We start from the raw sequence: 57671 nt of genomic DNA on the forward strand, positions 1-57671 counted from the left end.
TTATGATTTAACACTGCAAGTAAAAGCAGGATCACAAAAGGCACTTGCTGATAGTAGCAAATTACAAGAAACAGAAAACTACGTGAAGGCAAACCAAAGTGAACCGAATCCTAACATGTTTGGTGTAGCGAAAGGAAAAAACGTAATTGTTGTTACTCTTGAATCCTTACAAACCTTTTTAATAGGCGCATCAGTGAACGGTCAAGAAGTTACGCCATTCTTGAATGAATTCATAAATGAAAGCTATTACTTTGATAACTTTTTCCATCAAACTGGGCAAGGAAAAACATCCGATTCTGAATTTCTCATCGATACGTCGTTGTATCCATTAAATCGAGGAGCTGTATTCTTCACACACGGTAACAATGATTATACTGCGACTCCAGAAATTTTACGTCAGCAAGGTTATTTCACTTCTGTATTCCATGCGAATAACGCAACATTTTGGAATCGTAATATCATGTACTCTGCTCTCGGTTACGATCGTTACTATAATGAACTTGATTACAAAATTACACCTGAAACAAATTTAAATTGGGGTTTAAAAGATATCGAATACTTTGATCAATCAGTAGATATATTAAAAACTGTTGACCAACCATTTTACGCTCGTTTCCTTACTTTAACAAACCATTATCCATTTACGTATGATGAAGATACAAAATTCATTGAACCATATAACTCTGGTAATGGCGTATTTGATCGTTATATCGTAACGGCACGTTACTTAGACGAATCCATTAAAAAATTTATTGAGCGTTTAAAAGCCGAGGGCATGTATGATGACTCTATTATTGTTTTATATGGTGATCATTATGGCATTTCTGAAAAACATAATCGCGCAATGGCACAGTTTTTAGAAAAAGATCAAATAACAGAATTTGACACTTTAAATTTACAACGCACACCTTTATATATTCATATCCCTGGACAAACAGCAGGTCAAACGATTTCAAAGCCTACGGGACAAATCGATATGAAACCTACTATTCTCAATTTATTAGGAATTGATACTACGAACGATATCCGTTTTGGCCATGATATGTTTTCGGATGAATATACCGGATTTGTTGTTTTACGTGATGGTAGCTTCGTTACAGACAAATATGCATACAAAAATAACACTTTCTATGACCGCATAACAGGTGAAATTGTAGATTTACCAAAGAAAGAAGCGCAAGCACTCATTAACCGTGCACAAAATGAATTACGAATGTCTGACAAAATTATTGAAGGTGATTTATTACGTTTCTCAGAAAGTAATAAAATTAAAACTGGCGAAGTAAAAACTAAAATTAAAGAGACTGAAAAATAATGTAAATATGAAAAGGGAGCAACTCATTACAGTTGCTCCCTTTTACTCTCTTATAACACATGGTGCAATTTCATATAAAGTGAAACTTTAATCAGTGTGGGGTTCTGCATCCCCCACTGATTATTAGTTGAACCAATCGAGCTTTTACAGGCAGTTAATCCTCCACCTAACTTCTTTGCTTTCACTGAATTTTGAGGTGGGGGCCTTACTGCCTACAAATAGCAGGATAAAAAACCTCATATATTTTACTTTTATTCTACGCTTGTTTCTAAAGTTACATCTGTATAAGTATGATCATCACCTATATTTAAAATTACTTCACATTGACGTAATCTCAATTCAAAGAGCGTGATAGAATCATGATAAACTTCAGGATTTGATTTCATTTTATGTAACATCTCTTGTTTTTCTTGTATTTCTAATTGCATATTTTCTACAGCTTGTTTCAAGGAGTTAAATGGATTCCTAAAGAATATATGAATATCTCGCTCTTGTGTGTTTTCAAACAGCTCAAATTGCAAGAAAAATTTCTTCATAATAGAATCCGTTACCTCGGTATAATCTTCATTTTCTACATACTGTTTGTATTTGTTATATAGCATAGTTTTGTTTTTCGGAAGAACTCCAAATAATTTACCGGCACTTTTCAGTAAAAATTGGGCTGGCGTAAATCGACGTAAAATATTTACTTCATCCATTTGTATTCTAGTCGTCATTCTGTCAGTATCTCTGCGCCAGTCATCAAGCACTTTAAAATCACATTCTAACTGTATTCGATTTTCTCCAAATAAAGAATTAAGTCCTTCACTAAGTTCTTCTAAGTACGACTGACTTTGAATGAGCTCATTATGAGAAGTTGCAATCCAATTTTGCATAGAAAGAGCAAGATTAGGTAATACAGTTTGTTCTAAATATTTATGCACTCTTTCATTCATTGCTTTATTTAGTTCCATATCCATGTGACCGAAATCGCTTTCTTCACTCATTAAATCAGAACAACTCTGTAATATCTTCGGAATATTTTCAGTAAGATCATTCGTAATTTCAGTTTTCATTGTACGATATGATTGTGTAATAAAATGGATTTTTTCCCTCTCAAATGCAGTAAGGTTATTAATGCTACCATTTAGTTTCACTAGCATATCTTCATTCCAATTAATAGCATCCACTAGATTATTTTCTTTCTCAACTCGTTTATCCAAAAGATATGTAATTGTTTTTCGAATGAAAAACAATAGCTTTTCAGTACGTTCTGCATCGATATTTTTATGATTAAAGTTAAAATGAATAAACTCTGTTAATTCATTCAATTGCTGACTACTTGTATATAACGAAGAGTAAGGGAAAATCCTCGCATGCGGGAAATATGTGTTTATTCTCGCTGCCGTATCATGTAATACTCTTTTCACTTCTGCTTCACTATAAATGTTATCGATTTTATTTAATAAGAAATGCACTTGTAAATTTGGTGTATGTTCTTGAATACTTAATAGAATATCACGCTCTTTATCAGTAAAAGGTGAATCCGCATTCAATACAAACAATAATTCATCCACAGAATTCAGATATTCAAATACCTCATCCCTAGTGTCGTTATTCCTATTAAAGCCAGGTGTAACTACAAATGTAAGTTTATTTTCACTTAAAAATCTGCATGGTAATTTAAATTCAACACATGCTCTATCTCTATATGTTTGATGGTGCTGAGACATCATATTATAGTAATCAGAGATATCTTCCGTTGTTGTAATTGCAGCGTCTGTTATGGCATTAATTTCTGTATGAGCATCATTTTTTAAAACTACTACATTTGAAATTGATTTTTCTACTATATTTTCTCCTAATATAGAGTTGATAAATGTAGTTTTTCCGTTCCCTGAAGTTCCCGTTACTAAAATACGATTTGTTCTTAAATCTGCGAGTTCGTCAACTAACCATCTAAATCGGTGACCTATTTCTATATTGTGCTTTTGTGCCCACTGTGTAATAGATTCAAAAAGATGTAGACTGTACTCTAAACCATTCACATAATTAACAGAATATGCCAGTAGGTTTTCCGCATGTTTTATATTTGCTGAGTCTATTTGGGAAGGAAAAATCTCATCCCATGCCAATACAGCTGCTGATGGAAATACAGCATAAGACGGATTGACTACTTTTAACCAATTTGTTAAAAGATTTGGAATGATATCGTGTAATTGTCTAAGCATATATTTCCCTTGAATTAATTCAAAGTACGTTTCTTCGTAAAGAGAAGAAATTTTGTCCCATATATCGGACGAATGTATTTCAATATGTAAGAAAAACTCATTTATTGTGTTAAGCCATAATAAGTAATTTTGTTCATTTTTATAACTTTTCCAAAGAGATGAAATCATTTGCGTAAATTGTACTTGATCTACATTATTTAACGTCACTAATACTTCATAGAAATAATCTGGTGAAATATGTTTAGTCAATCTTTTATCGATATATCCTTTTAAAACCTCAAACCACGGATAAGATTCTGTTCGAATTAACTCATTCACAGCAAGCTCTACTGCACTATCAAAATCTTGCTGCTCCTCATAAAAGGAACGGGCAATTTTTGTGACATTTGGATAATCTGGATTTAAAGAAACTGCTTCTTTAATAACAGCGAAAGCGGAGTCAAAATTATTTTGCTCTATGTAAAGAGAAAGTAATTGTAGTCTAATTTCTGTCATCAATATTATATTATCAGTAGTAATGGAAGTATAAACATTTTCAGCAACTGGTAATTGATTAAGCTCGAAATAAGCATCCGCAATATTTTTTTGTGCCCATGGTGCTAATTCATTATTAACTTTCTCCCATTTAAAAATAGCTGCTTCAAAATCTTGATGGCGATAATAAAATTCACCTTGTGCAAAACGAATATAAGATCCATCAGAAATCTCATTTCTTTCTTCGTTTACATAAACTTCTCCAAGCACGTCAAGAGGTTGTTTTGTTTCATTCTCCATTAGGAATGTTTCATAATACATCTTTTTTATTAATTGTTTTTCTACTCTCATCTTTTCCCCCACTATATCTTGAAAATACATTTTTAAGATATGTCAATACTTTTTGTATGTATGCTTTTTATCTTAACAAAGAATACCTTTCGGAAAATTTCATTTTCCTTTCATTTTTCAAGTTAGATTGAATTTTTATGAGAAAAGTTTCAGTTTTTTTTCAATTCCCTTTCAGTTATGAAACAGCATTAAATGTTCCTAATAACCTAATAACACTATAACCTCTTGCATTATATTATCAAGAAAAACCTATGTGAATTACATTATAAAAACAATCTATAACGAATATATATGCAGAATTAACTTCCACTATATATAAAAGAGATCGTCACATAGTACTTGTTAGATAGACCGATATGGTACGTGAATTTCAAATACACCATAATAACTTAAAACAACAATAATAGTGAGCGGCTATTCATACAATATCTTTCTCGAATGGTTTTCCTTTAAAATACTTCAGTAGTTACATAATTAAATTCCATTAACCTCTATAAATAACTAGTCCCAAAAAAATCTATATGCATATCATGTTATAGTAAAGAATTCAGGAAATCCTAAAAGGAGGCATTTTCATGTTTGAAGATAAATCTAAAATAAACTACCCATATGAATTTACTGAAACTACAACAATCCCGCTAAAAAACCCCATCAATAAAAATTTCAAAAACGGCTCTGGTACACACACTTTCCCAATTAAGAAGCACTATAAAGAACAGGTGCTATATACGGAAAAAATAAATAATAATAAAAACAAATAAACGTATAGTTCTTCATTTTGACGCTGCATAGCTACGTGTTAAGTAATTTATACTTTTTATACAGCTCATGTACTTTTAAAAAGTGCTGATATACAGCGCTTTTTTATACATAGATAATAGATGAACAAAAAAGGTATGGATATTTTCCATACCTTTTTTGTTCTTTACTATTTATAAATAACTTCCACCATCACTGCTCCTTAGCCAATGCTCCTACCAGTAAATTTTACTCGTTGGAGTCAGTGGAGAAAGGAGTAGATTTATGATGAATCACAAAGTTAAAGAAACACCCAAGAATTATATAGGTCATTATTGCTCTATTATATATATTTAAAAATTTACCAAACGTTGTTTCAAAGCTACTTAGTTTTCATAAAATATTTTTTGTTTCCGTTGGAACGGATAGGCTTTGATCTCATCTGTATCTAAATTTTCATGAAATAAATGAATAGCTGTAATTTGTCTACAATCGTAAGTATGATAATAATATGTTCCAGACTCCATACACATTACGCTTGTATAAATGGTATTATCTAATGTACCTTCTTCTGTTATTACTCCGCCTTTAGGAACTTCGCAATTTGATAAGATATGAAAAAGGGCGGATACTCCCTCTTCTTCACTATCTATACCTTGAATGTTTTGTTTGCCATATGCTGCCCGCACAAACCTTGAGGGCGGGGTGAAATCCCCTGGAAGTCCCATTGAGCCTGAGCCTTGACCAAAAGCACTTAATGGTAAGTTACTCCACTCTGTTGGCGCGAATGGCTGCGATTTAAGGCCAATATATTGTCTTAAATTTTGTAAATGCCAATTAAACTCCGGACTATTTGTCATCACTCCTAGTAGGTTGTCATACATTTTTAATCCTTCATTTGTCGGCTCCAGTACAATACAATCTCCCCATTTATCCGCTAAAATCCAATGTAGTGGTGGCGTAAGTCCCAAATCCGGTAATGGTATATCTAAAAAGGTAATACTATCTACAGACTTCTTTAACTCTTTGACAGAATTGAATTGTGTAAGACTCCAAGCTACAAAATCAAATGGAGCCAAATTCGTTTTGTTATCATCTATGCTTTGACTATAAGTAGCAAACCCTGGAAAATAGAGTGTTGCACATGTCATACCTGCTTCATTTACTCCGTCCGCCATAATGATCCTTCCTTGATGATTAATTCCCATTCCGACCGTAGCATGTTTCGTATTAATGATTTCACCAGTTATATTATTCCACTGGTAATGCCGAGGAATGATTATTACTTCTTGATTCATATCTAATGTGAAGTCCATCGTTCTTGCAAAAAGATGCTGACCGTTTTTTGTCTCTAATGTCAAACTAGTACACATAAAGAACACCCCATTTTATGGTTTTATCTACACTTTACATAATTCCGATAAGTCTGTAAATTAAAAACCTCTTTCCTTACAAACAAATTGAGAACGCACATATAAATTACAAATAGGTTGAGGTTATCTCTAGTTTATAAATGAATTTTGAACATATAGTTGTAAAAGAAATATATTAAAAAGGAGCGACTTGTTACTATCGCTCCTTTTTATTTCTCTCTATATTTTATCAAAATAACCAGAGACCATTTTTCTCTATGAACAGTATTCCTACATAACCCTCTTAAACATCTTCTCCAACTCATAAGTAGAATGATGCACAAGAATCGGTCTTCCATGCGGGCATGTGTATGGGTTTGTTGTTGTACGAAGTTCTTCCAGTAAAGCAAATATTTGATCGTTCGTTAAATATTGATTTGCTTTAATTGAAGCTTTACAGCTCATCATGATAGCTGCTTCTTCACGTAATTTTTTAATATCAACTTTTTTTAGTTTAACGACTTGCTCCATCATTTCATCGATAATTTCTGTTTCTTGTCCTTTCGGGAACCACGTTGGATGTGAGCGGACAATAAAGGATTGATGGCCGAATTGCTCCAAGAATAGACCGACTTTCTTTAATTCTTCTAGCTGCTCTTCGACACGTAAAAATTCAGTAAGAGATAAGTCAATACGGTATGGTACGAGTAGTTCTTGTACTTCTTGCGCTACTCGTCCTACTTTATCACGGAAGTATTCATAATTAATACGTTCCTGCGCGGCATGCTGATCAATCATATATAACCCATTATCATTTTGAGCGAAAATATATGTTCCATGCATTTGTCCAATTGGATAAAGCGGTGGTAAGTCATTACCGTTCATTTCAATCTCTTTTATTTCCTGAACTTCTACTTCTAATTCCTCTAGTTCAAAATCCTCTTCGTTACTGTCCCACGATTTTTCTTCTCGAATCGGTTCTTCCATTATCGATTTAGTAGATGGTTGCCACCTCTGCTCTTCTCTTACGAGCGACTGTGGTGGTTGCCATTCTTGCTTCGGCGGTTGCCACAGTTGTGCTGGTTGTTTCACAATCGCTGGTTCTTCTTGTTTTTCATCCATGCCAGTCGGTAAAACGATGTTCGGCATCTGCGGCTCTTTCGGCTTTGTATGCTCAAACTGGAACTGTCCTTGCACACTTTCATCTTTTTCTTTTTTCTTCGTTGTTACACCTGCATCTGGAATGAGCTGTATCTTTTTGAATGCCGCTTGCAATGTTTCTTCAATAAGCTTTAGCAATTCTTGTTCTTTACTAAAACGAACTTCTAATTTCGCTGGATGTACGTTAACGTCAACTAGCATTGGATCCATTTCAATCGATAAGAAGCCGATTGGATATCGTCCGACTGGTAATAATGTATGGTACCCTTGCTGAATAGCTTTCATTAATACGAAATTTCGAACGTAACGGCCATTTACGATCGTTGACATATAATTACGAGATGCTCTCGTTACTTCTGGTAATGTTACATAACCTTTAATTGTGAAGTCTAAAGATTCAGCTTCAATTGGAATAAGCTTCTTCGCAACTTGAATGCTGTAAATCGATGCAAGTACTTGTCTTACATCACCATTTCCTGATGTATGAAGCAATTTCTTTTCATTATGAAACAGCTTTAACGATACTTCTGGGTGTGACATTGCGATACGATACACGATATCTGTAATATTCCCAAGCTCTGTATGAATGGTTTTCATATATTTAAGACGCGCTGGTGTATTAAAGAATAAGTTTTGTACTGTAATATCTGTTCCTTTTCGACTCGCTGTTTTTTCCTGTTTTATAATGTCTCCACCTTTAATAATAAGGTGCGTACCAGGAGCATCACCTGTGCTAGTGATTAATTCTAATTCACTAACTGAGGCAATACTCGGCAATGCCTCACCGCGGAAACCGAGTGTTCTAATGCGGAACAGATCGTTCTCATCTTTAATTTTGCTCGTCGCATGTCGTTCAAAAGCGACGATACAATCTTCTTCTGCAATGCCATCCCCATTATCAATGATGCGAATTTTTGATAAACCAGCTTCTTCTAAGTGGATTTCAATAGATGTACTATTCGCATCGATAGAATTTTCCACAAGTTCTTTTACGACTGAGGCAGGGCGCTCTACTACTTCCCCTGCCGCAATTAAGTTAGAGAGTTGGTCATCGAGTTTGCGAATTTTCCCCATCTACTTACTCATCCTTTCTTTAACTTTTTCTGTAAGCGATACAGTTCATTCATCGCTTCTAAAGGTGTCATATCAAGTAAATCAATTTTTTTAATTTGCGCAAGTACTGCCGTTTCTTTTGCATCTAGAACTGGCTTGTCTTGTTTTTTCGAAGACTGTTCTCCACCAAAGAATGATAGTTGCGATTCTTCTTCAGTCTCTACTTTCGTCTCTTGTATTTCTACTGGCGCTTCTTTTACAACTACAGGTTCTGGAATAACTTCTTGCTCTTGCACTTTCACTTCTACACGCTTTGGAATAATAATTTCTTCTTGTCCTTCTAGTTGTGCTAACACTTCTTTCGCACGAGCGATTAAACTATCTGGAAGCTCCGCAAGTTGCGCAACGTGAATTCCGTAACTTTTATCAGCTGCTCCATCTTGAATTTTATGAAGGAATACTACTTTTCCGTTCTCTTCAATAGCTGAAACGTGTACATTCTTCAGTTGATCTAAACTCTCTTCTAACACTGTCAATTCATGATAATGCGTAGAGAATAACGTTTTCGCACCAATTTGGTCATGAATATGTTCAATGATTGCTTGCGCAAGTGCCATACCATCGTACGTAGATGTACCGCGTCCAATTTCATCAAATAAAATTAAACTTCTTTCTGATGCGTTTGCAATTGCATTTTTTGCTTCTAACATTTCGACCATAAATGTACTTTGACCTGATATTAAATCATCCGCTGCACCAATTCTCGTAAAGATTTGATCAAATACAGGTAATACTGCTTCTGTTGCTGGTACGAAACAACCGATTTGCGACATAACAGTTACAAGTGCTAATTGTCTCATATACGTACTTTTACCAGACATGTTCGGTCCTGTAATTAAAAAGACATCCATCTTCTCTGGCATAATACAATCATTCGGTACATACAATTTCCCGTTCAATACTTTTTCAACGACAGGATGACGACCATCTTTAATAAAGATTTCACGCTTCGTTGTTAGTACAGGTTTTACAAACTGCTCTTCTTCACTAACTGTCGCGAAACTTTGCAGTACGTCTAATTCACTAATTACTTTTGCTAAATGTTGTAATTTCGGAATAAATACTTTTACTTCTTCACGAAGCGCTGTAAATAAATCGTATTCTAGTTGTACAATTTTTTCTTCTGCTTCTAAGATTAATGTTTCTTTTTCTTTCAGTTCATCTGTAATGAAACGTTCCGCATTAGCAAGTGTTTGTTTACGCTCATAGCGCCCTTCTGGAAGTGCTGCAAGATTCGCCTTCGTCACTTCAATGTAGTAGCCGAAAATACGATTGTACCCGATTTTTAACGATTTAACTCCTGTAATATCACGCTCTCGTTTTTCAAGCTCAGCGATCCACGTTTTTCCGTTTTTACTAACGTAACGATATTGATCAAGCTTGTCATTATAACCGTCTTTAATAATATCTCCATCTTTAATAGAAAGCGGTGGGTTTTCTTGAATACTTCTTCCTAGTAATTCAGTTAAGCTCTCACATGGATCCGCCCCTTGAATTAACCTTGCTGCATAAGCATTATCTAACAAACTAATCGCTTCTAAAATAGCTGGTACTTGAAGTAAAGATCGTCTTAACTGTAATAAATCCCGTGCATTCACATTACCAAATGCAACTTTCCCTGCTAAACGTTCTAAATCATATACTTCTTTTAGTTTTTCTTTTAAATCTTCACGTAAGAAGTAATCATTTACAAATGTCTCAACCATTTCTAAACGCTCTTCCACTTTTTCTTTCTGAATAAGTGGACGTTCCATCCACTGTTTTAACATACGACCACCCATAGCTGTTTTTGTTTTATCTAATAGCCATAATAATGATCCTGTTTTTTCTTTCGTTCGAAGTGTTTCTGTCAGCTCTAAATTTCGCTTTGAATGCACATCAATTTTCATAAATTGATTCGTATAATAAATTTCTACTGGTTGCAAGTGATCTAACGAACGTTTTTGTGTTCTTATTACATAGTTAAATAAGCGCCCAATTGCTTTAATTAACTTTGCTTGTGAAACATTTTTCACAAGATGTTCCAATCCTTGAGGAATTGCCGTTGCATCTTCATATGAAATTGTCATTTTTAATGTTTCAGTTAATTTATTTAATTCATCTTTAGAAAATGAAGAATCTACAACAATTTCTTTTGAACCAGTTGCATACACTTCTAATAAAATATCTTCTACTGAACCTGTTAACAACGTTACTGTATTTTGTCCAGTCGTTAAATCATTACAAGCTAAAGCATACGATCCATCTTCAAAATGTGTTAATGCTGCTAAGAAGTTATTTTCTTTCTCATCGATCGTACGCCCTTCCATCATCGTTCCTGGCGTAATTAATTGTACTACTTCACGGCGGACTACACCTTTAGTTGTTTTTGGATCTTCCACTTGCTCACAAACAGCTACTTTATATCCTTTTTCAACAAGTTGTTCAATATAATTTTTAGCTGCATGATGCGGTACACCGCACATCGGTATACGATCACTACTACCACCATCTCGGCTCGTTAATGTAATTTCAAGTTCATGAGCTGCTTTAACCGCATCTTCAAAGAACATTTCATAAAAATCACCTAAGCGGAAAAATAAAAAGGCATCTTGATAGTCTGCCTTAACCTTTAAATATTGCTGTATCATAGGCGTATATTGCGTCATACTTTTCCTCCATAATTCTTACATAATAATCTATTTTCATATATGTCACATTTCACGGACACTCTTATCTCCTATTTCAGGAGTCTTTCTTCATTATAGCACATTTCATAAGGAATCATGTTCATTCAAGCACCACTTATGTAAAGTAAAAAGCTAGGAAGAACTTCTCCCTAGCTTTCTATTACTCTTCTTCTGCATCAACGATAAAGTTCGGATCTAACTCTTCAAACTCATCATCATCGATTTGGAAATCTTCGTCTGATTCTACACAACCCTCAGGGTTTACACTTACACAAATTTTTGTTTCGCCAACTACTTCTGTTACAAATTCACGTTCTACAGTTACAACAATTTTATTACCATTTGGTGATACTAATGCTTCTAAACAATTTGGCGGCTGAATAACACGAGCGATAATTTCTAAATCATCCCCAGAAAAGTTTTTATCACGATAGCCAATGCTTACTTCATCCGTGTAGTTCACACGTTCTGTTACAACTTCTGTCTTTGTATTGCCATCAAATGAATACCAAGTGTTCACATCATAGAAACCTTCGATTTCCACATGCTTTCCGTTCTTTCTTGCTTCGTACGAGTGGTTAATTACCCAGCACCCTAAAATACTTGTTGGCTCATTATTCGATTCACATGTATGCGTTGACTTTGTATACTTACGTCCTTTTCCAACCACTGCTTTTGTAATAATCTCTCTAAATTCGGACATTCGTAACCCTCCTCAATCACTATTCACTTAATCATATGCGTGACAATAGCGGAATGTGTCATTCTTTTTTGAGAAGAACTTACGTTTAATCCACTAAAAAAAGAGATGTCAATTTGACATCTCTTTAACAACCACAATTTCCTTTTTTACTTTCTACCGCTGCGCCCGTTTCACCCTTCAATACATCGCCATTAGTTGAAATTAATATTTCATCTGTTACGTTGTTAGAAATCGTACTTGCAACTAGCTGTAGTAAGTCATTTACGTATGTTTGTGAAGATTTAAATTCTTGTACGACTGGAATACTGTCTAACTTATCTTGCAGGGCATCAATTTCAGCTTCTACTTTTTTCAAAGCTTCCCATTTCCCGTAATGTTGCAAGTTTACTGCTTGTTTTTGCAGTGCTTTAATTTCATCAATTGCGCGCTTTACATTTTCATTTTTATGAATTTGCGCCTCTGCTTTCTTAAAGAAATCAACTTCTTCTGTTTCAGAAATCATTTTTGCTAATTCTTTCGCTTGTTCAACAATTTCATCTTTCGAATATGCTTTCATCTATTATTCCACCTCAATCGGCTCTTCAACTAATTCCCCGTTAAGAGACCAAGTTTTTGCTTCCGTTACTTTTACTTTCACAAGCTGACCAATTAAAGATTTTGAAGCGGCGAAGTTTACAAGTTTATTCGTACGAGTATAACCTGCAAGTACTTCTGGATTATTTTTACTTTCCCCATCAACTAACACTTCTACAATTTGACCTTTGTAACGATTATTCTTTTCAATTGCCAACGTATTTACTAGTGTATTTAAGCGTTGAAGACGTTCTTTTTTCACTTCCATCGGTACATTATCTTTCATTTTTGCAGCTGGTGTACCTTCGCGCGGTGAATAAATAAAGGTAAAGGCAGTATCAAATCCTACTTCACGATATAACGACATCGTTTCTTCAAATTGCTCATCTGTTTCATTTGGGAAACCGACGATAATATCAGTTGTGAATACTGCATTTGGAATTGTTTCTTTAATTTTTCTTACAAGTTCTAAATAGTGCTCACGTGAATATTTACGCGCCATAATTTTTAACATATCTGTACTTCCAGATTGAACTGGTAAGTGAATATGTTCTACTAAGTTTCCACCTTTTCCAAGCACTTCAATTAAGTGATCATCGAAATCGCGTGGGTGGCTCGTTGTAAAACGAATACGGGCTATATCAACTTTACGGAGTTCGTCCATTAAATCGCCTAGACCATATTCTATATCTTCAAAGTCTTTACCATATGCATTTACGTTCTGTCCAAGTAACGTAATCTCTTTATAACCATTCGCAGCTAAATGACGAATTTCTTGGATAATGTCTTCTGGACGCCTGCTTCGCTCTTTTCCACGTGTATACGGTACGATACAATATGTACAGAACTTATCACAGCCATACATAATATTTACCCAAGCTTTAATATCGCCACGGCGTACTTTCGGAAGATTTTCAATTACGTCCCCTTCTTTTGACCAAACTTCAACTACCGTTTCCTTCGAGAACATTGCATCTTTTAGAATGTACGGTAATCTATGAATATTATGCGTTCCAAACACCATATCTACATGCTGATTTTTTTGCATAATTTTATTTACAACAGATTCCTCTTGAGACATACAACCACATACACCAATTAAAAGGTCCGGATTTCTTCGTTTTAGTGATTTTAAATGACCTAGTTCACCGAACACTTTATTTTCCGCATTTTCACGAATTGCACAAGTATTTAATAATACTACATCTGCATCCTCTGTTGAAAAGGTTGGCTCATATCCAAGTGCAGTGAAAATACCAGCCATCACTTCAGTATCATGCTCATTCATTTGACAACCATATGTACGAATATAGAACTTTCTTCCTGTACCAAAATTGCGAAACTCTTCAGGTAAGCCAAAATCCCGTTCAATTTTAACTTCTTCTTTCCCTCGCTTTTTCGCATCTTTTAAGGATGGTGGTTGGTATACATTTTCAAAGTATTTGCTATAATCTTTCTCTTCTTTTTTCGTAGAGGAATTTGCTTGTTGACTTGCTAATCGTTGTTGCTCGTTCATCGGTAATCTCCTTTCACCCTTAACTATACACACTCTATAGTCCATTTTAATGCGCCTAGACCCACCTCAAAAATGGTTAGATAGCTTGAGAGATAACTTGTCCTTTGAAACTTGAGTAATCAATCTAATCATCCGTAAGAATAAAGTCTTCCCCACACAAATAGACATTCCCTTTTGGTATTTCTTTTGTCCTACCCAAAAGCATATTGCTTTATCCCTATAAACATTACCATAGTATGAAGCGTTTCGCCAATTTTTACAAAGAAGAAGGCTTATCCTATTATTACATTTCCTAGTTAATGAACATGCAATTTTCATACAACGATTTACATATTATTTTACCATTCTGAATTTTCTAAGTAAATATAACTACCTTATATTTTTCCTCATTAAAAAAGGTTGCCAAATGGCAACCTGCTCTTCTTACATTACATAAATTCAGCAACAAGCTCATCAAACATTTTCTGATCCATATTTAAATCAGATTGCACTAAAGGCTTCTCGCTATAGCCTTTTACAAGTTCTTGGTATGAAGGTTGCGCTGTATTTTGATAAATTAAACCTGTGACTAATCCGTTATTTTCCATTAACGTTTGCATAGCCATCATGCGATTAGACGGATCATATCCCTCTACTGTACTTAGTTTTGTTAAATTTTCTTTAAACCAATCGTAAGTATTTACTTTATTGTAAGTAACACATGGGCTGAATACGTTAATTAATGAAAATCCTTTATGGTTAATACCAGCTTCAATAATTTGTGTTAATTCTTTTAAATCACTTGAAAAGCTTTGCGCCACGAATGTTGCACCAGCTGTTAAAGCCATTTCCATAACATTTAGTGACGGTTCAATTGAACCTTGTGGTGTACTTTTCGTTTTAAATCCAGCTTCACTACGTGGTGAAGTTTGCCCTTTTGTTAATCCGTAAATTTGGTTATCCATTACGATGTACGTAATGTCGATGTTACGACGAATAGAATGGATTGTATGTCCCATACCAATCGCAAATCCATCACCGTCACCACCTGATGCAATAACTGTTAAATCACGGTTTGCCATTTTCACACCTTGTGCAATTGGAAGGGCACGACCATGAATACTATGCACACCATACGAATTAATATAACCTGAAATACGACCTGAACAGCCGATACCAGAAATAACAGCTAGTTCATCTGGATTTAAGCCAACGTTAGCTGCCGCACGTTGAATTGCAGCTTGCACTGAGAAGTCTCCGCAACCTGGGCACCAGTTTGGTTTTACACTGTTACGAAAGTCCTTAAATGTTGCCATTTAATACAACCCCTTTTTTGCATTCGTTGTAAATCTCTTTTGGCAAGAATGGGTTCCCATCATATTTTAAAAGACTAGAAATTTTCTCACCGTTACCAAGATTCATTTTCATAATGTTAGCAAGCTGACCTGTTGCATTGTTTTCTACCACTACAACACGCTTCGCATTTTTCACAAGTGGATCGATTTCAGCTGTTGGGAACGGGTGAATTAAACGCACATGAGCATGGTTTACTTTCATGCCCTCTTGTTCTAAGCGCTCCATTGCTTCTTCGATTGCACCACGAGTTGAGTTAAATCCAACAAGCAATACGTCTGCTTCTTCATGCTTAACATTTTTATAGACAGGGGTATTGAACTTCAAGTTCTCCATTTTACGGAAACGTTTGTCCATTTGATCTTTACGGTTTATTGCTGATTCAGATGGTTTACCAGTTTCATCATGTTCTACACCTGTAACATGGTGAACACCATTTTTCATACCAGGTAAAACACGTGGTGAAACGCCATCTTCTGTTACTTCATAACGCTTGAAGTATGCTTTATTTTCACGTTCTGGCAATTCCGCTTCTAAATCAAGCTTACCACGACGAATTTCTACTTTATCTAACTTAAGTGGTTCTACTGTTTGTTTCCCTAAAGAAAGCTGTAAATCTGTTAAGAAAATAACAGGAACTTGATATTCTTCAGCTAAGTTAAATGCTTCTACAATATCATAGAAAGCTTCTTCAACTGTACTTGGCGCCATTACGATTTTTGGAATCTCACCGTGCGTACCGTAAATCATAGCCATTAAATCAGACTGCTCTTGTTTCGTTGGTAATCCTGTACTTGGACCACCACGTTGTGTATCAACAATCACTAATGGCGTTTCTGTAATACCTGCTAAACCAATCGCTTCCATCATTAAAGATAGACCTGGACCAGCAGATGCAGTTAATGTACGAACACCGGCATAGTTTGCACCGATTGCCATTGTACAAGCTGCGATTTCATCCTCAGTTTGGATTACTGTCCCGCCAACTTTTGGCAATTTTTTAATTAAGTATTCCATAATTTCAGATGCAGGTGTAATTGGATATGCAGACATAAAGCGAGCACCACCAGCTACTGCACCAAATGCGATTGCATCGTTTCCAATCATAAACATGCGTTTCTGACCATCAGCTTTTTCAAGCTGCATCATGTTTACTTTCTCACCTAGTAACTCTTTCATATATTGAGAGCCGCGCTTAATTGCGTCCATATTCTTTTGAACAACTTGCTCTCCTTTACGACCAAAGATCTCTTCAACAACATCTAAATAAGCTGTTTCATCTAATCCTAATACCGCACTTGATGCCCCAACAGCAACCATGTTTTTCATTAATGATGTGCCTAATTCCGAAGCAATATCTGTAAACGGTATCACATATAGATTTACATCTGTATTGTCAGGTATTGTCGGATTAAATTTCGCATCTGCAACTACAATCCCGCCCGGACGTAGTTCGTGGAAGTTAAAATCAATTGTCTCTTGATCAAAAGCAATTAAAATATCTAAGTCATCTGAGATCGCGCGTACTTCTGTTGTACTTACACGAATTTTATTATTTGTATGGCCGCCTTTAATACGTGATGAGAAGTGGCGGTAACCGTATAGGTAATATCCTAATCGGTTTAATGCAATACAGAAGATTTCTCCTGTACTTTCAATTCCTTCACCTTGTTGGCCTCCAACTTTCCATGAAAGTTGACTAATCATCTCCTACACCCCTTTTGGCTGCATTCATTGTAGTGTATTTTTTTACAGTAATAGTTTAGCATTTTTTATACAAATAAACTACAACGGACGCAAATTATGCCTCTTCTGATTTCCCTGAATCTTTAGTATAAAGCTATTTTGTTTTTCATTCTAGTATTAGGTCTTAAAAAAAGCAATAATATCAAATGAATTAATTCTAATTTTTCTGTATTTTCAAAACAAAATTCTTAAAAACTTATACGTTCAACAAAATTATCATATAAAAATCGCTCTACAGTAGATGCAGCATAGTGTTTACAAAGCTCATTTATTATATTTTCATAATCTCGATACGCTGATACATTTACAACCGTTTCTAAAATCCCATCAAAATCTGAACCAAATCCTATATTGTTCTCTCCACCTAATGAACAAATATATTCGATATGTCTTACTATATCTGCTATATTCGCTTGTTTTTCATTTGTTAGAAACTGCGGTACAAAAGTGACACCTATCATGCCATTTCGCTTTATAAGAGCTTTAAGTTGTTCATCATTTAAATTACGTGGATGCTGACAAAGTTTCATACAGTTTGAGTGGGAAGCAATAGGATTTTTTGCACTTTCTACAACATCCCAAAAACTTCTTTCATTCAGATGAGACACATCAGTCCATGCATGTAACGTATTAAGTTCTTGTACAACTTCTTTACCAAAAGTCGTTAAACCCGCCTCACGTGTCTCTAGCGCACCATCAGCTAATAGATTGGCATAATTCCATGTTAGTCCAAAAGAACGTACTCCTAGGCGATACAACAACCGTAATTTCATTGCATCTTTTCCAATTGCTTCGCATCCTTCTAGTGTTAATATCGCTCCAATCTCGTCCTGTTTTAACATGTTAATATCATCTTTTGTCTGAATAAACTTCACACCCGGTAGAGATAAAATTTCATTATAAAAAATATCTACCATTTGTAATGCTACTTCAAATCGGTTTTCATATGCCACTGTTTCTGGCACATATATAGCAAAACATTGTATACTTCCTTTTCTTCTCTTTAACTGTTCAAGTGTAATATGTAATTGCGGATCATGTTTAAAATCCTTTTTCCCTTTTGCTCTCCATAACTGAAGAAGCACATCACAATGAGCATCAAAAATTTTCATTTTCATTCCTCCATTATAAAAAGAACCTGTTTGCATAGTGCAAACAGGTTGTTTAAACTTAACGAGGTTCTACAATTAATTTGATTGCTGTACGTTCTTCCCCATCAATCATAATATCCGTAAACGCTGGGATACAAATCAGGTCCAAACCACTAGGCGCTACAAATCCTCTTGCAATTGCTACTGCCTTTACCGCTTGGTTCAATGCACCTGCACCAATGGCTTGAATTTCTGCTGTTCCGCGTTCGCGAATAACACCTGCAAGTGCACCAGCTACAGAATTAGGGACCGACGTTGCTTTAACTTTTAATATTTCCATTCCGCGTTTCCTCCTCGTTTCTATAAAAAGTATTAGCAATTATTTCACTTTAACTTATATTCACGAGGAATGACGCGTATTCCTGCTAAATTTCTGTAATTTTTCTAAAAAATTAAAAAATAATGACTTATCTAAAATTTAGTCAAGAATTACTCAAAAAATGGTTGATCATCATTAATTAAGATACGCTCAATTTTCTTAGCTTTTCCTGTATTAGGATCCACATCAATTAGCACTGCACTTAATTGTGTTCTACCATTTGTTACTTCAAATCGTACTGGTAAGTTTGTTAAAAACTTCTTCAATACCGCTTCTCGGTCCATACCTAAAATTCCGTCGTAAGGTCCTGTCATACCAACATCTGTGATATATGCCGTTCCGCTTGGTAAAATACGATTATCTGCTGTAGGAACATGTGTATGTGTGCCTACTACTGCTGTAGCACGTCCATCTACATACCAACCTAACGCTTGTTTTTCACTTGTAGTTTCTGCATGAAAATCAATAAAGATAATATTCGTACGTTTTTTTGCAATGCTAATTAATTCATCCACCTTACGGAATGGACAATCAATCGGAGGAAGGAAAGTACGTCCTTGTAAGTTAATAACTGCAACTTCTGTTCCATTACAGTTCACAAAGATAAGTCCTTTTCCTGGAGTTCCTTCTGGGAAGTTAGCTGGTCTTGCAAGATATTTTGCATCATCAATAAATTCGAATACTTCACGGTTATCCCAAGCGTGGTTTCCAAGTGTAACCGCTTGTGCCCCGCATTCTAAAAAGTTTCGATATATTTTTTCTGTAATTCCACGTCCACCTGCTGCATTTTCTCCATTAATAATGGTTACTGTAGGTGTATATTTCTTCTTTAATGCCGGTACGTATTGTTGAATCATACCTCTACCAGGAGATCCTACTACATCTCCAACAAATAATATTCTCATATGTCTTACCCTTCCTATGTACTACATTTTTTATTACTATAGCTTCAAGTGACTTCCTTACAATATATTTATTATAAATTTGTTTCACTTATATACTAGGTATAAATTGAAACTTTAATCAGTTGGGGTTTTCTTCATCCCTACTGATTATTAGCCCTCACCAATCGGACATTTACGGGTAGCCCGATCCCCCACCTAACTTCTTTGCTTTCGCTGAATTTTGAGGCGGGGATCTTACTGCCCGCAAATAGCGGGATAACTAATTTCCTTTATTTTAACCAATTCCAACACAAAAAAATAAAGTGGTGTTTCACCACTTTATTTTGCGTATTCCACTGCACGTGTTTCACGAATAACAGTTACTTTAATATGTCCTGGATAATCCAGTTCATTTTCAATACGTTTTCGAATATCACGAGCTAAACGATGAGCTTCTAAATCATCAATTGTATCTGGTTTTACCAGAATACGAACTTCACGTCCTGCTTGAATTGCGAAAGATTTTTCTACGCCTTCATAAGACTCTGAAATCTCTTCTAACTTTTCAAGACGACGAATATAGTTCTCAAGTGTTTCACTACGAGCTCCAGGTCTTGCAGCTGATAATGCATCTGCTGCTGCAACTAAAACTGCAATGATAGAAGTTGGTTCTGTGTCCCCATGGTGAGATGCAATACTGTTTATAACTACAGGATGCTCTTTATATTTCGTTGCGAGTTCAACACCAATTTCAACGTGGCTACCTTCTACTTCATGGTCAATCGCTTTACCGATATCATGTAATAGACCAGCACGTCTTGCTAGTTTTTCATCCTCACCAAGCTCTGCTGCCATAAGTCCAGTTAAATATGCAACTTCCATAGAGTGTTTTAAGACGTTTTGTCCGTAACTTGTACGGTATTTTAAACGACCTAAAATCTTAATTAAATCTGGATGTAATCCGTGAACACCCACTTCAAACGTTGTTTGCTCTCCGACTTCACGAATATACTCGTCCACTTCACGTCTTGATTTTTCGACCATCTCTTCAATACGCGCTGGGTGAATACGTCCGTCCTGTACTAGTTTATCAAGAGCGATACGAGCTGTTTCACGACGAATTGGGTCGAATCCAGAAAGGATTACCGCCTCTGGTGTATCATCGATAATTAAATCAATACCCGTTAACGTTTCTAACGTACGAATATTACGACCTTCACGCCCGATAATACGTCCCTTCATTTCGTCATTTGGAAGATTTACAACCGAAACGGTTGTTTCAGCAACATGATCAGCTGCACATCTTTGCATTGCAAGAGATAAAATCTCTTTTGCTTTCTTATCCGCTTCTTCTTTCGCGCGAACTTCACTTTCTTTTACCATAACAGCGATTTCATGAGAAACTTCACTTTCTACTTTACCAAGAATAATTGCTTTCGCTTGTTCGCGTGTTAGATTGGAAATGCGCTCTAATTCTGTTTGTTGCTTTTGAACTAACTCTCCCACTTTGCTTTCCAACTCTTCAATCTGTTGTTGTCTCGCTACAAGAGATTCCTCTTTCTTCTCTAACTGCTGCTCGCGTTTATCGAGCGTTTCGTCTTTACGATCAAGGTTCTCTTCTTTTTGCATTAAACGATTTTCTTGTTTTTGTAATTCGCTTCTACGGTCACGAATTTCTAATTCAGCTTCTGTACGAAGTGTATGAATTTCATCCTTTGCTTCTAAAAGCGCTTCTTTCTTAAGTGCTTCAGCATCACGATTCGCTTCGTCTAAAATACGTCTCGCTTCATTAGCCGCACCATTAATCTTCGCTTCAGCAATAGACTTTCGAACAAAAAAGCCAACAACTGCACCGACTGTTGCAAGCAAAATGGAGATGAGTATCCAAACTGTACTCGTCATGATTTCACCTCCCCTTGCTATGAATGAAAAAAGACTGTCGGCATGTACATTGATTACAACATACAGCAAAGACCGTCGTCCCGCTTTTTTAAGGGACTTTCTTCATTTCACAATTAAAATGTCATATTATTATTTCGGTAAGATTTAAACCTTACTCCGAATATTACTTCTCTTCTTGAGAAGAGTATATCGTATATAAGAAAAAATATACATTCTCATTGTATCTATCGTAATTTTCATTGTCAAGCGTTGTCTACTTTTACTTTCTTTACCTTCAGTCCTGAATGTTATCTGAATTTGAAAAATTAATAGCATATTATCCTGGAAAACCTTAGTAAATACCATTTTATTCCCTTAAAACGTATGAATATTCCTCTTTACACATCCCATTTGAGTCAAAAAAATATTTTAACCACTACGATAGATACCTCTTTAATAGAAGGTAAAAAAATAAAAGACACGGGACCCGTGTCTTTTATTTTTTAATCTTGAAGAGTTGAATCTTCCGTGTCTTCCACACCAGAATCTTCACCAATTCCGTGATGATCACGAACAAAGAAGGCAATTTCCTCTCTTAAATCCGTATTCTCTTTTAAGAATTGCTTCGAATTTTCACGACCTTGCCCTAAACGCTCTTCATTATAAGAGTACCAAGCACCACTCTTTTGAACGATATCAAGTTCAGAAGCCATATCTAAGATTTCACCTTCTCTTGAAATACCTTCTCCGTACATAATATCAACTTCAGCAACACGGAATGGTGGTGCCACTTTATTTTTAACTACTTTTACTTTTGTTTTATTACCAACGATGTCGTTACCTTGCTTTAATTGCTCCGCACGACGTACTTCAAGACGGACAGTTGAATAGAATTTCAACGCACGACCACCTGGAGTTGTTTCTGGCACTATCTATAGATTTTCCATCTCTATAGTCCGGACTATCTCTTCATCTCTTTACAGAGAGCCTTGCACTTCCAGCAGTAGCCTATCATCTGCCGTACCCTACTCAGTTAACTAAAAGTCCTTTTCGGTAGTCTCTACACCTTCCCCATATCACTATGGAGCTTGGCACGGTATTACCCTAAATAATGGTGGGCTTCACCGTTAGCAACTATATGGATAGTTACACCCTTAGGCAATAAGGTTCACAAGGTTTTTTAACATGCTATCACTAGCAAGGGAAACCCATGGTAAACTCCTTAATCTTTTGCAAGACTTTTTCTTTATTTGCTAACTCTTCTTCATGTATAACAAGATATTTATAGCAGCCCTCTTCCATAAATAAAAGTTTTCTTTTATCTCATTCTTTTATCTTTTGGAGTGAGTGTGCCCATTTCCCATGGACATCTAAACAATATTTTCTACCTAAGTAGAAATCAATAGACCACTTATCGATTCATTTTTGCTTAATGAACGCCAGATCTAAACTTAACAACATCTGTTCAACCTGTTGTTCCAGTAAAGTATCATAATTTTTCTTTCTGACCTTTACATTAAGCTCTTTTCTCCTTTTAGCAACACATGTATCGGATACGCCATACTTAATAGCAATTTCAACATGTGATAAATATGGATTTTTCAATTCTTGTTCAACTTCTGCGGTTTTAGGCAAGTAAATCTTTCTATGTCTGGTTCTTTAAATTCCGAGTAACTTTAATATTTCACCTACTCGCCTTTCATCAAGATTAATTTCTTTACCTATATCTTTCAATTTTCTATCCGCATGTGTCACAATAAAATCCACTTGCCATTGTTCTATGTTTCGATAAGTTCTATTTCCAATTGTCACTGCCACTTTAATCTCTCCCTATAAGAAATCCCTTATAAAGACTTAGTCGAAGAAGACAAATAAAGACTCAAGTACATCACTTTGATTAAGCCACTTGTAGTTGATTTCCGAACATAACCCCAACTTTTTCACGAATTTGGTTAATAAAGATTGCGATTGTTTTTGATTTATTGATTGCACCTGAAAGTTTACGAAGTGCTTGAGACATTAAACGAGCTTGTAAACCTACGTGTGAGTCACCCATGTCTCCTTCGATCTCCGCTTTCGGTACAAGAGCTGCTACAGAGTCAATTACAATAATATCAACCGCACCACTTCGTACAAGAGCTTCTGCGATTTCTAAACCTTGCTCCCCTGTATCAGGTTGTGATAATAGTAATTCATCTATGTTAACGCCTAATTTTTGTGCATAGACAGGATCCATCGCATGCTCCGCATCAATGAACGCTGCTTGTCCACCTTGACGCTGTACTTCAGCGATTGCGTGTAATGAAACTGTTGTTTTACCTGAACTTTCAGGTCCGTAAATTTCAATAATACGACCACGTGGGTATCCGCCTACCCCTAGTGCCACATCAAGTGCTAAAGAACCACTTGAAATTGTAGAAACTCTACGCTCCGCTTGTTCTCCTAATTTCATAATTGAACCTTTACCGAATTGCTTCTCTATTTGTTTTAACGCCATATCTAATGCCGCTTGACGATCACTCATTCAAAATTCCTCCTTAACTGAATTGCTAATCTTATTATACCTATTTTCAATTCAATTTGCCAACAAAAATCGAACATTTATTCGATTTTTTATTTTCCATTACATAAATGCGGAATTTAACTATAAAAAAAGCTAGAAGAAACTTATATCTCTTCTAGCTTTTTATATAAATGATAAAATCCATATTTTGCTGATCGTTCTCTAATTTGTTGACGACTTCCACTTAAATTAAGAGGAAAGACTGCAGTTTGTTCACCTTTAATCGCTAATCCAACAAATACTGTTCCTGGCTCTTTCTGTTCTGAAGCATCTGGCCCTGCTACCCCAGTGAAACTAATTCCGATATCCGCTTTTAATAAATCCTTAACATTTTCAGCAAGATAACGAGCACATTCTTTACTAACTGCACCATCAGTATGCAACACTTCTTCAGGCACACGTAAAACATGTTGCTTCACATCATTATGATAACAAATGACACCGCCTTTAAATACAGAAGAAACACCAGCATTTTCAGTTACTTTATTTCCAAAAAGACCACCTGTTAAACTTTCTGCACATGCTAAAGTTAACCCTTTTCTCTTCAATAACTCAATTGCCTTATAATGCAAAAATTCTTGGTCATATCCGTAGAAAAATTCTCCTACTCTTTCTAAAATCAAATCTTCCACATGTTGAATTAGTTTCTCCGCTTCGCTAACATTTTGATGCTTAGCGGTTAAACGTAATGTCACTTCTCCATCATTTGCTAGCGGGGCGATTGTTGGGTTTGTTTGTCCATCAATTAAATCTTGAACTTTCACCTCTAATTGGGACTCCCCAATACCGAAGAAACGAAGCACACGAGAATAAATGTTTTCTCCTGTTGTAAAGTTACGTAAAAAAGGCTCTACATAACTTACATACATCGGCTTCATCTCTTTTGGTGGTCCTGGTAATAAAATATAAACTTTTCCGTTCTTATTTAACCCCATACCAGGTGCCATACCGTGATCATTCGCAAATACAGTTGCTCCATCCAAAACGAGCGCCTGCTTTTTATTATTCTCCGTGAATTCGCGGCCTGTACGCTTAAAGTAATCGCTTATTGAAGCTAATGCTTTTTCGTCATACACAAGCTCTCCACCCAAACAAGAAGATATCGTTTCTTTCGTCAAATCATCTTTTGTCGGACCTAATCCACCTGTGAAAATAAGCATGTCAGCACGTTCTTCCGCAACTTCAATCGCCTGCTGTAATCGTTTGTTATTATCCCCAACTACAGTATGGTAGTACACATTAATTCCAATTGAAGCTAACTTTTCAGATAAAAACTGGGCATTTGTATTTGCAATTTGTCCAAGTAATAATTCAGTTCCAACCGCAATAATTTCAGCATTCATCCCAATTCCCCCATAAACTTCTATTTTGAGTTTACAAAAGCAGCTCTATTTTTCCAGAAATAATCCCATCCTGAAATAACAGTAAAAATTAATGCAATCCATATAAAGATATCAGCTACCGGAATATGGAGTAAATTTAAAGGTACATCGTGTAATAAGTATGCTGCAATCGCGATAATTTGTGTCCATGTCTTAATTTTCCCTAGCTGATTTGCCGCCACTACTTCTCCTGTTCCAGCAAGTACAAGACGTAAACCAGTTACAGCAAACTCACGGCTTATAATTACAATAACAATCCAAGCAGGTACGTATTGCATCTCAACCAATGTAATAAGTGCTGCTGAAACAAGTAATTTATCAGCTAACGGGTCAAGGAACTTCCCTAAATTCGTTACAAGATTATACTTTCTTGCGTAATGTCCATCAATCCAATCTGTAGCCGAAGCGATAATAAAGATAAGTGCTCCTACTAAATGTTGAATTGGTAAATCAACATCACCAATTGTGTATGACCCCCAATCAAAGGGTGCTAACATAATTACCATAAAAATTGGAATTAAGAAGATTCTAGATATTGTAATTTTATTTGGTAAATTCACAGCTATTCCTCCATCATATCAAAAACATTTGTTCATTGAAAAAAGTCATCGAAGCGATGACTGTTATTGTGCAGGTTGCTCTATCCCTTGGTTTTTTATCACCAATCTTTGGTGAAGTTCTTTTTCTGGATCCAATGGATAAGCGACCACTTGGCCATTCAGTTTAACTTCAACATTCGTTGCATTTCCAATATTAAGTCGCACTTCTTTTATTGTTGATACATCATGTTTTTCTATTTGGCCCTCTTGTACTGTAGTGTTTAGAATTACATTCCCCGCATCATCTTTAACATCTACATAACTCGCACCTTTACCCGATATTTCCAGTTCTAATGTTTTATTATTATGAATTTCCAAAGTAGATACTTTACCAGTTGTTCCAACTACTTTCACTTCTTGTTGTCCAGTTGGCTGTGCTGGCGGTTCCTCTTTCTTTGGCTCTTCTTTTTTCGGTTCTTCTTTTTTCGGCTCTTCCGCTTTCGCTTCATCTTTCTTCGTATCTAACGGAGAGTTTTCCGCTTTTTTAACTTCAATTTTCTCACTTTGAGCATTCGGAACTTTCTCATCATCTTTTCCAGTTAACGCTTGAAACACAAACCAAATTACCACTCCAACTGCGATTACTAACAGCGCAACTAAGATTTTCGGCATATGATCTGCGATTGGCCAAGATGAAGATTTTTGCATTGTTTCTTGTGTTTTTTGTCCAGTTGATACTTGTGGAACATCGCGTTTTTCAGATTGTGGTATCGTACTCTGATACTCTACAAGCAGTTCCTCTCCACTTAATCCAACCGCATCTGCGTATTGTTTAATGAATGCACGCGCATAAAAAGCTCCTGGCAATACATCATAATTGCCTTCCTCAATCGCTACTAAATGGCGCTTTTGAATTTTTGTAATCTCATGCAGCTGATCAATAGACAAGCCTTTCGTTCCTCTTGCTTCTTTCAGCTTTTGTCCTAATTCTGTCACTACTAACACCTCAATATTTCTTTAAAAGTCAAACATAGAGAAATTATTTTGCGTACCTTGCTCAATTTCATCTACTAAATTATATTGAATTTCTTCATCATAATCGTTACGCAACTCGATAATATAATCAAAATCATCCAACGTGTATTCTGATTGACTCACAAATACGTCAGGATGTTCCACAACTTTTGTTGCAGGCAATCTCATAATTTCACGAACAAGCTGCCAATGCCTTTCGTTAGCACGCTTTGTTGACACGATTCCATCTAAGATAAAAATATTGTCGTCGCTATACTCATCTTCAATCAATTGACTACGAACAGTTTGCTTAATAAGAGTAGATGATACAAATAACCATCTTTTATTTGCACAAACACTTGCGGCAACAATGGATTCTGTTTTTCCGACACGAGGCATTCCTCGTATCCCGATTAGTTTATGACCTTCTTTTTTCATTATTTCAGCCATAAAGTCTACAAGTAATCCTAATTCATCACGCACAAAACGAAATGTCTTCTTATCATCTGCATCCCGTTGTATGTACCTACCATGTCTAACCGCTAGCTTATCTCTTAGCTTTGGCGGACGATATTTCGTTACCGTTATGTTATCCATCGTATTTAAAATTGATTCAAGTCTAGAGATTTGCTCTTGATTATCACACATAAGGAGTAATCCACGTCTTGCATTATCTACACCATTAATTGTGACAATATTAATGCCGAGCATACCGATTAACGAAGAAACGTCACCAAGCAAGCCAGGTCGGTTTTTATGTATTTCATATTCAAAATACCATTCAATCATCCAAGATCACTCCCCTTGCTTACTTTACACCTACGTACTATATTATATGATTTTACCTTAATAGGGAAGCTAAATGTATAATCTATCCCGCGTTATTATTATACAAAAAAAATAGAGAGGAGAATCTCCTCTCTATTTTTTACTTATGTTGTACAAACTTTACCATTAAGTTTGCAATTGTATGTTGCTCTTGTTCATCAGCAACTTTCCATAGCTCAGACAATAATTTCTCTTGATCGTTGCGCGCTTCTACTTCATTTGCTAAATAATCACCAACACGGAATGCCATGTCTGATACAGCACCACCATCAAGACCTTTTCCTGACGCTTGCTCTAAACGTTCTCCTAAAAAGCTCTTCCATTGATCAAAATTATCTAAAACTGACATGTGTAAGCACCTCACTACTTAGTAATAGAATCATGCTTAATTTGCACAGTTTTTTATTTTTTATGTAAGAATTTTTTTTAGCAATGCCAACCGCCATTTACTCCAATAATTTGCCCAGTTATGTAAGATGCACCTGGTGATACGAGAAATGACACTGTTTTTGCTACTTCTTCTGGTAGTCCTAATCGTCCTAACGGAATCTCTTCAGCAATTTCATTCTTATCCTCTTCTGAAAATACACTTAACATTTCTGTTTCAATTGCACCTGGCGCCACCGCGTTAACTCTTAATCCACTTAATGAAACTTCTTTTGCTAAAGCTTTCACATATGAATTTTGCGCACCTTTTACCATCGAGTAAAGCACTTCACATGATGCACCAATTTGTCCCCATATAGACGAAACAAGTACAATATTACCGCTTCTCCGCTGAATCATAGATGGCAGTGCCATTGATAATAGTTTATAGATGCTCTTCACTTGAAGTTCTACCATATAATTCAATTCATCGTTCGTTACATCTGTTACGAGTCCAAAGATACTCTTCCCAGCTGCATATACGATAACATCAAGAGGATGTTCAATTTGTTCCCACAATCGCTCCGCCCCGTCACTGGAAGCTAAATTCGCTTGAACAGGAATCACTTCACTCCATTCTTTCTGCAACTCATTCACTTTCTCTTCACTGTTATTATAATGAACATACACTGTATATCCATCTTGAATTAATTGTTTTGAAATAGCAGAGCCAATCCCTCCACTTCCCCCAGTTACTAATGCATACTTTTTCATAAAATTCCTCTCTTATCTCAACAAAATCTTTTTCTTATAAATAAATAATACCCTCATCTTACAATTTATCAATGATAAGATGAGGGTATTATTATGAAATCCTTTATTTTTTTGGTAAAACTTGACAAACACTCATTTTCTCTTCTGATAATAGTAATTGGGCTACTTCTTGTAAATCTTGAACCGTTAGACTCTCTAATACAGTCAATGCCTCAAACAGACTCGATTCATTAAACGCATATCGTGTAAATTGATTTGCAATATATTCCGGTGAATTCAAGGAGCGTAAAAAGCCACCTATTTTCTTTTTCTTTACTCGCTCTAATGCTGCCTCATCTAATTGATCATAATTTGTGTTTAATAAAATACCTTTCAAACGCTCTTCCAGCTCATCAGGTTGCTTCGTATCGCCGCCAACCATTGCAAAACCGAAGTTATTCTCTTCCGTATAATCATACGAGAACGAATCATCAATGAGTCCTTCATTATATAAAGATTCGTAATGAACGGAACTTTTCCCAAATAAATAATCTAAAAGTAACGTAAGCGCAATTTCTTGTTTTAAAAGGGCTTCCCCTTTTTCTTTTAAGTTTGTCGCTTTAATACCGACTAAACATTTCGGTGTTTGTACAGGCATTGAAATAATTTTCTTCTTTTCATTTACCTCATCTGGTTCTTCTTCAAATGAACGCACTATTTCCGGTTGGTTTTTATAATCTTTTTTTGCTTGATTTTCACGTATCAAATCCATCGTTTTCTCTGGATCAATTGCACCTACAACAAACATCAACATATTACTTGGATGATAAAACGTTTCATAACATTCATATAGTAGGTCTTTCGTAATTTTACTAATAGACTCGATTGTACCTGCAATATCAATTTTAATCGGGTGCTTTACAAACAAGCTATCAATTAATCCAAAGTATAAGCGCCAATCTGGATTATCTTGATACATTTGAATTTCTTGCCCGATAATACCCTTCTCTTTTTCAACTGTTTTTTCAGAGAAGTAAGGCTCTTGTACGAAGTTTAACAATGTATTTAAATTTTGTTCTACATTTGATGTACATGAAAAAAGGTAAGCTGTTCTTGTGAAAGATGTGAAAGCATTTGCCGATGCCCCTTGTTTACTAAACAATTGGAAAGCATCGTGATCTTCTTTTTCAAATAGTTTATGCTCAAGAAAATGAGCAATCCCATCAGGCACACGAATCATTTCTTCTTTACCTAGTGGTACGAATGTATTATCCACAGAACCATATTTTGTCGTAAACGTTGCAAATGTTTTGTTAAATCCTTGCTTCGGTAAAATATATACATCTAATCCATTAGGAAGTTTTTCATAATAGAGTGTCTCTTTCAATTGCTCATAAACAATTTTCTCCATTTATTCTCCCTCCGTTCCATGTAAAAAGTAAATTGTATCTAGTTCAATATTTTTAGCAACTTTCACAATCTCTTCTTTCGTCACACTTTCAATGCCTGTAAGCCATTCTTCAACCGGACGCGTACGGTCTGAAATAATACCATGATACAGCATTTCCACAAATCCGCGTGGTGTATCAATTGCTTCTAATATTTGATTTTGAATGACACTTTTCGTTTGTTGCATCTCTTCTTCAGAAAAATCACCATTTTGCATTGCAAGCATTTGCTCTTTAATAATCTCTACCGCTTTTTCATAATTTTTCGCTTCAATCCCTGACATGACAAATAATAAGCCTTTATGACTTTCAAAGCGGGATGCTGCATAGTACGCTAAACTATTTTTTTCACGAACATTAACGAATAACTTCGAATGAGAAAATCCTCCAAACAATCCATTGAACAATTGCAGTGCAAAATAATCTTCGTCTTTATACGTAATAAATGTACGATAACCGATGTGTAATTTACTTTGTTTTAATTCTTGTTTTTCCACAACTTCTTTTTCTTCATTATTTCTCTTATGAAGAAGTACATTTCTTTCCCTTACAGGACGCGCTGAAATAGAAAAATACTTACTTACAAGATCAACTGCGTTTTCTGAAATATCACCAATAATATATAGATCCATCTCATCTTCAGCTAACACTTTTTGATAATATTGATACAAACTTTCATTTGTAATAGAAGAAACACTCTCTTTTTTTCCATTTGCGCTTAAACGATACGGTTCTACTTTGCACATTTCTTCAATTAAACGCTCGTTTGCATAACGCATTTTATCATCATAAGTCGCTTCAATTCGTTGCAAGAGCGCTCTCTTTTCACCTTCTACAATAGAAGGTAAAAAACTGTTCCCCTCTGTTGCTGGATGTAAAACTATATCCGATAACATAGAAAGCGCTTTTTCAAATAACGGTGGTGCATCATGTAAATATACTTCATTTGCAATGTCTACATAAATAGAGATGATATGGTCTTCTCCCTTTTTACTCACATCTACCGCCAAAGAAGATCCGTATAATTCTTCTAAATATTGACGAAGACGAATTACAGAAGGAAGCTTTTCTGTCGCACTTTGCAATACGTATGGCAATAGGGCACGCTCTGTCACCGTCTCCTCATTTAAAGGTGCTTTAAAACGAAATACAAATGTATTTGTTTTATATTTATCCGTTGGAATAATATGTACTCGTAAACCACCTAACTCATGTAACTGTTGTTCCATCAGTTTCATTTATAGCCCTCCTTTACGTATATAGGAATATTCCTCTTCAATATACAGTTTTTAGAAATGAAAAATCAACTTTTCTTCCTCACTATACTTACATTAACCCCTTTCTAAAAACTGTAATATGTAAGGAACATAGTAAAATTCCGTATTAAATATAGTCTATGTAAAAAAGCCCGCACTAATGTGCGAGCTTTTTTATACTTATCGTTTTCCTTTTTCATAAGGAGTTCCTAATGCTTTCGGAGCTTCAGAACGACCTACAAAACCAACAAGTGCTAATATTGTGAATACATACGGTAATATTGTTAATAAAACACTCGGAATTTGATCTAATACAGGAATTGTTCCACCTGTTACACTTAATGATTGCGCAAAACCAAAGAATAGTGCTGCACCTAATGCACCTAGTGGATTCCACTTCCCAAAGATCATAGCAGCTAAGGCTAGGAAACCTTGTCCTGTAATAGTTGCCCCTGAGAAGTTATTAGAAATTGACATTGCAAAAATCGCTCCACCAATTCCCGCAAACACTCCCGATATACAAACTCCGATATAGCGCATTTTATATACGTTAATCCCCATCGTATCCGCTGCCATTGGGTGTTCACCAACAGCACGCAATCGAAGACCGAACGGTGTTTTATAAATAACATACCAAACAACGAATGCTAAAATAATGGCAATATACGACGTTATTGGTACGTTTGAGAAGAATATTTTCCCTAAAACCGGAATATCCGAAAGGCCTGGAATATCAATCTTTTCAATACGATACTGAATAAAGTCAGTTTGCCCTTTATCAAAAATCTTCTTAATTGCAAATACTGTTAATCCTAGAGATAAGAAGTTAATCGCTACACCACTTACAACTTGATCCGCTCGGAATGTAATAGAAGCTACCGCATGAAGTAATGCAAATAACCCACTACCAATTGCCGCAAATAATAACGCAATCCAAGGAGTCATCGTTCCCCAAGTATCACCCATTAATAAGTTTGTAACAACTCCAATAAATGCACCAAATAGCATTAGTCCTTCTAATCCTATATTTACAACACCCGATCGTTCACTAAATACACCACCTAGTGCTGTAAAAATTATAGGTGCTGATGTATATAACGTACCCGTCACAAGAATGGCTAATATATCTAAAAAGCTCATTTATTTCCCCTCCTTGCTCATGCGTGTAAGCGCCCATCTTAACACATAACTACATGCAACAAAGAAGATGATACATGCAATAATTACGTTAATAAGCTCTGATGGTACATCTGCCTCAAAGTTCATTTGAGGGGAAGCACTTTTTAAACCACCAAATAATAAAGCTGAAAGGATAATACCAAACGGATTGTTCCCTCCAAGTAAGGCTACGGCAATCCCGTCAAATCCTACTCCTGTAAACGAAGACATTGCTGTCATACTTTGGAATGTTCCTAATCCTTCCATCGCGCCACCAATTCCCGCAAATGCACCAGCAATTGTCATGGAGAATACTACATTACGAGAAACTTTCATACCTGCATATTGAGAAGCATGTTGATTAAAACCTACCGACTTTAATTCATAACCTAAAGTTGTTCGATCTAATAAGAACCACATTAAGATAGCTACTAAAATAGCCACAATAATTCCCCAGTGAAGGCGTGAACCATCAGTAATGGAAGCAAGCCAGTCTGAAGATAATGACGCACTCTCTTTAATATCGTATGTTTTATCATTACCCTCATGTAAAAAGCGCTTAATGATGTCATATGTTACATATAATGCGATATAGTTCATCATAATTGTTACAATAACCTCATTAACTTGAAACTTGCCTTTTAAATATCCAGGAATGAATCCCCATATTCCGCCCACTAATGCTGCAAATAAAATAGATAATGGAATGTGAAGAACAGCTGGTAGCGAAACTGCATAACCGAACCAAACCGCTGCAAGCCAACCAACTAACAATTGACCTTCTACTCCGATATTAAATAAACCTGTACGAAATGCAAACGCCACCGATAAGCCAGCAAGAATAAGTGGTATCATTGTACGAAGCGTTTCACCAATTGCACTTGAACTGCCGAACATTCCTGTCCAAAGTGCACTATAACCAACAATTGGGTCATAGCCACTAACTAGCATTACAATTGCTCCGACAAGTAAGCCGAAAATAACGGATAGTACTGGGACTAAAATATTTATCGTTCGTTCTGTTAAAAGTTTTTTAGCCATTTGTACCCACCTGCTCCTTCTTTGTTCCTCCAGCCATTAACAATCCAAGCTGTTGTTCATTCGTTTCTTTCGCATCAACTATTGCTACAATTTCTCCTTCATAAATAACAGCAATTCGATCACTAACATTTAAGATTTCCTCTAACTCTAGTGATAAAAGTAGTACTCCTTTTCCTTTATCCCTTTGTTCTATTAATCTCTTATGAATAAATTCAATTGCTCCTACATCTAAACCACGTGTTGGCTGTGCCGCAATTAATAAATCTGGATCACGATCTACTTCACGTGCAATAATTGCTTTTTGCTGATTTCCACCAGATAGAGCGCGTGCTAACGTTTGTTCGCTCGGTGTACGTACATCAAACTGTTCAATAAGCGCCTTTGCTTTTTCTGTGATTTTACTAAAATTCAAAATCCCTTTCTTTGAAAATGGATTTTTATAGTACGTTTGCAGAACGATATTATCTCTAACAGAAAAATCAAGAACTAATCCGTGCTTATGACGGTCTTCTGGAATATGACCAATTCCTTCTTCTGTGATTCTTCTAACAGGCCAATTCGTTATTTCTTTCCCTTTAATTGCAATAGAACCTGACTCAACTTTTCGTAAACCAGTAATTGCTTCTATTAATTCACTTTGTCCATTTCCATCAATCCCTGCAATACCAACAATTTCCCCCGCACGAACAGTTAAGTCAAGGCCTTTTACAGCAGGTAATTGACGCGCATCTTGAACAACAAGATTTGCAATTGAAAGTACCTCTTCTTTTGGCTTAGCGTCTATTTTTTCTGTTTTAAAATTCACTTGACGTCCGACCATTAATTCTGCAAGTTTATGTTCATCCGTATTTGCAACGTCAACCGTTCCAATCCCTTTTCCTTTACGAATAATCGTACAACGATCGCAAACTTCCATAATTTCTTTCAACTTATGTGTAATAAGAACAATAGATTTGCCTTCTTGTACAAGCTTTTTCATAATTTGAATTAGCTCATGAATTTCTTGTGGTGTTAACACTGCCGTCGGTTCATCAAATATTAAAATTCCCGCTCCGCGGTAAAGTGTTTTTAAAATTTCAACACGCTGTTGCATACCAACTGAAATATCCTGTATTTTTGCATATGGATCTACAGCTAAACCATATTGTTCAGACAATTTTTGAATTTCTTTAGCAGCTTCGTCAACAGCAATTTTCCCTTTTTTCTTCGGTTCGTTTCCGAGAATAATATTCTCTGTAACTGTAAAATTATGAACAAGCATAAAGTGCTGATGGACCATTCCAATACCAAGGTCGTTTGCTATATTTGGATTTGTAATTTTTACAGGTTTTCCTTTAATTTTAATTTCACCTTGTTCTGGTTGGTACAAACCAAATAGTACATTCATTAATGTGGATTTCCCTGCACCATTTTCTCCAAGTAAAGCATGTATTTCTCCCTGCTTTACTTGCAGCGTAATATCATCATTCGCTACAATGCCTGGGAATACTTTCGTAATGTTATTCATCTCAATTACGTATTCCATTGTGTTCCTCCTTTTAACAGGGAACATTCCCCTATTACACTATTAACTTATTAAGCAATTCGGAAGTTTTATACATACAAAGGTTAGTTCTATGAACTAACCTTTGCTATTTCTCTATTTATTTTTTTAGAGAAGCTTCATATTCTTTATACTCTTTATCTGTAGCTGGTACTTTAATTTCACCATCTGTAATTTTCTTTTCAAACTCTTCTACTTTTGTTAAGATTTCAGGATTAACTTTTTTCACGTTGTCAGTTGTTTTTGCGATACCAACACCGTCATCTTTTAAGCCAAACGCTTCTATTTTACCGCCTTTTAATTTACCGTCTTTTGCTTCTTGTGCTACTTTTTCAACAGCGATATCTACACGTTTTACCATTGAAGTTAATGTTACGTTTTCAGGCATACCTTCTTGGTTTTGGTCACGGTCAACACCAATTACCCAAACATTTTCACCTTTTTTCTTACGATTTTTCGCTTCAGTGAACACGCCGTTACCTGTACCACCAGCAGCATGATAAATTACATCTACACCTTGACCATACATTGCTGATGCAAGAACTGTACCTTTTTCAGGTTTATCAAATGCTTCCGCATATTCAGATACAATTTCAATGTTTGGATTTACTGCCTTTGCACCAGCTTTAAATCCATTTTCGAATTTACTAATTAAATCACTCTTCATTCCACCAACAAATCCTACTTTATTTGATTTTGTTGACATAGCTGCTACCGCACCTACAAGGAATGATCCTTCATGATCTTTAAATGTAATACTTGTTACGTTCGGTGCATCTACAACCGTATCAACGATTGCGAATTGTTGTTTTGGAGATTCTTTTGCAACTTCTTTAATTGCACCTTCTAATTTATAACCAATTCCGAAAGATAAATCATACTTATCTTTTGAAAATTTCTTTAAGTTTGGAATATAATCTGCTTCTTTTTCAGACTGTAGGTAACGATAATTTGTCTTTTCTTTTAATCCATTATCTTTACCAAACTTTTTTAATCCTTCCCAAGAAGATTGGTTGAATGATTTGTCATCAACGCCCCCAACATCTGTAACCATACCCACTTTAAAATCTTTGTCACCCTTTTTGTCGCTACTTGCTTTATCCGAGTTACCACATGCACCTAAAACCGCACTTGCTGCTAATGTTAATGATAATAAAAGACCTGTTTTTTTCTTCATACTAGAAACCCCTCCTGAAATGAATTGTCTATTTTTTATACGCTGCTGTCCCTAACTTCTTGCTGTCACCTCCCTAAAAAGGAACTCACCTACATACGTTTTCTTAGTACGTGGAAGCTAAACTTGTCAGCTCTAAAGTAATTGATAGAATATAAGATTGGCTCATCATTTTGATCATAGTGCATTTGTTTTAAAACTAGCAGTGCCGTTTCCGGTTCACATTCTAAAATCGGTGAGATTTTCGGATGATAGCCAATTGGCTCAATGTGAGCAACCGCATATGTTATGCGCTTATGCGTGTTATTATGTATCACCGTTAGTAATGATTCTTCATTATATCCCGATAAATCCGGCAATATTTCTTTTGCAAGTTTATCGATACAATATACAACAGGTTCCCCATCTGCTGTACGCACACGCTCAATCATTACTGCATTAAAACCATCTTCACTATTAAACTTCTCTTTTTCTTCTTCTGTTAAACTTGTTGTAGATGATGATAAAAAGATAGTTCCTGGTGTTTTCCCCACACTAGAAATCATATCTGTAATGCTAGAAAGTTGTTCAATCCCTGAAGAAAATAATGGCTTTGCATTTACAAATGTTCCTACACCATGTCTACGAATGACAACATTTTCTTCTTCTAAAATACGCAGTGCTTCCCTTAAAGTCGCCCTACTTACACCAAGCTCTTTCGCTAAATCAAACTCTGATGGTAACTTCTGTCTTTCTTTGTAAGCTCCATCTTTAATTTTTTCTTTGATGTGATCAATCACCCGTAAATATAGGTGACGACTATCGGATTTTACTGACATAAGACTCCCCCGCATTTCAATTATTCGACCTCTGATGTAAGACTTCTTTTCTCTTTTTTCAACTTACAACATAATAAAATTACTAAATACTAAAAATAAGCTTAATTGTCGAATAAATATTAATAATTTTTTAAGATGAAATTTTCACTCTTTACTGCATAAAAAAAACTTTGCACCATAAACATTCCTCATTTCGAGAAAAAGTTCGGCACAAAGATCTTTTACATCCTTTGTTACACACTTTTCCCCTCATAGTCTAGCAATTCATGGTTGCCAGGTAGAAACTTATGGACCTTATCTCCAAGATTATATGAGGCAGTGATTCTTTTCGAAGTAATCTTACCACTTGCTCCCATACGTGTCAACAAAATTTAACATTTTTCTACATTAAATATCGAACGTTCACAAAAAACCACATCAAAGTATTCGTATTCTAAAGAATCACTTTGAATGTAAGCCCTTTCTTAACTGCTGAATATAGTATATAACAAAACCAGCATATAAAAAAGCCTAATTGTAAAAACAATTAGGCTTTTTTTATGAACTTTTTTCTTGTACATCATTAATGAGTACTTCTCGTGGTTTACTACCTTCATACGGACCTACTACACCATTCATTTCCATTGCATCAATTAAACGGGCTGCTCGCGTATAACCAACTCTAAACCTACGTTGCAACATAGAAACAGATGCTGTTTGCATTTCCACTACGAGCTGAACTGCTTCATCATATAATTCATCTTCTACTTCCTGCTTTGTATCAGGAACATCTTGTGGGATCATATCTTCTTGATATTGCGCTTTTTGCTGGCCAATAACATATTCTACAACCCTCTCAACTTCATCATCTGATAAAAATGCACCTTGTACACGTACAGGCTTTGATGCACCAATCGGTATAAACAGCATATCTCCACGACCTAGTAGTTTCTCTGCACCACCGCCGTCAAGAATTGTACGAGAATCTGTTTGGGAAGATACAGCGAATGCAATACGTGATGGAATATTCGCTTTAATAACTCCCGTAATAACATCAACTGATGGACGCTGCGTTGCAATAATTAAATGAATACCAGCAGCACGCGCCATTTGCGCTAAACGCATAATCGCATCCTCTACATCAGACGAAGCAACCATCATTAAATCTGCTAACTCGTCTACAATTACTACAATATACGGTAATTCGGGCTGTTTCGCTTCTGATTGACTATTATGTTCTTTAATATAGTCATTATACCCTTCAATATTACGTGTACCACTATGAGCAAATAATTCATAACGACGTTCCATCTCACTCACAACTTTTTTCAATGCTTGCGATGCTTTTTTCGGATCAGTTACAACTGGCGTTAACAAATGAGGCACACCGTTATATACATTTAACTCTACCATTTTCGGATCAATCATCATTAATTTTACTTCATGTGGTTTTGCACGCATTAAAATACTAACAATAATACCGTTAATACATACACTCTTCCCGCTACCTGTCGCACCAGCTACGAGCAAATGGGGCATTTTATTTAATCGAGCTAATACAGCTTCACCTGTAATATCTCGTCCAAGACCAATTAACAACTTCTCTTCCGGATGATTATTAGCTTTAGAATCAAGAACTTCCCTAAGTGTTACCATAGAAACTTCTGAGTTCGGAACTTCAATCCCTACAGCTGATTTCCCGGGAATTGGTGCTTCAATACGGATGTCCTTTGCAGCTAAAGCAAGTGCTAAATCATCACTTAAACTGACAATTTTACTTACTTTTACCCCCATATCAGGGTACACCTCATACTTCGTAACCGCAGGACCTCTATGTACTTTTGTTACTTTCGCTTTCACACCAAAACTTTGGAATGTACGTTCTAATTTACGAGCGTTCTCATAAATTTCCGCATTTTCATTTGTAACTTGTTTATTCTTTGGAAATTTCAATATATCAAGTGCAGGAAGCTTGTAATCTTTATTTTCTACATTTGAAAATTGCATAGGAGGTGCTTGCGTTTCCCCCTCTAGCGATTCAACGATTTTTTCTCCACGCTTTTTCTTCGGCTCTTCAATTGGCGGAGCCTCTTCGATAGACGGTGAAGTGATTAACTCTTCTTGCTCTACTTCAATTCGTTTATTCTCTTCTTCATTTACAGGATAATTCTCAGTGAAATTTGAAATAATTGGAGGATCAATTGAGATTTCTTCCATCGGCTCAATAATTTCTTCTTGTTCTGCAGCACGTTTGCTCCTTGTGCTTCTTGTTGTTTTTTTCTTTTCTGTTTGTTCAGCCGTTCTTTTGGCTCTCCAATCTTTATAATCCCCTTGCATCACTTGAAATTGACTTCTAAGAATTCTACCAACTGGAGCTAACACTTCTCCAATATGCTTATTTGTTATACAAAGTATACCGAGAATAACTAAAATAATACCAATGATATAAGCTCCTACTTCGTCAAACAAGAAGTAACATGTAGCAAACATAAGCGCACCAAACATGCCACCACCTAAATGAACACTATCTGGTCCTTTTTTCATTTCAAGAAAGAAATTATCTTTCGTACTCACAATAACAGAAGTGTTTTGCACTGCCCCGTCTTTCGTAAGAAGGTTAAATAATGTAATATGGCTAAACATTAATATCGCCAATACTATTAAATAAAAACCGATTAACCGTTTATTTAATAGATTCGGCCATCCACGTTTTATAACGAACGAAACGGATAAAGCTATTACACCTAACACACCAATTATGTACCACTCACCAAAGAAGAAGCGAAAAAATAACACAAACGATTTCCCTACAACACCTAGCTGTAAAATCGTAATGATTGAAAGTGCAAAAAGAGTTAAACCGACGATTTCATAATACAAAGTTGGCTTTATCGTACGTCTTGCCTTTGCCTTCGTCCCTCTTTGCTTTTGTTTTGCCATTTCTTCACCTCGTGTTCTACATATAAGTAAAACCCCTAAAAACTCCACTTATATGTCCGTTTTCTCTATTTTTTTCAGGTCTTTATATCTTCTATTTTTACACTTCTTGTAAAATGTTAAATAAACAGAAGAAAGCAGCCCTCTCATGGCTGCTCAACCGTCTTGTTTTTTATATTATACCATAGCTTCTAAACAAAATCCTTCTTTTTGCTAAAAGGTTATTTGCTGACCGGGCTCAAACTCTAAGTAGTGAAGCGGGTCCGTACTTAACACCCGCACAATCGAATAACCCCCACGTTCTTCTTCAGAAACCATTAATTCAACACCGTTTATATTTACGACTTTTTGACTTTCACATTGTGAATAATCAACTGGATACACAAGTTGCTCTGGCATAATTGTATATAAAATCATTGTAGCATTGTCCCTTCTGCACTATCATTCCCGCGAGCATCTATTAATTCGTTTAATTTTCGAATCGCATTTCCAATACCACCGACATCATCTATAAGACCATACTTCACTGCATCTCCACCAATTACATTCGTACCGATATCTCGCGTTAGATTCCCTTTCGCAAACATAAGCTCTTTAAAACGATCTTCCGTCACTTTCGAATGCTTCGTTACAAATCGAATGACTCTTTCTTGCATTTTATCTAAATACTCAAATGTTTGCGGTACACCTATAACAAGACCTGTTAGACGAATAGGATGAATTGTCATCGTCGCAGTTTCTGCAATAAATGAATAGTCCGTAGAAACGGCTATTGGTACCCCGATAGAATGCCCTCCACCCAGAACAAGTGATACCGTTGGCTTTGAAAGCGAAGCGACCATCTCAGAAATTGCTAGCCCTGCTTCAACGTCACCTCCGACCGTGTTTAATATTAAAAGCAAGCCTTCAATTTTCGGATTTTGTTCTATCGCAACAATTTGCGGGATAATATGCTCATATTTTGTTGTTTTATTTTGCGGCGGCAACTGAACATGACCTTCCACCTGTCCAATGATTGTTAAACAATGAATACGCGATTCATTCATTTGTGGTACATTCGTTTGTCCAAGCTGTTGAATTTTTTCCACTAATGAAGCTTCTTTCCCACCTTCTTTCGGCTCAGCCTCTTTCTCTTCATTTGTATAACGATCACGTTCTGTCATATCGCATCCCCTTTCACTCGTATATAACTATTATTTCTTAAGTTATAAATTTCATTCGATAGAGTTAAAAAAGAAAAAAGATCACCCGTAAAGGTGACCTTTTTTATACTTCCATAATAATCGGTAAAATCATAGGCTTTCTCTTCGTCTCTTCGTACAAGAATTGTCCTAATAATTCACGAATATTTTGTTTTAACATAGACCATTCAATTGAATATTCTTTAATTGATTGCTCAACAATCATACGTACAATCTCTGTAGATCTGTCAATTAACGCTTCGGATTCACGAACATATACAAAGCCACGTGAAATGATTTCTGGACCAGAGATAATTTTCTTTTCATCTTTACCAAGTGTTACAACAACTACTAATATTCCATCTTGAGATAACATTTTTCTATCTCGAAGAACGATATTACCAACGTCACCTACACCTAGTCCATCAATTAAAACATTACCAGCTTGCACTTTGCCAACTAAGTTTGCCTCATCGTCACCAAAAGCAATTACATCGCCTTTTTCTACGATAAAGATATTTTCTCTTGCAATACCTACATCTTCAGCTAAATATGCATGTGCTTTTTGCATACGAAACTCACCATGTACGGGTACAAAATATTTCGGTTTCATTAAATTTAACATTAGTTTTAATTCTTCTTGGCTACCGTGACCTGAAACGTGAACTTTTCTTTCACCGTAATAAATAACCTCAGCTCCAGCTCTAAATAACAAGTCAATAATTTTCGATACAGATATTTCATTACCCGGAATTGGAGAAGCCGCAATTATAACCGTATCACCTTTACGAATTGAAATTTGTTTATGAGCTTGCTTTGCCATTCTAGAAAGGGCTGCCATCGGTTCGCCTTGGCTACCTGTCGTTAAAATAGCTACCTTTTTCTCTGGGAAATTGTCTACTTCTTGTAGTGAAATAACCATACCCTCTGGAACATCTAAATACCCAAGACGTCTTGCGATATCTACCACTTTTACCATACTACGTCCTACAACCGCTACTTTTCGTCCTGTTTCAGCAGCTGCATCAAATACTTGTTGAATACGATGTACATTCGATGCAAATGAAGCAACAATAATACGTCCTTCTGCTCCGTAGAACACTTTAGAAATTTCTACACCAACTTCTTTTTCAGAACCTGTATAGCCTGGACGCTCAGCATTTGTACTATCAGATAGTAAGCATAGTACGCCTTCATTTCCGATTTGCGCCATTTTTCCAAGATCCGCTCCACTATTTCCAATTGGAGTTTGATCGAATTTAAAGTCTCCCGTATATACGATAGCACCTTTTGATGTATGGAAACAAACACCAACAGAATCTGGAATACTATGTGTAGTTCCAAAGAATGACACCGTTGTAGTATTAAACTCTACTGTTGAATTTGAATCGATTGTTTTTAAGTCTACGCGGCCTAACATACCCGCTTCGCCCAGCTTTTCTTGTATAAGTCCTACTGTTAATTTCGTTGCATACACTGGAATAGATAATTTACGAAGTACGTAAACAATACCACCAATATGATCTTCATGGCCGTGAGTAATAAATAAACCTTTTACTCGTTCTTGATTTTCCACTAAATATGTAATATCAGGAATAACGATATCAATTCCAAACATTTCATCTCCCGGGAACATTAATCCTGCATCTACAATAAAGATTTCAGAATCAATTTCAACACAGTACATGTTTTTCCCGATTTCACCTACTCCACCAAGAGCAAATACTTTAACAGACTCATTCTCTTTTCTCTTCATGTTGTTGCCTGGTTTAAAAATCTTTCAAACACTGATTTCACTAAAATTGCAGAGACACCAGGGGAAACTCTACAACCACCATATATTCACCGTCCAAGACGAATGTCCTTACCGTTATGCGATATCATGTCCTTGTTTATTTTTTAAACCAGGTTTCACCTCTCTTTCATTATATAAATCAAATATCTTATTCGATATGATATGAAAATGTAATCAAATTATAATTTTTACCAATTTTGCTAAGCATACCCGTACTAAGCTACTTAGCCATATTATACCTGATACAAGAAATAGAACACAAGTTAAATCGTGCGAAAGAAAAAGTAAAAGAACGGAATTACAACAAAAGTATCGAACCTATTTCCTTTATGTTTACTTCGATTTTATACTTCATATTATTTTGAAGAAATATCCATAAATACTAAATTAATTTCATAATATGGATTTTCAAGACTTATTTTTCTAGAATCGAACAAAACACTTACAAAATGTAGTTTTTGTTCGATTCCCATCACATTTGAGGCAATTTCTACAATAAACAAAATCGATAGTTTATTACGTTTATACAAATGTTTATTCTAAAATAACTATGAATTTTTGCTTCCTTTAAAGGGGTACGATTATTTTCTTATATATGTTGCAATACATAATGAAGAAGCGGCTAAACAGGTGCATAATATAGATTTTATAAGAAGACATATAGATGAGAATAGAGAAGAAAAGATTTTCATACCAATAAAAAATGACCTAGTTCTACACTAGGTCATTTTTTATTAACGAGGGATAGATTGCATAACGGATTGTAACGTTACTCTTTCTTCTTCTGTTAATGGAAGAAGTGGTAAACGTACAGAACCTACATCTAATCCAACCATTTGTAACGCTGTTTTTACTGGAGTTGGGCTTGGCGCCATAAATAATGAATCCGTTACTCTTACAAGTAATTGATGTAATTTTTGCGCCTTCTTAAATTCTCCTGCTTGGAATGCCGCAATCATTTCTTGCATTTCATTTCCGATAACATGAGATGCTACAGAAACGATACCTTTCGCTCCAACTGCCATAGCTGGTAACGTTAAACCATCATCACCGCTGTATACTGCAAAGTCGTCCGCTGTTTTTTCAATGATTTCTGTCATTGTTAACACATCGCCGCCTGCATCCTTAATCGCAACAATGTTTTCTATTTCTGATAAACGAACAACTGTATCAACGGAGATTTGTACAATAGATCGTCCTGGAACGTTATATAGCATAACCGGAAGCGGCGTGCTTTCAGCAATTGCTTTAAAGTGCTGATACATTCCTTCTTGGCTCGGTTTGTTATAATACGGTGCTACTAGCATTACTGCATCAACACCAACCTCTGTTGCCTTTTTAGTTAAGTCAATAGAAGCATGCGTATTATTGCTACCTGTTCCAGCGATTACGGGCACCCTTTTATCGACAACAGATACGACATGGCGATATAACGCTACTTTTTCTTCTGAAGTTAATGTAGGAGATTCTCCTGTCGTTCCTCCTACCACGATTGCTGTTGTACCGTTATCTATTAAATAATTTACCAATTTCGTTGTCTTTGCAAAATCGATATTGCCGTTTATATCAAACGGTGTTACCATCGCGGTTGCAATTGTCCCAAAATCTATCATGGTCTCACTCCTTATTGTTCCAGTTGCTTTTCTTTTGAAAGCTCAAACGCACTATGTAATGCATTTACAGCCTCCACTAAATCAGTTTCTTTTACAAGAACCCAAATTGTCGTATGGCTATCTGCAGATTGCAGAATTTGAACACCTTTTTCCGCTAAAGCTGTAACGATTTTCGCAGTAACCCCTGGGTATCCTGCCATTCCAGCTCCTACAATAGATACTTTTGCACAATGCTCTGTCACAATTGGCTCATATCCAAGGTTCTGTAATAATTCAACTGCACGATTTGATACATTATCACTCACCGTATAAGCTACCCCAGTAGGTGAAATGTTAATTAAATCGACACTTATTCCTTCATTCGCCATTTCTTTAAACACATGCTGCTGCAAATCAAATGCTGTTTCTTTCGCAAGCACTTTAATTTGCGTTACGTTTGATACGTGAGCAATACCTGTAACAGGGCGTTCTTCTACATCACGGCCTTTTGTAGCACCGTCAGATGCTGAAATAAGCGTACCTTCACTATCAGAATACGTAGAACGTACACGAAGTGGTACTTTGGCATGCATCGCAATTTCTACTGCACGTGGATGAACGACTTTTGCACCTTGATATGCCATGTTACAAATTTCGTTATACGTTACCGTTTGAAGATGACGTGCATCTTTTACAATGCGAGGATCCGCAGTCATAACACCTTCTACATCTGTGAAGATATCGATATATTCAGCATGAAGCGCAACACCTAAAGCTGAAGCTGAAGTATCGCTACCTCCGCGTCCAAGTGTTGTCGTATCACCTTTTTTCGTTTGTCCTTGGAATCCTGTAACGACGATTACATCTACATTTTCTAACTCTTCATGTATACGATCGCAATTCATTTCAATAATCTTAGCATTCGTAAAATCATCATTTGTTACAAAACCAGCTTGTGCACCATTGAACGCTGCCGCTTTTATACCGTTCTCATTTAACATATTAGAGAAGACGATTGCAGAGATTAATTCTCCGCATGATAGTAATAAATCTTGCTCACGATTAGAAATGTGAGATTCCTCTTGATTTACAAGACTTAACAAAGTATCAGTTGCATATGGTTCACCTTTACGGCCCATAGCAGATACGACAGTAACTACTTTATAACCCGCATCTAGCGATTTTTTTATATGATGAAGCGCATGCTTACGTCCATTTTCATCACGTACGGATGTGCCACCAAATTTTTGAACAATAATTTTCATATTTTGCACCTTCTCTTAGCCGTTTACACTAATTGTAATTTTACTAAGCGCTCTGCAATTTGAACAGAATTCCATGCAGCGCCTTTTAATAAGTTATCAGATACGACCCAAAGATGGAATCCTTTATCGTTATTTAAATCTTTACGGATTCTTCCAACGAATACTTCGTTTTTACCTACTGCAGTAGCTGGCATTGGATATAACTGCTCTGCTGGGTTATCTTGCAGAACGATACCTTCCGCATTTGCAAGTAAGCTCTTTAATTCTTCTACTGTTACGCCTTCTTTTTCTACTTCGATGTAAACAGACTCAGAGTGACCTGATACAACTGGTAAACGTACACATGTTGCCGCTACTTCTAATTCAGGCATATGCATAATTTTTTTCGTTTCATTAATCATTTTCATTTCTTCAAACGTAAATCCATTATCTTGGAACTTATCAATCTGCGGAATCGCGTTAAAAGCAATTTGGAAATGTTTCTTATCACCTGATACAGGTAAAACATTCGCCTTCACTTCTTCGCCATTTAAGATTGCTTGTGATTGTTCATGAAGTTCTTCAATCGCTGCCGCACCAGCACCTGATACAGCTTGATATGTGGAAACGATTACTCGTTTTAAACCATATTGCTGACGAACTGGCTCAAGAGCTACTACCATTTGAATTGTAGAACAGTTTGGATTTGCAATGATACCATTATGTTCTTTTAAGTCGTTTTCATTTACTTCAGGTACAACAAGTGGCACGTTTTCTGTCATACGGAATGCACTTGTATTATCAACAACAATCGCACCGCGCTTCGCTGCTTCTGGCGCTAATTGTTTTGATACAGATCCACCAGCACTAAATAGTGCGATATCTACTCCTTCAAAACTTTCAGGAGTTGCCTCTTGAACTGTAAATTCTTCGCCTTTAAATACAAGTTTCTTACCTGCAGATCGTTTAGATGAAAGTAACGTTAACTTCCCGATTGGAAATTCTCGTTTCTCTAAAGTATTTAACATTTGTTCACCAACTGCGCCGGTTGCTCCAACTACAGCGACATGAAAAGTTTTTTGCTTTTCCATCACTATGCCCCTTTCTAGATACCAATCCTTCTATAACTTAGAATCAGAAGGAGTATAGAATACCCCTTCTAATCTTAATAACGTTAATTTTATCATATTCTACAGTAAGAATGATGGTTTCATCAAAAATTGTCCGTTTTTTTTCGTTTTTTAATTCATATATCTGAATTTTTCTACGACAACCGGTTGCAATTGCTTTCCTTGCAGCGCTTCTAATACTGTATCTTCCAGTAACTCCATACGAGCTACCATTGAGTTCGGTTTTTTCTCTGGTGCATCTTGACCGAATGGGACGAAATAGATGTTTTTTGTCGCCATTAGACGCATGAGGTTGACGCCAACAGGGTGATGACAATATAAATATTTCTTTTTTCTTCTATTATATATCCATTTCGCAGACTGTAAATTTTTTTATGTCCAAGTATATATATCATATTTTTCATTATATACGTAAAATAGAAAGGTGGTTAGATGATCCCTACAGCTGGTCAGCTCTAACGTTTAGGTATAGAGGTGATGAAGTTATTGGTCGATTTATTGTAAGAGGATTTGAAAATGTTTTAGAGGTAACTAATGCTAAAATTATCTTAAAAAAAGACGGACAAGGACGTTATATTCGGACAGGATAGCCCGAAAAATAGAGATTTAGGAGAATACTTATGAATGATAAAGATTATATGTATGAAGAATTAAGTGATTTTTTAGACGGAACATTTCATCAAGATATGGGAACAGTAGAAAAAGCCTTAAATGAATTTATAGAAGAAGCTCACAAAGTTTGTATTGAAAATACCATAAAGTACATAACCAAATTTTTAAAAAGTGATTTATCCACGCAAGAAAAAGAAGAATTCATTGAATATTATACTGAAATTTATTTTCCTTCTTTACAACTTACTCCTATAGAATGGCTTGAACAAACAGTTGAAACATTAAAACAAGCATAAAAAAACAATTAGTAAAAATCGACCGCCCGTAATAGGCGGTCTTTTCTTCGTATTACTTCACATTCACGTATGCATCACTAGCCGTAATATAGAACACTTACCAACTAATCAGTTTCCCAATGGTAAATTATCTAAAATAAAAAGTACTACAATATTTCCAGATGGAGTGACACAAAAATAATAAACAGTAACTCTTGATTAGAAAGTTTAATAACTCGTGCTTCCTATTTCATAATCATTACGATATTCTACACGAGCGGACATTCTTTTCTCTTCATCCCCAGATACATATCCATAAACATTAATCCAACTTCTAGATATATCCGTTGAAAATTCTACTTTTGTTACCGTGACATCCCAATTCTTCTCTTTTTTAAAATATTCAACAGCCGCTTTTGAAGCTTTTTCCTTAATATTATTTTCTTCTTTCTCACTATGGAGGTGTGTCGTTTTATAAAATTTATAAACAGTACAAAAACTAACTCCAAAGTTTGATATAATCATACAGTTATTAATAGCAATTAGGGAGATATACAGTATGAACGATACAAATATGCCAAAAGAAATAGGAATGGTTAAGCAAACTTCACTCACTTCGATACCGAAGAAATTCATCGGTATTGGTAAAATTGTTAAAAAACAAACAAAAATGGAGCGCCCTACATTAACCCAAGATGAACAAGAAATTATTGAAAATAAGTTATTATGTTCATTTCTTTCTGAAGAGAAGATATTGATTGCTTTTTATAGAGATGGCCATTTGCTTACTAGAAATATGACTGTAACTGACATAAATCCAATAAAGAATTTAATAACTTGCACTGATGAATCTTATAACAGAATTTTTCTTAATTTTATAGATATAATTGATTTGAGATAAAAAACATACAGTTTTTCCAATGTAGCCGGGAATATCCGACTTTGAAATAGAAAATATGAACTTAGGGACAAGACTATGAAGGCTATAAGGTCTATTTTTAACGCGTTTCGTTTACTGAGTAAAATTATGAGTCCTATATTAAAGGCATTATCTAAAAGTAAATTCTAATATCGTTAAGATAAAGCGGTAATTTTTTAAAAGAAGACATGGATTTACTTTGTCACAAAATTTTCCAAGTTTGAATGTGTTTTTAAAACAGATTACAAAACAGCACATAATGCAACCTTAAAATCAGGTCGCCCTTGGGAAACACCTGAAATTAATAGAGAATAAAACAATAAAGGAGATAAATTATGGCCATCCATATAACAATGAATAAAGAATTTGAAGATGAGGAAATAGTTGTATATCAATTTCCCCCTCAGAATATCCAGATAAAGTTGGAAAAATGTATTTTCATAAAAAAGATCAAATGTTTCATGAAATAGATCCAGTCCCGGTAAAATCAACTGCAACAAGTGAACATTACTTTTATTGTGCATGTAGCAGAATAATGCAATGTATCAAGAGTGGTGGAGAATTTTTGGGAGAAATGACATACGGAGTATAGCAAAAGAAACGAGTATATAAAAAGCTAACTCAATTATGATACGCTCCCCCTATAGCAGACAGTAAAAAGAAATCACCTTGATTTGTTTACTATGGAGGGGAGTTTTCTATGAAAAAAAGAAACCTATGTGATTTCAGATATCCATCTAAACAGGGATGTCCAAGCTTCAAAACCGAATGAAAAATAGAGGTGATAAGAAATGAAAAAAATCCTTTTAATAACATTATTGGTTGTTTTAGGTTTAGGTTCGTGCACTATATATCAAATTTATAAGGCTACCCACCCTTATAGTGAAAAAGAACAAAATAAAATGAAAGAAAAAGCATCACAAGCCGCTATCGATTATTTTAAAAAGGAGAAAAATTGGGATATTACAGTGACAAAAGTAGAATTTTCTCCAGATATCTCTCGTAGCAGGCTTTATGTATCCGGCTATATATCTGATGACAAAAAGAAGGAGGTTTCTGCAAGTATAGATTACAGTAATGATTATACAGTTGGTAGTATAAGTTATTAACATTGCAAATTGACTTTTTTCTCTAATAACATTTTCGCCCTCTATAATATCAAATACATAGACAAAACCCAGATAAAGATTATAGTTAAACTTTGTCTGGGCCTTGTGTTTCATACTCTCCCATTAATTCAATTGCTTTACAATCAAAATAAACGATTATACCCTCTACCTCATATCAATTCGCATGAATTATTTCACAGTCCTATAATCTTCGCAAATTAAAACATACTTTTAAAAATAAAAAACTCATACAGTTAGTCCCCATGTTCCCTAAAAATCTCAAATCTTCTTTTCTAATATAGTATTAAATTAATCTCTGCTTCCTTTCATGTGTAACGTCAAATCCCAATCGAGTAATCTTCAACCAACTCATTACACTCATCATGTGCTATCGTTGGTTTTAATCCACCGATCGCTTTGGCTTGGCTTAGTTAGCATTTGTACAACTAGTTTGAATTCAAACGGTGAATATGAGCTTTCTTAAAATTAAATGATCCAACTAATTCCACATCAAAGATTGTTAGTTGCATTAGCATCCTTTGCTTAAATTGTTAAAGCATTAAAATTATTAGTACATACACAACCTGTCTATTTTCTATACAAAAAAAGAGGAACTACTCCTCAATATTTTCTTTTGTTTGCAATTCATCGATGATGGCCCAACTAGCCTTGTAATATGCTCGAAGGATTTTCTCAATATCCTTTTTTGTTTTCGGCTCTGGGGCCACAATATACACTTTCGTTTTCCCAAATTCATAAGATGCGGCATATTCTTTGTGTTGGCTCATGGTGTCACCTCTTGAAGTGCTTTCTATATTTGTATGCTGCTGATTTGTTAGTACTGCCATATTAGTTTCAAAGCAGACCAATTATCGAAATATTAAAGCATTGGAAAACGACGAAGAATCTTAAATGCTTTCTTAAATTAAACATGACATTACTTTCGCTACCTCAAATAGCCGTTTCTACTTCTTATATGTACATTTCTCGTATATGAATTAACTATAAGGAGGTCTATTTATGAAAACCGCAATCTACCTAAGAAAATCCCGCGCCGATTTAGAAGCCGAAGCAAGAGGCGAAGGCGAAACGTTAGCAAAGCACCGCACTACCCTGCTGAAAATAGCAAAGAAAATGAACTTAAATGTGTTAGCTGTCCGTGAGGAAATCGTTTCTGGTGAGAGCTTAGTGAAACGTCCGGAGATGTTAGCTCTGCTTGAAGAAATTGAAGATAATAAATATGATGTTGTTCTTTGTATGGATATGGATCGTTTAGGTCGTGGCGGTATGAAAGAACAAGGAATCATTTTAGAGACGTTTAAACGCTCGAATACGAAGATTATGACACCTAGGAAGACTTATGACCTTAATGATGAGTGGGACGAAGAATACAGCGAATTTGAAGCGTTTATGGCACGTAAGGAGTTAAAGATTATTACACGTCGTATGCAACGAGGTCGTGTCGCTAGTGTAGAGGCTGGGAATTACCTTGGTACACATGCACCATTCGGATATGATATTCATCGCTTAAATAAGCGAGAGCGCACTTTAACGATTAATTCAGAAGAAGCTTCTGTTGTAAGAATGATATTTGATTGGTATGCAAATGAGGATATGGGTGCGAGTGCAATACGAAGCAAGTTAAATGATCTTGGATACAAAAGTAAGCTAGGTAATGATTGGAATCCTTATAGCATCTTGGATATATTAAAAAACAATGTGTACATCGGAAAGGTAACTTGGCAAAAGCGAAAAGAAGTAAAACGTCCTGATGCTGTAAAAAGAAGTGGTGCACGCCAAGATAAATCAGATTGGATTATTGCCGATGGTAAGCATGAGCCAATCATACCTGAAAGTTTGTTTGAGCAAGTACAAGATAAATTAAACTCAAGATATCACGTTCCTTACAATACAAACGGAATTAAAAATCCTTTAGCTGGCATTATTAAATGTAGTAAATGTGGTTATAGTATGGTCCAGCGTTATCCGAAGAACCGAAAGGAAACGATGGATTGTAAGCACCGTGGTTGTGAAAACAAATCAAGCTATACGGAATTAATTGAGAAGCGTTTACTCGAGGCATTAAAAGAATGGTATATCAATTATAAAGCTGATTTCGAAAAACATAAGCAAGGTGACAAATTAAAAGAGACACAAGTTATTCAAATGAATGAAGCTGCATTACGCAAGCTTGATAAAGAATTGGTGGATGTCCAAAAACAAAAAAATAATTTACATGATTTATTAGAACGTGGTGTTTACACAGTCGATATGTTTTTAGAACGTTCGAATGTAATTTCTGATCGCATTACTGAAATTACTTCCACGATGGAAAACTTAAAGAAAGAAATTAAAACAGAAATTAAGAAGGAAAAAGTGAAGAAAGATACAATACCTCAAGTGGAGCATGTTCTTGACCTGTATTTTAAAACAGATGATCCCAAAAAGAAAAACAGTCTCCTAAAGTCCGTTTTAGAAAAGGCTGTTTATAAGAAAGAAAAGTGGCAAAGACTCGATGATTTCGAACTTGTGCTTTACCCTAAGCTCCCTCAAGATGGCGACATATAAGCGTTCGTGCTTTGTCGTCACCTTGTTGGTGTAATTAGATTTACCCCATTAAGCCCCAACGCATCATTCGTCGAAACAGCCAATACGACAGGCTTGCCATTTCTTAGCGTCGCTTTCGCTGCCATTAATACCGGAGAGTCTGTCATTGCATTTGCAAATTTACTCATAGAATTTCCTGTTAGTGGTGCAATTACCATACAATCTAACGGGATTTTAGGTCCTAATGGTTCTGCACCAACGATTGAATTAATCGCTTTAAATCCTGTTACTTCTTCAATCTTTTTAATCCACTCTGCTCCCTCACCAAATCTCGTATTTGTTGATTGAACGGTGTAAGAAACAACGGGACGTACTTCTGCTCCCTCAGCAATTAATTTTTCTAAGTGTGGCATAACTTCTTCGTACGTACAATGTGAACCTGTAAAACCAAACCCTATTCTTTTCCCCTTTAAATTCATTCCCCATTCTCCTTTCTTGCTATTACGTCTTCTGCCAGTAACTGAGAAAGAACATTCGCTAAAATTTGTCCTGCTGTTTTGGGAGCAACAATGCCTGGTAATCCCGGTGCTAACAAAGCTTTGATCCCTCTTTTTTCCGCATACCTAAAGTCGGTACCGCCTGGTTTAGAAGCTAAATCAATTACTAACGTATGAGCCGGCATTTTTGAAATGACATTCGCTGTCACAACGAGATGCGGAATTGTATTAATGACAATATCGATATTTCCTACTTCTTTCTCAATGTCTTGCATATGAAAAGGAGAAAACATCATTTCTGTAATGCGTGCAATATGTTCCGATCGTCTTGCTCCAACTTTGACATGGGCTCCTAATGATTGAAACGCTCTGGCAACACTCATCCCTGTTCTACCAAATCCTAAAACCATTACATTAGAACCATGAATCGTATAGTCGGTATGTTGAATTACCATCATTAATGTACCTTCTACAGTTGGAATAGAATTGTAGATTGCCACATCATCACGATCAAATAATTTAATAAGTTTACGGTTTGTAGTAGATACGAGATTTTCCAAGTAAGGCGTACCAATACCTGAATATATAGTAAAATGTTCTGGTGTATTTTCAATTTGTTCTTTCGTTATAGAAACTTTTTCGTTTGAAAAAATAGTATCTACTTCTCCCTTGGCATTTGTACCTGCAACTGGCAAAATAATTGCATCTACAGAAGTGAAATCTAAATTTTGTATACTTTCTTTTGCTGCCCCTGTGAAGCCATGGTCTAACTGGTCAAACCCTATCAATGAAAGTTTCGCGTCCAATTCAACTAGCTTGCGAATTACTTCTAGCTGTCTTGCATCTCCTCCTATGACAGCAATATGCATCTCAGTCAACATTCCCTAATTCACCTTCTTTTTCTGTCATTTATAAGAAAAGTGCCTACTTTTTCTTTTTCCTCCACATCATATGTAATGTACGAGTTTTAGGTGATTGAAAAACAAAAAGCACATATGATTAATCCCGCTCTTTGTATACAGAAAAACCTCCCTTGAAAATTCCGCATATGAGAGGACATTATGTAGGGAATTGATTGCCCGTAGAAGCTCGATTCATGTGAGCTAATACTCTGCGGGAATGCACAAAAAAAGATGACCAAAATGGCCAACTTTCACTTCGAATTTGGACGATCTGTAATATCACAAAGGATCATATCATGCCCTACTTTCTTAATTTGGCTCCACGTGACTCTTACTTCTTGTGGTTCCTTTTTAAAACCTCCCCATTTCCCAGCTGGTATGATTAGAGCCTGTATTTGACCATCCTTCTCATTAATCTCTAAATCCACATATCCTAAAACCCCCATTTTTTCGGCTCTTTCTAAATTGACGATCTCTTTACCGCTTAATTCACTTAATCGCATACGCTCTCCCCCTACCGAAATTATGAATGTAAGTTATCCATAATTAGTACTTATTCTGTATATCAAAAAAAAATAACCGTATCTCATTTAAAAGAGATACAGTTATTTTTACATACTTCATATAAAGCAATTATAGCTTTATTCCTTTTGGAAGCTTTCCATCTGGACTAATTAATGCTGCTGAGAATTCATCTGTAAACATGTTACGAATTAACCCATCTACATTTTCTTTTGTCACAGTGTTTACACTTTCAATAATTTCATCAAGTGAACGGTGCTTACGAAGAAGCAATTCATTTTTACCATTACGGCTCATACGACTATTCGTACTTTCTAAACTTAACATTAAGTTTCCTTTTAATTGCTCTTTACTATTAATAAGCTCTTTTTCTGTGATACCTGTATTTTTCAATGTTTCTAATGTTTCTTGCATTGTTTCATACAGTGTATCTAATTGTTGGCTACCTGTTCCACCATACAGTGTTAACATACCTGTATCTTCATAAGAAGAATGGTAAGAAAATACTGAGTAAGCTAACCCGCGTTGCTCACGTACTTCTTGGAATAAACGGCTACTCATACTACCGCCTAAAACGTTATTTAATACGATTAAGTTATAAATATCTTCGTGTCCCATTTTTAAGCCTTTATATCCTAAACATAAATGAGCTTGTTCTGTTTCCTTTTTACGTGCTACCTTATTAAAATGGAAAATTGGGCTATGTACTTGTTCACGATTTGTTGTTCCTTCATAACTACCGAAATATTGCTCTACCGTTTGTAAGAAGGCTTCATCAATATTTCCTGCAACTGAAACAACTACATTTTCAGGTGTGTAATGATCTTTTATATATTGGCGTAGCGTATCACCTGTAAACGTATCAAGCGTTTCTTCTGTTCCTAAAATAGGATATCCAAGCGGATGTGTTTCATATGTTGCTTTCGTTAACATATCATGCACAATATCATCTGGAGCATCTTCGTACATTTTAATTTCTTCACATACGACATTCTTCTCTTTTTTCAGTTCTTCTTCATCAAATGTTGAATTAAAGAACATGTCTGCTAATACATCTAAAGCATATTTAGCATGCTCATCTAGCACTTTTGCATAGTAACAAGTGTATTCTTTTGAAGTAAAAGCATTTACTTGCCCACCAATGCTATCAAATGATTCCGCAATTTCGCGTGCACTACGTGTTTCTGTCCCTTTAAAGAACATATGCTCTAAAAAGTGAGAAATCCCGTTATTTTTTTCATTTTCATTCCTTGATCCCGCATGGATCCAAATACCAATCGCAACCGATCTTACGGTTGGTATATTCTCCATAACTATTCTTACACCATTTTTACAAGTATATTTTTTAATCAAAAACTTTCCTCCTACTGCCAGTTTCTCTAAATAAGTGCTATTATTTAATGATAACAAGTTTAAGGATGAATGTCATGCAAATGTATTTAATCCACACGTTTTTCATCCAGTAATTCTGTTATATTCCCTACTTTATATCCTTGTTCCTTCAATTTTGTAATCATTGTATCTAATGCTTCTGATGTAGATGACGTAGGATGCATTAATACGATAGCACCTGGATGTATTTTTCTCATTACTCTCTGCAATAGTACATCTGGCTCTGGTCGCTTCCAATCGATTGTATCGACAGTCCACATAATCGTTCCCATTTGGTAATCATCTGCAATTTTCACGACTTCATCCCGAAAACTTCCACTCGGCGGTGCAAACCATCTCACCTTTTGATTCGTAGCTGCTTCGATCATCCGATTTGTTTTTTGTAACTGATCTCGTATTTCATCAGACGATAGCGTTTTCATATTCGGATGTGTGTAAGAATGATTTCCGACTTCTTGCTTTGCATCGACAATCATTTTTGCAAATCGCAAATTTTCTTTCACCCAACGTCCTTCCAAAAAGAAAGTCGCCTTCACATCATGTTTTTTCAATATCTCTAATATACGAGGCAAATACTCGTTTCCCCATGCCACATTTATTGTTAATCCCACCATCTTTTTATTTGGATGTCCCCTGTAAATTGGTGCTGGTGATAAATCTTCTAAGTGGACACTCGGTGATACTTCCTTGAATTCAAGATGTTTTTGATCAAATTTCTTTAGTTTCTTCATATTGTTATAGGATGCTTCAGTATCAACTTGTCTTCCATTATATCCTGGTGTTGCTTTCCATATCTTATCAATCATCGCATTTTGAGGTGCAATCTCATATTGTTTTGCATGTTTTTGAATTTCTTCGTACAAATTATCCTGTGCAAAAACGGAATAAGAGCCTACACTGATATATAAAAAGAATATACATATGTATGCCAATATACGAGCTTTCATATAAACCCTCCCAATTAACTATATAAAAACATTTTTCTTCTTATCTTTGTTAATTTGAGCGTTATAATGAAAACTATACCTATGCTGACATAAAAATATATATAAATCATATTTTTACATAACAAAAAAAGCCAGTTGAACTGGCTTTTACTTATTGCTGCTCTTGTTTGTTTTCTTCGTTAGCAGCTTCTTTTTCTTGCTCTTCTTTTAGCAATACTTTTCTAGATAGATTCACACGACCTTGCTTGTCAATCTCGATAACTTTAACTGTAATCACATCACCGATTTTCACAACGTCTTCTACTTTACCTACACGCTCTAGTGCAAGTTCAGAAATGTGAACTAATCCATCTTTACCGCTGAATAATTCAACGAAAGCACCGAATTTCTCAACACGTTTCACTTTTCCTTCGTAGATTTCACCTACTTGTACTTCGCGAACGATATCTTCGATAATTTTCTTAGCTTTGTCATTCATTTCTTGATTTATTGAAGAAATAAATACTGTACCATCTTGCTCGATGTCAATTTTAACACCAGTTTCTTCAATAATTTTATTGATTTGTTTACCGCTTGGTCCAATAACGTCACGGATTTTATCTGGGTTAATTGTCATTGTAATAATCTTTGGAGCGTACGCTGACAATTCAGTACGTGGCTCTGCAATAACAGATAACATATGGTTTAGAATGTGCACACGACCAACTTTCGCTTGTTGTA

At 35.6% G+C, this 57671-nt stretch carries 46 protein-coding genes, 8 pseudogenes and 1 riboswitch (2 of these 55 cut by a window edge); of the genes and pseudogenes, 8 read left to right on the forward strand and 46 right to left on the reverse strand.

Annotated features, from left to right (window positions below; translation table 11 throughout):
• A protein-coding gene (locus tag DN390_RS09275; protein WP_147807241.1) for an LTA synthase family protein crosses the window boundary here: on the forward strand, positions 1 to 1315 show its 3' portion. Its footprint begins 605 nt before the window's first position; 1315 of the gene's 1920 nt are visible here — the last part of the coding sequence; its start codon lies beyond the left edge, outside the window; it ends in the stop codon at positions 1313 to 1315.
• 251 nt (positions 1316 to 1566) lie between these two features.
• On the opposite strand, the gene DN390_RS09280 is transcribed toward DN390_RS09275, so the two are convergent.
• On the reverse strand, positions 1567 to 4350 hold the full coding sequence (locus tag DN390_RS09280; RefSeq protein ID WP_147807242.1) for a dynamin family protein: 2784 nt from the start codon (positions 4348 to 4350) through the stop codon (positions 1567 to 1569).
• Positions 4351 to 4925: 575 nt separating this feature from the next.
• On the opposite strand from DN390_RS09280, the gene DN390_RS09285 reads away from it, so the two are divergent.
• A complete protein-coding gene (locus DN390_RS09285; RefSeq protein WP_000461128.1) occupies positions 4926 to 5111 on the forward strand; it encodes a hypothetical protein in 186 nt (61 codons plus the stop codon).
• A 363-nt stretch (positions 5112 to 5474) separates the two neighbouring features.
• On the opposite strand, the gene DN390_RS09290 is transcribed toward DN390_RS09285, so the two are convergent.
• The 36 genes and pseudogenes from DN390_RS09290 to spoVFB all read right to left on the reverse strand — a co-directional run.
• A complete protein-coding gene (locus DN390_RS09290; RefSeq protein ID WP_097949857.1) occupies positions 5475 to 6461 on the reverse strand; it encodes a choloylglycine hydrolase family protein in 987 nt (328 codons plus the stop codon).
• A 270-nt stretch (positions 6462 to 6731) separates the two neighbouring features.
• Positions 6732 to 8675, reverse strand: a complete 1944-nt coding sequence (gene mutL, locus DN390_RS09295) for a DNA mismatch repair endonuclease MutL (protein ID WP_147807243.1) — start codon at positions 8673 to 8675, stop codon at positions 6732 to 6734.
• An 8-nt stretch (positions 8676 to 8683) separates the two neighbouring features.
• Positions 8684 to 11362, reverse strand: a complete 2679-nt coding sequence (mutS, locus tag DN390_RS09300; protein ID WP_097949859.1) for a DNA mismatch repair protein MutS — start codon at positions 11360 to 11362, stop codon at positions 8684 to 8686.
• 181 nt (positions 11363 to 11543) lie between these two features.
• A complete protein-coding gene (gene cotE / locus DN390_RS09305; RefSeq protein WP_001288800.1) occupies positions 11544 to 12086 on the reverse strand; it encodes an outer spore coat protein CotE in 543 nt (180 codons plus the stop codon).
• 124 nt (positions 12087 to 12210) lie between these two features.
• A complete protein-coding gene (locus DN390_RS09310; protein WP_016086647.1) occupies positions 12211 to 12642 on the reverse strand; it encodes a YlbF/YmcA family competence regulator in 432 nt (143 codons plus the stop codon).
• A 3-nt stretch (positions 12643 to 12645) separates the two neighbouring features.
• Positions 12646 to 14175 carry a tRNA (N6-isopentenyl adenosine(37)-C2)-methylthiotransferase MiaB gene (miaB, locus tag DN390_RS09315; protein WP_147807244.1) on the reverse strand — a complete coding sequence of 510 codons (1530 nt, stop codon included), beginning with the start codon at positions 14173 to 14175 and terminating at the stop codon, positions 12646 to 12648.
• A gap of 428 nt (positions 14176 to 14603) precedes the next feature.
• Positions 14604 to 15470 carry a 2-oxoacid:ferredoxin oxidoreductase subunit beta gene (locus tag DN390_RS09320; protein WP_000190154.1) on the reverse strand — a complete coding sequence of 289 codons (867 nt, stop codon included), beginning with the start codon at positions 15468 to 15470 and terminating at the stop codon, positions 14604 to 14606.
• Complete coding sequence (locus DN390_RS09325) at positions 15457 to 17214, reverse strand: 2-oxoacid:acceptor oxidoreductase subunit alpha (RefSeq protein ID WP_060631944.1); 1758 nt, start codon at positions 17212 to 17214, stop codon at positions 15457 to 15459. Before DN390_RS09325 ends, DN390_RS09320 begins: the two co-directional genes overlap by 14 nt.
• A 227-nt stretch (positions 17215 to 17441) precedes the next feature.
• A complete protein-coding gene (locus DN390_RS09330; protein ID WP_147807245.1) occupies positions 17442 to 18365 on the reverse strand; it encodes a dipeptidase in 924 nt (307 codons plus the stop codon).
• A 58-nt stretch (positions 18366 to 18423) separates the two neighbouring features.
• Positions 18424 to 18684, reverse strand: a complete 261-nt coding sequence (spoVS, locus tag DN390_RS09335) for a stage V sporulation protein SpoVS (RefSeq protein WP_000404341.1) — start codon at positions 18682 to 18684, stop codon at positions 18424 to 18426.
• 149 nt (positions 18685 to 18833) lie between these two features.
• Complete coding sequence (locus tag DN390_RS09340; RefSeq protein WP_060631946.1) at positions 18834 to 19628, reverse strand: TIGR00282 family metallophosphoesterase; 795 nt, start codon at positions 19626 to 19628, stop codon at positions 18834 to 18836.
• 318 nt (positions 19629 to 19946) lie between these two features.
• On the reverse strand, positions 19947 to 21509 hold the full coding sequence (gene rny / locus DN390_RS09345) for a ribonuclease Y (RefSeq protein ID WP_000204911.1): 1563 nt from the start codon (positions 21507 to 21509) through the stop codon (positions 19947 to 19949).
• A gap of 482 nt (positions 21510 to 21991) precedes the next feature.
• Positions 21992 to 22414, reverse strand: a pseudogene (locus tag DN390_RS09350) (recombinase RecA family protein); the annotation flags it as partial.
• 268 nt (positions 22415 to 22682) lie between these two features.
• Positions 22683 to 23306: pseudogene (locus DN390_RS09355) on the reverse strand (topoisomerase I).
• A 97-nt stretch (positions 23307 to 23403) separates the two neighbouring features.
• Positions 23404 to 24012: pseudogene (recA, locus tag DN390_RS09360) on the reverse strand (recombinase RecA); the annotation flags it as partial.
• Between the two features lie 143 nt (positions 24013 to 24155).
• Positions 24156 to 25394 (reverse strand): competence/damage-inducible protein CinA, encoded by a 1239-nt coding sequence (gene cinA, locus DN390_RS09365; RefSeq protein ID WP_147807246.1) that lies wholly within the window; start codon positions 25392 to 25394, stop codon positions 24156 to 24158.
• 20 nt (positions 25395 to 25414) lie between these two features.
• The gene (pgsA, locus tag DN390_RS09370) at positions 25415 to 25993 is read right to left on the reverse strand and encodes a CDP-diacylglycerol--glycerol-3-phosphate 3-phosphatidyltransferase (protein ID WP_097949865.1); all 579 of its coding nucleotides are present in this window, start codon (positions 25991 to 25993) and stop codon (positions 25415 to 25417) included.
• Positions 25994 to 26056: 63 nt separating this feature from the next.
• On the reverse strand, positions 26057 to 26968 hold the full coding sequence (locus tag DN390_RS09375; protein ID WP_147807247.1) for a helix-turn-helix domain-containing protein: 912 nt from the start codon (positions 26966 to 26968) through the stop codon (positions 26057 to 26059).
• A 21-nt stretch (positions 26969 to 26989) separates the two neighbouring features.
• Entirely contained in the window at positions 26990 to 27775 is a 786-nt protein-coding gene (locus tag DN390_RS09380) for a DUF3388 domain-containing protein (protein ID WP_000574107.1), read from the reverse strand.
• Between the two features lie 139 nt (positions 27776 to 27914).
• Positions 27915 to 28163 (reverse strand): DUF3243 domain-containing protein, encoded by a 249-nt coding sequence (locus DN390_RS09385; RefSeq protein ID WP_000114455.1) that lies wholly within the window; start codon positions 28161 to 28163, stop codon positions 27915 to 27917.
• A gap of 77 nt (positions 28164 to 28240) precedes the next feature.
• Positions 28241 to 28954: an elongation factor P 5-aminopentanone reductase gene (ymfI, locus tag DN390_RS09390; RefSeq protein ID WP_097949867.1), complete on the reverse strand. Its 714-nt coding sequence runs from the start codon at positions 28952 to 28954 to the stop codon at positions 28241 to 28243.
• Between the two features lie 103 nt (positions 28955 to 29057).
• Positions 29058 to 30344 (reverse strand): EF-P 5-aminopentanol modification-associated protein YfmH, encoded by a 1287-nt coding sequence (gene yfmH / locus DN390_RS09395; protein ID WP_060631953.1) that lies wholly within the window; start codon positions 30342 to 30344, stop codon positions 29058 to 29060.
• Positions 30345 to 31619 carry an EF-P 5-aminopentanol modification-associated protein YfmF gene (gene yfmF, locus DN390_RS09400; protein ID WP_147807248.1) on the reverse strand — a complete coding sequence of 425 codons (1275 nt, stop codon included), beginning with the start codon at positions 31617 to 31619 and terminating at the stop codon, positions 30345 to 30347.
• Positions 31620 to 31817: 198 nt separating this feature from the next.
• Positions 31818 to 32777, reverse strand: a complete 960-nt coding sequence (locus DN390_RS09405; RefSeq protein ID WP_000008857.1) for an ABC transporter permease — start codon at positions 32775 to 32777, stop codon at positions 31818 to 31820.
• Positions 32778 to 33836, reverse strand: coding sequence for an ABC transporter permease (locus DN390_RS09410; RefSeq protein ID WP_060631955.1), 1059 nt, complete (start codon positions 33834 to 33836; stop codon positions 32778 to 32780).
• Positions 33829 to 35361, reverse strand: a complete 1533-nt coding sequence (locus DN390_RS09415; RefSeq protein ID WP_147807249.1) for an ABC transporter ATP-binding protein — start codon at positions 35359 to 35361, stop codon at positions 33829 to 33831. Before DN390_RS09415 ends, DN390_RS09410 begins: the two co-directional genes overlap by 8 nt.
• A gap of 118 nt (positions 35362 to 35479) precedes the next feature.
• A complete protein-coding gene (locus DN390_RS09420) occupies positions 35480 to 36556 on the reverse strand; it encodes a BMP family lipoprotein (protein ID WP_147807250.1) in 1077 nt (358 codons plus the stop codon).
• Positions 36557 to 36645: 89 nt separating this feature from the next.
• On the reverse strand, positions 36646 to 37371 hold the full coding sequence (locus tag DN390_RS09425) for a GntR family transcriptional regulator (RefSeq protein WP_000114176.1): 726 nt from the start codon (positions 37369 to 37371) through the stop codon (positions 36646 to 36648).
• 232 nt (positions 37372 to 37603) lie between these two features.
• Positions 37604 to 37705, reverse strand: a riboswitch (purine riboswitch).
• 203 nt (positions 37706 to 37908) lie between these two features.
• Positions 37909 to 40290: a DNA translocase FtsK gene (locus tag DN390_RS09430; protein WP_147807251.1), complete on the reverse strand. Its 2382-nt coding sequence runs from the start codon at positions 40288 to 40290 to the stop codon at positions 37909 to 37911.
• Positions 40291 to 40500: 210 nt separating this feature from the next.
• Positions 40501 to 40704 (reverse strand): YlzJ-like family protein, encoded by a 204-nt coding sequence (locus tag DN390_RS09435; protein ID WP_060631959.1) that lies wholly within the window; start codon positions 40702 to 40704, stop codon positions 40501 to 40503.
• Positions 40701 to 41450, reverse strand: coding sequence for a translocation-enhancing protein TepA (gene tepA, locus DN390_RS09440; protein WP_060631960.1), 750 nt, complete (start codon positions 41448 to 41450; stop codon positions 40701 to 40703). Before tepA ends, DN390_RS09435 begins: the two co-directional genes overlap by 4 nt.
• Positions 41451 to 41553: 103 nt before the next feature.
• A complete protein-coding gene (locus DN390_RS09445) occupies positions 41554 to 43224 on the reverse strand; it encodes a ribonuclease J (RefSeq protein ID WP_060631961.1) in 1671 nt (556 codons plus the stop codon).
• Between the two features lie 773 nt (positions 43225 to 43997).
• On the reverse strand, positions 43998 to 44876 hold the full coding sequence (gene dapA, locus DN390_RS09455) for a 4-hydroxy-tetrahydrodipicolinate synthase (protein ID WP_000564761.1): 879 nt from the start codon (positions 44874 to 44876) through the stop codon (positions 43998 to 44000).
• Between the two features lie 11 nt (positions 44877 to 44887).
• Positions 44888 to 46120: an aspartate kinase gene (dapG, locus tag DN390_RS09460; RefSeq protein WP_097949872.1), complete on the reverse strand. Its 1233-nt coding sequence runs from the start codon at positions 46118 to 46120 to the stop codon at positions 44888 to 44890.
• Between the two features lie 23 nt (positions 46121 to 46143).
• Complete coding sequence (asd, locus tag DN390_RS09465) at positions 46144 to 47190, reverse strand: aspartate-semialdehyde dehydrogenase (protein ID WP_063221066.1); 1047 nt, start codon at positions 47188 to 47190, stop codon at positions 46144 to 46146.
• Between the two features lie 150 nt (positions 47191 to 47340).
• Positions 47341 to 47529: pseudogene (gene spoVFB / locus DN390_RS09470) on the reverse strand (dipicolinate synthase subunit B); the annotation flags it as partial.
• Between the two features lie 107 nt (positions 47530 to 47636).
• Between spoVFB and DN390_RS31600 the strand changes: the two are divergent.
• A pseudogene (locus DN390_RS31600) lies at positions 47637 to 47819 on the forward strand (WXG100 family type VII secretion target); the annotation flags it as partial.
• Between the two features lie 30 nt (positions 47820 to 47849).
• Positions 47850 to 48137, forward strand: coding sequence for a contact-dependent growth inhibition system immunity protein (locus tag DN390_RS09480; protein ID WP_147807252.1), 288 nt, complete (start codon positions 47850 to 47852; stop codon positions 48135 to 48137).
• Positions 48138 to 48344: 207 nt separating this feature from the next.
• Here DN390_RS09480 and DN390_RS09485 read toward each other — a convergent pair whose 3' ends face one another.
• Positions 48345 to 48641 carry a hypothetical protein gene (locus DN390_RS09485; protein WP_147807253.1) on the reverse strand — a complete coding sequence of 99 codons (297 nt, stop codon included), beginning with the start codon at positions 48639 to 48641 and terminating at the stop codon, positions 48345 to 48347.
• 34 nt (positions 48642 to 48675) lie between these two features.
• Between DN390_RS09485 and DN390_RS09490 the strand changes: the two genes are divergently transcribed.
• From DN390_RS09490 to DN390_RS09505, 3 genes and pseudogenes are all read left to right on the forward strand, one after another.
• On the forward strand, positions 48676 to 49017 hold the full coding sequence (locus DN390_RS09490) for a YolD-like family protein (protein ID WP_147807254.1): 342 nt from the start codon (positions 48676 to 48678) through the stop codon (positions 49015 to 49017).
• 353 nt (positions 49018 to 49370) lie between these two features.
• A pseudogene (locus DN390_RS31085) lies at positions 49371 to 49627 on the forward strand (hypothetical protein).
• Between the two features lie 199 nt (positions 49628 to 49826).
• A complete protein-coding gene (locus tag DN390_RS09505) occupies positions 49827 to 50144 on the forward strand; it encodes a ribosome-binding factor A (RefSeq protein ID WP_147807255.1) in 318 nt (105 codons plus the stop codon).
• Positions 50145 to 50485: 341 nt separating this feature from the next.
• On the opposite strand, the pseudogene DN390_RS31090 reads toward DN390_RS09505, so the two are convergent.
• Together DN390_RS31090 and DN390_RS09510 are read right to left on the reverse strand one after the other, a co-directional pair.
• Positions 50486 to 50680 (reverse strand): annotated as a pseudogene (locus DN390_RS31090) (cell division protein SepF); the annotation flags it as partial.
• 78 nt (positions 50681 to 50758) lie between these two features.
• Complete coding sequence (locus tag DN390_RS09510) at positions 50759 to 50992, reverse strand: hypothetical protein (RefSeq protein WP_088116282.1); 234 nt, start codon at positions 50990 to 50992, stop codon at positions 50759 to 50761.
• Between the two features lie 172 nt (positions 50993 to 51164).
• On the opposite strand from DN390_RS09510, the gene DN390_RS09515 reads away from it, so the two are divergent.
• Positions 51165 to 52712 (forward strand): recombinase family protein, encoded by a 1548-nt coding sequence (locus tag DN390_RS09515; protein WP_147807256.1) that lies wholly within the window; start codon positions 51165 to 51167, stop codon positions 52710 to 52712.
• A 32-nt stretch (positions 52713 to 52744) separates the two neighbouring features.
• On the opposite strand, the pseudogene dpaB reads toward DN390_RS09515, so the two are convergent.
• From dpaB to pnp, 6 genes and pseudogenes are all read right to left on the reverse strand, one after another.
• Positions 52745 to 53170, reverse strand: a pseudogene (dpaB, locus tag DN390_RS09520) (dipicolinate synthase subunit B); the annotation flags it as partial.
• Positions 53167 to 54069: a dipicolinic acid synthetase subunit A gene (gene dpaA / locus DN390_RS09525; RefSeq protein WP_060631971.1), complete on the reverse strand. Its 903-nt coding sequence runs from the start codon at positions 54067 to 54069 to the stop codon at positions 53167 to 53169. The gene dpaA and the pseudogene dpaB, both read right to left, overlap by 4 nt.
• Positions 54070 to 54341: 272 nt before the next feature.
• Positions 54342 to 54593, reverse strand: a complete 252-nt coding sequence (locus DN390_RS09530; protein WP_147807257.1) for a YlmC/YmxH family sporulation protein — start codon at positions 54591 to 54593, stop codon at positions 54342 to 54344.
• Positions 54594 to 54723: 130 nt separating this feature from the next.
• On the reverse strand, positions 54724 to 55965 hold the full coding sequence (locus tag DN390_RS09535; RefSeq protein ID WP_147807258.1) for a M16 family metallopeptidase: 1242 nt from the start codon (positions 55963 to 55965) through the stop codon (positions 54724 to 54726).
• A gap of 86 nt (positions 55966 to 56051) precedes the next feature.
• Positions 56052 to 56951 carry a polysaccharide deacetylase family protein gene (locus DN390_RS09540; protein WP_060631973.1) on the reverse strand — a complete coding sequence of 300 codons (900 nt, stop codon included), beginning with the start codon at positions 56949 to 56951 and terminating at the stop codon, positions 56052 to 56054.
• Between the two features lie 151 nt (positions 56952 to 57102).
• Positions 57103 to 57671, reverse strand: the end of a protein-coding gene (gene pnp, locus DN390_RS09545) for a polyribonucleotide nucleotidyltransferase (RefSeq protein ID WP_097949879.1). Its footprint extends 1570 nt past the window's final position; only the last 569 of its 2139 coding nucleotides appear in the window; its start codon lies off the right edge, out of view; its stop codon occupies positions 57103 to 57105.

Origin of the sequence: Bacillus sp. SH7-1 (assembly GCF_008042405.1) — a bacterium.
Taxonomy (GTDB): domain Bacteria; phylum Bacillota; class Bacilli; order Bacillales; family Bacillaceae_G; genus Bacillus_A; species Bacillus_A thuringiensis_N.

What these genes read in the sequence shown, in the direction of transcription:
- DN390_RS09280 (WP_147807242.1), bottom strand. Translation starts at nt 4,350, where the DNA reads ATGAGAGTAGAAAAACAATTAATAAAAAAGATGTATTATGAAACATTC.
- DN390_RS09285 (WP_000461128.1), top strand. Translation starts at nt 4,926, where the DNA reads ATGTTTGAAGATAAATCTAAAATAAACTACCCATATGAATTTACTGAA.
- DN390_RS09290 (WP_097949857.1), bottom strand. Translation starts at nt 6,461, where the DNA reads ATGTGTACTAGTTTGACATTAGAGACAAAAAACGGTCAGCATCTTTTT.
- mutL (WP_147807243.1), bottom strand. Translation starts at nt 8,675, where the DNA reads ATGGGGAAAATTCGCAAACTCGATGACCAACTCTCTAACTTAATTGCG.
- mutS (WP_097949859.1), bottom strand. Translation starts at nt 11,362, where the DNA reads ATGACGCAATATACGCCTATGATACAGCAATATTTAAAGGTTAAGGCA.
- cotE (WP_001288800.1), bottom strand. Translation starts at nt 12,086, where the DNA reads ATGTCCGAATTTAGAGAGATTATTACAAAAGCAGTGGTTGGAAAAGGA.
- DN390_RS09310 (WP_016086647.1), bottom strand. Translation starts at nt 12,642, where the DNA reads ATGAAAGCATATTCGAAAGATGAAATTGTTGAACAAGCGAAAGAATTA.
- miaB (WP_147807244.1), bottom strand. Translation starts at nt 14,175, where the DNA reads ATGAACGAGCAACAACGATTAGCAAGTCAACAAGCAAATTCCTCTACG.
- DN390_RS09320 (WP_000190154.1), bottom strand. Translation starts at nt 15,470, where the DNA reads ATGGCAACATTTAAGGACTTTCGTAACAGTGTAAAACCAAACTGGTGC.
- DN390_RS09325 (WP_060631944.1), bottom strand. Translation starts at nt 17,214, where the DNA reads ATGATTAGTCAACTTTCATGGAAAGTTGGAGGCCAACAAGGTGAAGGA.
- DN390_RS09330 (WP_147807245.1), bottom strand. Translation starts at nt 18,365, where the DNA reads ATGAAAATTTTTGATGCTCATTGTGATGTGCTTCTTCAGTTATGGAGA.
- spoVS (WP_000404341.1), bottom strand. Translation starts at nt 18,684, where the DNA reads ATGGAAATATTAAAAGTTAAAGCAACGTCGGTCCCTAATTCTGTAGCT.
- DN390_RS09340 (WP_060631946.1), bottom strand. Translation starts at nt 19,628, where the DNA reads ATGAGAATATTATTTGTTGGAGATGTAGTAGGATCTCCTGGTAGAGGT.
- rny (WP_000204911.1), bottom strand. Translation starts at nt 21,509, where the DNA reads ATGACGAGTACAGTTTGGATACTCATCTCCATTTTGCTTGCAACAGTC.
- cinA (WP_147807246.1), bottom strand. Translation starts at nt 25,394, where the DNA reads ATGAATGCTGAAATTATTGCGGTTGGAACTGAATTATTACTTGGACAA.
- DN390_RS09380 (WP_000574107.1), bottom strand. Translation starts at nt 27,775, where the DNA reads ATGATTGAATGGTATTTTGAATATGAAATACATAAAAACCGACCTGGC.
- DN390_RS09385 (WP_000114455.1), bottom strand. Translation starts at nt 28,163, where the DNA reads ATGTCAGTTTTAGATAATTTTGATCAATGGAAGAGCTTTTTAGGAGAA.
- ymfI (WP_097949867.1), bottom strand. Translation starts at nt 28,954, where the DNA reads ATGAAAAAGTATGCATTAGTAACTGGGGGAAGTGGAGGGATTGGCTCT.
- yfmH (WP_060631953.1), bottom strand. Translation starts at nt 30,344, where the DNA reads ATGGAGAAAATTGTTTATGAGCAATTGAAAGAGACACTCTATTATGAA.
- yfmF (WP_147807248.1), bottom strand. Translation starts at nt 31,619, where the DNA reads ATGAAACTGATGGAACAACAGTTACATGAGTTAGGTGGTTTACGAGTA.
- DN390_RS09405 (WP_000008857.1), bottom strand. Translation starts at nt 32,777, where the DNA reads ATGAGCTTTTTAGATATATTAGCCATTCTTGTGACGGGTACGTTATAT.
- DN390_RS09410 (WP_060631955.1), bottom strand. Translation starts at nt 33,836, where the DNA reads ATGGCTAAAAAACTTTTAACAGAACGAACGATAAATATTTTAGTCCCA.
- DN390_RS09415 (WP_147807249.1), bottom strand. Translation starts at nt 35,361, where the DNA reads ATGGAATACGTAATTGAGATGAATAACATTACGAAAGTATTCCCAGGC.
- DN390_RS09420 (WP_147807250.1), bottom strand. Translation starts at nt 36,556, where the DNA reads ATGAAGAAAAAAACAGGTCTTTTATTATCATTAACATTAGCAGCAAGT.
- DN390_RS09425 (WP_000114176.1), bottom strand. Translation starts at nt 37,371, where the DNA reads ATGTCAGTAAAATCCGATAGTCGTCACCTATATTTACGGGTGATTGAT.
- DN390_RS09430 (WP_147807251.1), bottom strand. Translation starts at nt 40,290, where the DNA reads ATGGCAAAACAAAAGCAAAGAGGGACGAAGGCAAAGGCAAGACGTACG.
- DN390_RS09435 (WP_060631959.1), bottom strand. Translation starts at nt 40,704, where the DNA reads ATGATTTTATATACAATTATGCCAGAGCAACTTGTGTATCCAGTTGAT.
- tepA (WP_060631960.1), bottom strand. Translation starts at nt 41,450, where the DNA reads ATGACAGAACGTGATCGTTATACAAATGAAGAGAAAGAGGCTGAGCCG.
- DN390_RS09445 (WP_060631961.1), bottom strand. Translation starts at nt 43,224, where the DNA reads ATGAAGAGAAAAGAGAATGAGTCTGTTAAAGTATTTGCTCTTGGTGGA.
- dapA (WP_000564761.1), bottom strand. Translation starts at nt 44,876, where the DNA reads ATGATAGATTTTGGGACAATTGCAACCGCGATGGTAACACCGTTTGAT.
- dapG (WP_097949872.1), bottom strand. Translation starts at nt 46,120, where the DNA reads ATGAAAATTATTGTTCAAAAATTTGGTGGCACATCCGTACGTGATGAA.
- asd (WP_063221066.1), bottom strand. Translation starts at nt 47,190, where the DNA reads ATGGAAAAGCAAAAAACTTTTCATGTCGCTGTAGTTGGAGCAACCGGC.
- DN390_RS09480 (WP_147807252.1), top strand. Translation starts at nt 47,850, where the DNA reads ATGAATGATAAAGATTATATGTATGAAGAATTAAGTGATTTTTTAGAC.
- DN390_RS09485 (WP_147807253.1), bottom strand. Translation starts at nt 48,641, where the DNA reads ATGATTATATCAAACTTTGGAGTTAGTTTTTGTACTGTTTATAAATTT.
- DN390_RS09490 (WP_147807254.1), top strand. Translation starts at nt 48,676, where the DNA reads ATGAACGATACAAATATGCCAAAAGAAATAGGAATGGTTAAGCAAACT.
- DN390_RS09505 (WP_147807255.1), top strand. Translation starts at nt 49,827, where the DNA reads ATGAAAAAAATCCTTTTAATAACATTATTGGTTGTTTTAGGTTTAGGT.
- DN390_RS09510 (WP_088116282.1), bottom strand. Translation starts at nt 50,992, where the DNA reads ATGGCAGTACTAACAAATCAGCAGCATACAAATATAGAAAGCACTTCA.
- DN390_RS09515 (WP_147807256.1), top strand. Translation starts at nt 51,165, where the DNA reads ATGAAAACCGCAATCTACCTAAGAAAATCCCGCGCCGATTTAGAAGCC.
- dpaA (WP_060631971.1), bottom strand. Translation starts at nt 54,069, where the DNA reads ATGTTGACTGAGATGCATATTGCTGTCATAGGAGGAGATGCAAGACAG.
- DN390_RS09530 (WP_147807257.1), bottom strand. Translation starts at nt 54,593, where the DNA reads ATGCGATTAAGTGAATTAAGCGGTAAAGAGATCGTCAATTTAGAAAGA.
- DN390_RS09540 (WP_060631973.1), bottom strand. Translation starts at nt 56,951, where the DNA reads ATGAAAGCTCGTATATTGGCATACATATGTATATTCTTTTTATATATC.